The 55,330-nt window shown below is 70.0% G+C and carries 47 protein-coding genes and 1 riboswitch (1 of these 48 running past the window's edge); of the genes, 30 read left to right on the forward strand and 17 right to left on the reverse strand.

Annotation, left to right across the window (positions count from 1 at the left end):
• The 9 genes from ACSQ2G_RS14225 to ACSQ2G_RS14265 form a co-directional block, all read left to right on the forward strand.
• Window positions 1-634, forward strand: the 3' portion of a protein-coding gene (locus ACSQ2G_RS14225; protein WP_436031854.1) for a class II aldolase/adducin family protein. It extends 209 nt beyond the left edge of the window; 634 of the gene's 843 nt are visible here — the last part of the coding sequence; its start codon lies off the left edge, out of view; the stop codon is at window positions 632-634.
• Window positions 634-1,623, forward strand: a complete 990-nt coding sequence (locus ACSQ2G_RS14230; RefSeq protein WP_436031855.1) for an ABC transporter substrate-binding protein — start codon at window positions 634-636, stop codon at window positions 1,621-1,623. Before ACSQ2G_RS14225 ends, ACSQ2G_RS14230 begins: the two co-directional genes overlap by 1 nt.
• A 177-nt stretch (window positions 1,624-1,800) precedes the next feature.
• A complete protein-coding gene (locus ACSQ2G_RS14235; protein WP_436031981.1) occupies window positions 1,801-3,930 on the forward strand; it encodes a TonB-dependent receptor in 2,130 nt (709 codons plus the stop codon).
• A gap of 4 nt (window positions 3,931-3,934) precedes the next feature.
• On the forward strand, window positions 3,935-4,555 hold the full coding sequence (locus ACSQ2G_RS14240) for a cysteine dioxygenase (protein ID WP_436031857.1): 621 nt from the start codon (window positions 3,935-3,937) through the stop codon (window positions 4,553-4,555).
• Window positions 4,552-6,129, forward strand: coding sequence for a rhodanese-like domain-containing protein (locus ACSQ2G_RS14245; protein ID WP_436031859.1), 1,578 nt, complete (start codon window positions 4,552-4,554; stop codon window positions 6,127-6,129). The genes ACSQ2G_RS14240 and ACSQ2G_RS14245 overlap by 4 nt, the downstream gene beginning before the upstream one ends.
• A 10-nt stretch (window positions 6,130-6,139) precedes the next feature.
• The gene (locus ACSQ2G_RS14250; RefSeq protein WP_436031861.1) at window positions 6,140-6,784 is read left to right on the forward strand and encodes a glutathione S-transferase family protein; all 645 of its coding nucleotides are present in this window, start codon (window positions 6,140-6,142) and stop codon (window positions 6,782-6,784) included.
• Between the two features lie 94 nt (window positions 6,785-6,878).
• Entirely contained in the window at window positions 6,879-7,973 is a 1,095-nt protein-coding gene (locus tag ACSQ2G_RS14255) for an LLM class flavin-dependent oxidoreductase (protein ID WP_436031863.1), read from the forward strand.
• Window positions 7,974-7,978: 5 nt separating this feature from the next.
• Window positions 7,979-8,581 carry a flavin reductase family protein gene (locus ACSQ2G_RS14260; protein WP_436031865.1) on the forward strand — a complete coding sequence of 201 codons (603 nt, stop codon included), beginning with the start codon at window positions 7,979-7,981 and terminating at the stop codon, window positions 8,579-8,581.
• Between the two features lie 131 nt (window positions 8,582-8,712).
• Entirely contained in the window at window positions 8,713-9,804 is a 1,092-nt protein-coding gene (locus tag ACSQ2G_RS14265; protein WP_436031867.1) for a PAS domain-containing protein, read from the forward strand.
• A gap of 55 nt (window positions 9,805-9,859) precedes the next feature.
• On the opposite strand, the gene ACSQ2G_RS14270 is transcribed toward ACSQ2G_RS14265, so the two are convergent.
• The 6 genes from ACSQ2G_RS14270 to ACSQ2G_RS14295 form a co-directional block, all read right to left on the reverse strand.
• Window positions 9,860-10,279 carry a response regulator gene (locus ACSQ2G_RS14270; RefSeq protein ID WP_310080511.1) on the reverse strand — a complete coding sequence of 140 codons (420 nt, stop codon included), beginning with the start codon at window positions 10,277-10,279 and terminating at the stop codon, window positions 9,860-9,862.
• Window positions 10,280-10,435: 156 nt separating this feature from the next.
• Window positions 10,436-11,215: a polysaccharide deacetylase family protein gene (locus tag ACSQ2G_RS14275; RefSeq protein ID WP_436031868.1), complete on the reverse strand. Its 780-nt coding sequence runs from the start codon at window positions 11,213-11,215 to the stop codon at window positions 10,436-10,438.
• A gap of 8 nt (window positions 11,216-11,223) precedes the next feature.
• Window positions 11,224-12,063, reverse strand: coding sequence for a glycosyltransferase family 2 protein (locus ACSQ2G_RS14280; RefSeq protein ID WP_436031870.1), 840 nt, complete (start codon window positions 12,061-12,063; stop codon window positions 11,224-11,226).
• Between the two features lie 121 nt (window positions 12,064-12,184).
• Window positions 12,185-14,671 (reverse strand): TonB-dependent receptor, encoded by a 2,487-nt coding sequence (locus ACSQ2G_RS14285; protein ID WP_436031872.1) that lies wholly within the window; start codon window positions 14,669-14,671, stop codon window positions 12,185-12,187.
• A gap of 71 nt (window positions 14,672-14,742) precedes the next feature.
• Window positions 14,743-15,747, reverse strand: coding sequence for a FecR family protein (locus ACSQ2G_RS14290; protein ID WP_436031874.1), 1,005 nt, complete (start codon window positions 15,745-15,747; stop codon window positions 14,743-14,745).
• Window positions 15,748-15,844: 97 nt separating this feature from the next.
• The gene (locus ACSQ2G_RS14295; protein WP_436031875.1) at window positions 15,845-16,342 is read right to left on the reverse strand and encodes an RNA polymerase sigma factor; all 498 of its coding nucleotides are present in this window, start codon (window positions 16,340-16,342) and stop codon (window positions 15,845-15,847) included.
• 213 nt (window positions 16,343-16,555) lie between these two features.
• Between ACSQ2G_RS14295 and ACSQ2G_RS14300 the strand changes: the two genes are divergently transcribed.
• On the forward strand, window positions 16,556-17,035 hold the full coding sequence (locus ACSQ2G_RS14300) for a hypothetical protein (protein WP_436031877.1): 480 nt from the start codon (window positions 16,556-16,558) through the stop codon (window positions 17,033-17,035).
• Between the two features lie 159 nt (window positions 17,036-17,194).
• Here ACSQ2G_RS14300 and ACSQ2G_RS14305 read toward each other — a convergent pair whose 3' ends face one another.
• Window positions 17,195-17,995, reverse strand: a complete 801-nt coding sequence (locus ACSQ2G_RS14305; protein ID WP_436031879.1) for a TOBE domain-containing protein — start codon at window positions 17,993-17,995, stop codon at window positions 17,195-17,197.
• Window positions 17,996-18,137: 142 nt separating this feature from the next.
• Between ACSQ2G_RS14305 and modB the strand changes: the two genes are divergently transcribed.
• Window positions 18,138-18,809, forward strand: a complete 672-nt coding sequence (modB, locus tag ACSQ2G_RS14310) for a molybdate ABC transporter permease subunit (RefSeq protein WP_436031881.1) — start codon at window positions 18,138-18,140, stop codon at window positions 18,807-18,809.
• Between the two features lie 68 nt (window positions 18,810-18,877).
• Here modB and ACSQ2G_RS14315 read toward each other — a convergent pair whose 3' ends face one another.
• Together ACSQ2G_RS14315 and cobU are read right to left on the reverse strand one after the other, a co-directional pair.
• Window positions 18,878-19,765: a TauD/TfdA dioxygenase family protein gene (locus tag ACSQ2G_RS14315; RefSeq protein WP_436031883.1), complete on the reverse strand. Its 888-nt coding sequence runs from the start codon at window positions 19,763-19,765 to the stop codon at window positions 18,878-18,880.
• 214 nt (window positions 19,766-19,979) lie between these two features.
• Window positions 19,980-20,489 (reverse strand): bifunctional adenosylcobinamide kinase/adenosylcobinamide-phosphate guanylyltransferase, encoded by a 510-nt coding sequence (cobU, locus tag ACSQ2G_RS14320; protein WP_436031885.1) that lies wholly within the window; start codon window positions 20,487-20,489, stop codon window positions 19,980-19,982.
• A 49-nt stretch (window positions 20,490-20,538) separates the two neighbouring features.
• Window positions 20,539-20,739, forward strand: a riboswitch (cobalamin riboswitch).
• 109 nt (window positions 20,740-20,848) lie between these two features.
• Here cobU and ACSQ2G_RS14325 point away from each other — a divergent pair.
• Genes ACSQ2G_RS14325 through ACSQ2G_RS14370 form a run of 10 tightly spaced genes read left to right on the forward strand, consistent with a single transcriptional unit; the run spans window position 20,849 to window position 30,311 of the window.
• Entirely contained in the window at window positions 20,849-22,792 is a 1,944-nt protein-coding gene (locus tag ACSQ2G_RS14325) for a TonB-dependent receptor plug domain-containing protein (protein WP_436031887.1), read from the forward strand.
• Window positions 22,793-22,794: 2 nt separating this feature from the next.
• Window positions 22,795-23,781 (forward strand): threonine-phosphate decarboxylase, encoded by a 987-nt coding sequence (locus tag ACSQ2G_RS14330; RefSeq protein ID WP_436031889.1) that lies wholly within the window; start codon window positions 22,795-22,797, stop codon window positions 23,779-23,781.
• Window positions 23,778-24,383 (forward strand): cob(I)yrinic acid a,c-diamide adenosyltransferase, encoded by a 606-nt coding sequence (gene cobO / locus ACSQ2G_RS14335; protein ID WP_436031891.1) that lies wholly within the window; start codon window positions 23,778-23,780, stop codon window positions 24,381-24,383. Before ACSQ2G_RS14330 ends, cobO begins: the two co-directional genes overlap by 4 nt.
• Window positions 24,380-25,246 (forward strand): ABC transporter substrate-binding protein, encoded by an 867-nt coding sequence (locus ACSQ2G_RS14340; protein WP_436031893.1) that lies wholly within the window; start codon window positions 24,380-24,382, stop codon window positions 25,244-25,246. The genes cobO and ACSQ2G_RS14340 overlap by 4 nt, the downstream gene beginning before the upstream one ends.
• The gene (locus ACSQ2G_RS14345) at window positions 25,243-26,223 is read left to right on the forward strand and encodes a FecCD family ABC transporter permease (protein WP_436031895.1); all 981 of its coding nucleotides are present in this window, start codon (window positions 25,243-25,245) and stop codon (window positions 26,221-26,223) included. Before ACSQ2G_RS14340 ends, ACSQ2G_RS14345 begins: the two co-directional genes overlap by 4 nt.
• An 11-nt stretch (window positions 26,224-26,234) precedes the next feature.
• The gene (locus ACSQ2G_RS14350) at window positions 26,235-27,014 is read left to right on the forward strand and encodes an ABC transporter ATP-binding protein (protein ID WP_436031897.1); all 780 of its coding nucleotides are present in this window, start codon (window positions 26,235-26,237) and stop codon (window positions 27,012-27,014) included.
• A complete protein-coding gene (gene cbiB / locus ACSQ2G_RS14355; protein WP_436031899.1) occupies window positions 27,007-27,963 on the forward strand; it encodes an adenosylcobinamide-phosphate synthase CbiB in 957 nt (318 codons plus the stop codon). The genes ACSQ2G_RS14350 and cbiB overlap by 8 nt, the downstream gene beginning before the upstream one ends.
• Before the next feature lie 28 nt (window positions 27,964-27,991).
• The gene (cobT, locus tag ACSQ2G_RS14360; RefSeq protein WP_436031901.1) at window positions 27,992-29,050 is read left to right on the forward strand and encodes a nicotinate-nucleotide--dimethylbenzimidazole phosphoribosyltransferase; all 1,059 of its coding nucleotides are present in this window, start codon (window positions 27,992-27,994) and stop codon (window positions 29,048-29,050) included.
• Window positions 29,050-29,808, forward strand: a complete 759-nt coding sequence (gene cobS, locus ACSQ2G_RS14365; protein WP_436031903.1) for an adenosylcobinamide-GDP ribazoletransferase — start codon at window positions 29,050-29,052, stop codon at window positions 29,806-29,808. The genes cobT and cobS overlap by 1 nt, the downstream gene beginning before the upstream one ends.
• Window positions 29,805-30,311 (forward strand): tyrosine phosphatase family protein, encoded by a 507-nt coding sequence (locus ACSQ2G_RS14370; RefSeq protein ID WP_436031905.1) that lies wholly within the window; start codon window positions 29,805-29,807, stop codon window positions 30,309-30,311. The genes cobS and ACSQ2G_RS14370 overlap by 4 nt, the downstream gene beginning before the upstream one ends.
• Before the next feature lie 54 nt (window positions 30,312-30,365).
• Here ACSQ2G_RS14370 and ACSQ2G_RS14375 read toward each other — a convergent pair whose 3' ends face one another.
• Both ACSQ2G_RS14375 and ACSQ2G_RS14380 read right to left on the reverse strand, forming a co-directional pair.
• Window positions 30,366-32,705, reverse strand: a complete 2,340-nt coding sequence (locus ACSQ2G_RS14375) for a glucan 1,4-alpha-glucosidase (protein WP_436031907.1) — start codon at window positions 32,703-32,705, stop codon at window positions 30,366-30,368.
• 41 nt (window positions 32,706-32,746) lie between these two features.
• Window positions 32,747-34,309: an MFS transporter gene (locus ACSQ2G_RS14380; RefSeq protein ID WP_436031909.1), complete on the reverse strand. Its 1,563-nt coding sequence runs from the start codon at window positions 34,307-34,309 to the stop codon at window positions 32,747-32,749.
• Window positions 34,310-34,669: 360 nt separating this feature from the next.
• Between ACSQ2G_RS14380 and ACSQ2G_RS14385 the strand changes: the two genes are divergently transcribed.
• The gene (locus ACSQ2G_RS14385) at window positions 34,670-35,683 is read left to right on the forward strand and encodes a LacI family DNA-binding transcriptional regulator (protein WP_436031911.1); all 1,014 of its coding nucleotides are present in this window, start codon (window positions 34,670-34,672) and stop codon (window positions 35,681-35,683) included.
• A 77-nt stretch (window positions 35,684-35,760) separates the two neighbouring features.
• Here ACSQ2G_RS14385 and ACSQ2G_RS14390 read toward each other — a convergent pair whose 3' ends face one another.
• The 3 genes from ACSQ2G_RS14390 to ACSQ2G_RS14400 all read right to left on the reverse strand — a co-directional run bounded on the left by ACSQ2G_RS14390 (window position 35,761) and on the right by ACSQ2G_RS14400 (window position 40,331).
• The gene (locus ACSQ2G_RS14390; protein WP_436031912.1) at window positions 35,761-36,462 is read right to left on the reverse strand and encodes a class I SAM-dependent methyltransferase; all 702 of its coding nucleotides are present in this window, start codon (window positions 36,460-36,462) and stop codon (window positions 35,761-35,763) included.
• Between the two features lie 465 nt (window positions 36,463-36,927).
• Complete coding sequence (locus tag ACSQ2G_RS14395) at window positions 36,928-38,553, reverse strand: alpha-amylase family glycosyl hydrolase (protein ID WP_436031914.1); 1,626 nt, start codon at window positions 38,551-38,553, stop codon at window positions 36,928-36,930.
• Window positions 38,550-40,331, reverse strand: a complete 1,782-nt coding sequence (locus ACSQ2G_RS14400) for an alpha-amylase family glycosyl hydrolase (protein ID WP_436031916.1) — start codon at window positions 40,329-40,331, stop codon at window positions 38,550-38,552. Before ACSQ2G_RS14400 ends, ACSQ2G_RS14395 begins: the two co-directional genes overlap by 4 nt.
• 351 nt (window positions 40,332-40,682) lie before the next feature.
• Here ACSQ2G_RS14400 and ACSQ2G_RS14405 point away from each other — a divergent pair, with 351 nt between their 5' ends.
• The 3 genes from ACSQ2G_RS14405 (at window position 40,683) to ACSQ2G_RS14415 (ending at window position 46,801) form a co-directional block, all read left to right on the forward strand.
• Complete coding sequence (locus ACSQ2G_RS14405) at window positions 40,683-43,454, forward strand: TonB-dependent receptor (protein WP_436031918.1); 2,772 nt, start codon at window positions 40,683-40,685, stop codon at window positions 43,452-43,454.
• A gap of 138 nt (window positions 43,455-43,592) precedes the next feature.
• Entirely contained in the window at window positions 43,593-44,813 is a 1,221-nt protein-coding gene (locus ACSQ2G_RS14410; RefSeq protein ID WP_436031920.1) for a winged helix-turn-helix domain-containing protein, read from the forward strand.
• Window positions 44,814-44,920: 107 nt separating this feature from the next.
• Window positions 44,921-46,801 (forward strand): DEAD/DEAH box helicase, encoded by a 1,881-nt coding sequence (locus ACSQ2G_RS14415; RefSeq protein ID WP_436031922.1) that lies wholly within the window; start codon window positions 44,921-44,923, stop codon window positions 46,799-46,801.
• A 141-nt stretch (window positions 46,802-46,942) separates the two neighbouring features.
• Here ACSQ2G_RS14415 and ACSQ2G_RS14420 read toward each other — a convergent pair whose 3' ends face one another.
• Window positions 46,943-48,097, reverse strand: coding sequence for a glycosyltransferase family 61 protein (locus ACSQ2G_RS14420; RefSeq protein WP_436031924.1), 1,155 nt, complete (start codon window positions 48,095-48,097; stop codon window positions 46,943-46,945).
• A gap of 388 nt (window positions 48,098-48,485) precedes the next feature.
• On the opposite strand from ACSQ2G_RS14420, the gene ACSQ2G_RS14425 reads away from it, so the two are divergent.
• Window positions 48,486-49,547 (forward strand): diguanylate cyclase domain-containing protein, encoded by a 1,062-nt coding sequence (locus ACSQ2G_RS14425; RefSeq protein WP_436031926.1) that lies wholly within the window; start codon window positions 48,486-48,488, stop codon window positions 49,545-49,547.
• 101 nt (window positions 49,548-49,648) lie between these two features.
• On the forward strand, window positions 49,649-50,467 hold the full coding sequence (locus tag ACSQ2G_RS14430; protein WP_436031928.1) for an enoyl-CoA hydratase/isomerase: 819 nt from the start codon (window positions 49,649-49,651) through the stop codon (window positions 50,465-50,467).
• Here ACSQ2G_RS14430 and ACSQ2G_RS14435 read toward each other — a convergent pair.
• Both ACSQ2G_RS14435 and lipA read right to left on the reverse strand, forming a co-directional pair.
• The gene (locus ACSQ2G_RS14435; protein ID WP_436031930.1) at window positions 50,464-50,916 is read right to left on the reverse strand and encodes a type II toxin-antitoxin system RatA family toxin; all 453 of its coding nucleotides are present in this window, start codon (window positions 50,914-50,916) and stop codon (window positions 50,464-50,466) included. The two genes, ACSQ2G_RS14430 and ACSQ2G_RS14435, sit on opposite strands and share 4 nt — an antisense overlap.
• 3 nt (window positions 50,917-50,919) lie before the next feature.
• Entirely contained in the window at window positions 50,920-51,927 is a 1,008-nt protein-coding gene (gene lipA / locus ACSQ2G_RS14440; protein ID WP_436031932.1) for a lipoyl synthase, read from the reverse strand.
• An 83-nt stretch (window positions 51,928-52,010) separates the two neighbouring features.
• On the opposite strand from lipA, the gene ACSQ2G_RS14445 reads away from it, so the two are divergent.
• The 3 genes from ACSQ2G_RS14445 to ACSQ2G_RS14455 all read left to right on the forward strand — a co-directional run bounded on the left by ACSQ2G_RS14445 (window position 52,011) and on the right by ACSQ2G_RS14455 (window position 55,281).
• Window positions 52,011-53,054, forward strand: a complete 1,044-nt coding sequence (locus ACSQ2G_RS14445; RefSeq protein ID WP_436031934.1) for an alpha/beta fold hydrolase — start codon at window positions 52,011-52,013, stop codon at window positions 53,052-53,054.
• Window positions 53,055-53,197: 143 nt separating this feature from the next.
• Window positions 53,198-54,751 carry an AMP-binding protein gene (locus tag ACSQ2G_RS14450; protein ID WP_436031935.1) on the forward strand — a complete coding sequence of 518 codons (1,554 nt, stop codon included), beginning with the start codon at window positions 53,198-53,200 and terminating at the stop codon, window positions 54,749-54,751.
• A 134-nt stretch (window positions 54,752-54,885) separates the two neighbouring features.
• The gene (locus ACSQ2G_RS14455) at window positions 54,886-55,281 is read left to right on the forward strand and encodes a DoxX family protein (RefSeq protein WP_436031937.1); all 396 of its coding nucleotides are present in this window, start codon (window positions 54,886-54,888) and stop codon (window positions 55,279-55,281) included.
• Window positions 55,282-55,330: the final 49 nt, after the last annotated feature.

Consider the following 55,330-nt stretch of genomic DNA (forward strand, 5'->3'; position numbering starts at 1 on the left):
CGCCCGCGACCCCGAGTTGACCGACCACTTCTGGGTCAATCCGTTCGGCGTGCACTTCTCGCGGATCAAGGTCTCGGACCTGATGCTGGTCAGCCACGCCGGCGAGATCGTCCAGCCGCCGGCCAAGGTCCCGGCTCGGCTGAACCGCGCCGCCTTCGCCATCCATTCCCAACTGCACGAGGCCCGGCCCGACGTGGTCGCCGCCGCCCACTCCCACTCGCTGTACGGCAAGGCCTGGTCGGCCCTGGGCCGGCTGCTGGATCCCCTGACCCAGGACTCGGCGGCCTTCTACGACGACCACGCGCTGTTCGAGGAATTTTCCGGCGTGGTGCTCGACGCCAGCGAGGGCCAGAAGATCGCCAAGGCCCTGGGCCCGAAGAAGGCGGTGATCCTGCAGAACCACGGGATTCTCACCGTCGGCCAGTCGGTCGAGGCCGCTGTCTGGCGCTACCTGGCGCTGGAGAACGCCTGCCAGACCCAGCTTCTGGCCGAGGCCGCGGGCCCGACCAAGCCGATGCCGCCCGAAGTGGCCAAGCACACCGCCGGCCAGGTGGGCGGCGAGGCCGGCGGCTTCTGGGCCTTCCAGCCCTATTGGGACGTGGTCACCGAAGAAGAACCGGACCTGTTCGACTGATGATCCTTTCCCGTCGCTACCTACTCGCCGGCAGCTTGTCCGTCGCCGGCCTCTCGACGCTCGCCGCCTGCTCGCCCGGCAAGTCCGCCAAGCCCGCCTCCCTGGAGGATCTGACCCTGCGGGCCGCCACCTATCGCGGCAACCTGGAGACCTTCTTCCAGGCGGCCGGCGTCGCCGAGACGCCCTACAAGCTGGCCAAGTCGGAGTTCGTCGGCGGCAACCTGATCGCCGAGGCGATCAACGCCGGGGCGCTGGACGTCGGCGGCATGAGCGAGATCCCGCCGATCTTCGTGGCCGGCGCGCCGGGCAACCAGGTCCGCATCGTCGCCGTGCTGCAGGGCGACGTGAACAACCAGGTCGTGCTGGTCCCCAAGGACAGCAAGGTCCAGGCCTTCGCCGACCTGAAGGGCAAGCGCGTCGGCTATGTGAAGGCCACGACCTCGCACTACATCCTGCTGCGCCTGCTCGACGAGGCCGGTCTGGCCTGGGCTGACATCAAGCCCGTGGCCCTGTCGCCACAGGACGGATTGGCGGCCTTCTCCAGCGGCGCGGTCGACGCCTGGATCATCTACGGCGTCATCGTCCAGCAGGCCCGCCAGGCCGGCGCGCGGGTGCTGCGCACCGCCAAGGGCATCCTGTCGGGCAACTATCTGATCGCAGCCGCCAAGTCCGCGCTGGACGACGACCTCAAGCGCCAGGCCCTGGGCGACTATCTGGGCCGCTACGCCAAGGTGGCGGACTGGGTGAGCGCCGACGGCGCGCGCTGGGCCAAGGTCCGGGGCGAGGCCACGGGCGTTCCGGCCGAGCTCTATCTGCGGGAATTCCAGGAGCGCAGCGGCCCGACCCGGCTGATCCGGATCAGCGAGGCGGCGATCGCCTCGCAGCAGAAGGTCGCCGACGCCTTCGCCGCCGCCGGACTGATCCCGGCCAAGGTCGACGTGCGGCCGCTGTGGGACGACCGGCTGAACAGCGCCCTTGCCGATGGTTAGAAATACTCAATCAACATATTTGCGCTCGCGATATGAGATGATCTGCAAGTCTATAGATTTTATATGGATTGAGACGTCACAACTATTCGACCTTTATCCGCGATAACAAGAACGGGGATAATGATGTCGAGACGCTTTGCTTTTCTGTACTGGATTTCCGGAACATCCGCCTTGGTGATGGCGAGCGCGGCCCAGGCCGCCACGCCCGCGGTCGCCGAAGTGGACGCCAGCGCCGCCCCGGCCGTGGAACAGGTGGTGGTCACCGCCGAGCGCCGCGCCACCGACCTGCAGAAGACCGCCATCGCCATCTCGGCCTTCAACGAAAAGCTGCTGGCGGACCGCAAGATCGACAGCATCCGCGACCTGTCGGGCCAGATCCCCAATTTCAGCATCAGCCGCGTCACCATCAGCCACACCACCCAGACCTACGCCCTGCGCGGCGTGGGCGAGGCCGATCCGATCCAGGAGCCGGTGCTGGCCGTCTATGTCGACGACGTCTACATCCCGCGCCAGATCGGCTCGATGGTCGAGTTCAACGACCTGGAGCGGGTGGAGGTGCTGCGCGGCCCGCAGGGCACGCTGTACGGCCGCAATTCCAGCGCCGGCGCCCTGCGGATCATCACCCGCGACCCCGGCGACGCTTTCCGGGCCAAGGCCGAGGTGGGGCTCGGAAACTATGGAGCCGTCGACGTGCGCGGCCTGGTCGAGGGCCCGCTGGTCGAGGGCAAGCTGGCCGGCAGCCTGTCCTACATCCACCACGAGCGCGACGGCGTCACCTTCGACCCGACCCTGAAGCACGACGTCAACCGCATCGACCTGGACGCCTGGCGCGCCAAGCTGCGCTGGACGCCGACCGATCGGCTGGACGTGCTGCTGACGCTGAACGCACTGAGGGACCGCAGCGACACCCGCAGCTATGTGCCCGTCCGGCAGCCGAACGGCGAGCACCGCACCGACCGCTCCTATTCCGAGATCGAACCGGTGCAGGACCTGGACCAGATCAGCGGCGCCGTGCGCGTGCAGTACACCCTGAACGACCACCTCAAACTGAAGTCGGTCACCTCCTACGGCGGTTTCAACCTCAATCCCGTCGCCTACGACAACGACGGCGAGGCGGCGCTGATCCAGAGGAACCTGATCCACTACAACGACCAGTACGTCACTCAGGAAGTCCAGCTGAACGGCGACTACGGCAAGCTGACCTTCACCAGCGGCGCCTTCTACCTGCATGAGCGGTTCTTCGTGCAGCGCGACGGCTACAGCCGCCGCAACGCCCAGCCGACCGATCCCGTGGCCACGCCCGGCAACTACGGCTTCGCCCGCGCCCACAATATCACCAACACCGACGCCTACGCCGTATTCGGCGAGGCGACCTATGCGCTGAGCGACCGCCTCAGCGTCACCGGCGGCCTGCGCTGGACCAATGAGGAGAAGGAATTCACCTTCGACAACAAGGTCTTGAACCTGCAAGGTCAGGTGGTGGGCCAGTCGATCGCCGGCCAGGCCGACAAGATCTTCTCGGCCGTCACGCCCAAGCTGTCGGCCCAGCTCCAGTGGACGCCCGACATCCTGCAGTACGTGACCTGGTCCAAGGGCTTCAAGTCGGGGGGCTTCGACAACCGCGCCACGCGGCTGGACCTGGCCACCCGGCCGTTCGCGCCCGAGAACGTCGACACCTACGAGACCGGCCTGAAGACCGAGCTGTTCGACCACCGCGCCCGGGTGAACCTGGCGGCCTTCTACAACGACTACAAGGACCTGCAGGTCAGCTACAGCGACCCGGCCTATCCCGGCAATTCGGTGCGCGCCAACGCTGGCAAGGCCCACACCTACGGGGTGGAACTGGAGACCGACGTCCGCGCCACCGAACGGCTCAGCCTCCAGGCCTCTGCCGGTTACCTGTTCGCGGTCTACGACAAGTACAAGAACGCCGGCGGGATCGGCGTCGACGCCGACGGCCACCGGCTGCTGAACTCGCCGCGCTGGAGCCTGTCGGGCGGCGTCACCTACGACCTGCCGATCCACGTCCCGGGCGAGATCCGCGTCGGGCTGAACGCCCAATACCAGACCAAGACCTATTTCAACGCCCTGCAGCGGCCGCAGGACGTCGCGCCGGCCCAGACCTTCGTCAACGGCGTGGTCACCTGGCAGACCCCGGACCCGCGCTGGAGCGTGGTGCTGTCGGGCCGCAACCTGCTGGATTCCGACAAGCCGGTCAGCGCCACCTACACGCCCGCGACCGGCGTCTACCACCAGAACTTCCCCGACCCGCGGACCTGGCTGGTCACGCTGAAATACGCGCTGTGACCCGATGAGCGCGCTTCGCCCCGCCCCCAAACTTCACCGGCTGGCCGACTTCGTCGGCGCCCTTGGAACGTTGGTCGACCAGACCGGCGACGAGGAACTGATCCTCGCCGAGGGCGGACGCCTGCTGGCCGGGCTGATCGCCCGCGACGACTGGCTGCCCGACGCCTACGCCAAGCCCGACCCGACCCGCTACCAGCAGTATCTGCTGCATTGCGACAGCCGCGAGCGGTTCAGCGTGGTCAGCTTCGTCTGGGGTCCCGGCCAGGCGACGCCGGTCCACGACCACACCGTCTGGGGCCTGGTCGGCGTGCTGCGCGGGGCCGAGCTGTCGCAGCGGTTCGCAGTGCGCGGCGACGCCTTCGCCGCCGTCGGGCCGGTCCACCGGCTGGAGCGCGGCGAGGTCGAGGCGGTCTCGCCCACTATCGGCGACGTGCACCAGGTGACCAACGCCTTCGACGACCGCGTCTCGATCAGCATCCACGTCTACGGCGCCAACATCGGCGCGGTGCGGCGCTCGACTTACAACGCCGCGGGACGGCCGAAACCGTTCGTCTCCGGCTACGCCAACACCACCCTGCCCAACCTTTGGGACCGTTCGAAGGTCCTCACCGAGGTCGCTCCATGACCCTGCTCACCGTCACTCCGCGCGAGGTCCGCCAGGACTGGATCGCCCGCCGCGAGATCGCCCTGCTGGACCTGCGCGAGGAAGATCCCTTCGCCCGCGCCCACCCGCTGTTCGCCTCGCAGCTGCCGCTCAGCCGGCTGGAGCTGGAGATCCTGGACCGGGTCCCGCGCAAGGACGCCAAAATCGTGCTGTACGACAACGGCGAAGGCCTGGTCTCGCCGGCCGGCAAGCGCCTGGCGGCCCTCGGCTATACCCAGATCCGGGCCCTGGCGGGCGGGCTCCAGGCCTGGACGGACGCCGGCTACGAGCTGTTCCAGGACGTCAATTCCTACAGCAAGGCGTTCGGCGAGCTGGTCGAGGCCCGTCGCCACACCCCGTCCCTGCCCGCCCAGGAGGTCCAGGCGCGGATCGACCAGGGCGCCGACCAGGTGATCCTGGATTCCCGCCGGTTCGAGGAATATGCGGTGATGAACATCCCGGGCGGGATCAGCACGCCCGGCGCCGAGCTCGTGCTGCGGGCCCGCGAGATCGCGCCCGATCCGGCGACCACCATCATCGTCAACTGCGCCGGCCGCACCCGCAGCCTGATCGGCGCCCAGTCGCTGCTGAACGCCGGCGTGCCCAATCCCGTCTTCGCCCTGCGCAACGGCACCATCGGCTGGACCTTGGCCCAGCAGACCCTGGAGCATGGCCAGAGCCGCCGCTTCCCGCCGGTTTCCGATCAGACCCTGGAAGAGGCCCGGACCAAGGCCCGCGACGTCGCCTACCGGGCCGGCGTCCGGCGGATCGACGCCGAGGGCCTGGCCGACCTAGCCACCGACCGCAAGCGCACCCTCTACCGCTTCGATGTCCGCACGCCCGAGGAATACGCCGCCGGCCACCTGCCCGGCTTCCGCTCGGCCCCTGGCGGCCAGCTGGTGCAGGAGACCGACGTCTTCGCCCCGGTGCGCGGCGGCCGCATCGTCCTGGCCGACGATCTCGGCCCGCGCGCCGACATGAGCGCCTCGTGGCTGGCCCAGCTGGGCTGGGACGTCTACGTGCTGGACGGCGGCTTCGACGGCGAGCTTGAGACCGGCGCCTGGCGGCCCAGCCTGCCGCCGATCCCGACCGTCGAGACCATCAGTTCCGAAGACCTGGCCGTCGCCCTGGGCGAGGCCGCGGTGGTGGTGCTGGATCTCGCGCCCAGCCCCGTCCACCGCAAGGGCCAGGTCCCCGGCGCCTGGTTCGCGATCCGCGCCCGCCTGGCCGAGGCCTTCGAGCGCATCCCCGAGGGCTTGCCGATCGTCCTGACCTCGCCCGACGGCCGCCTGGCGCGCCTGGCGGCGGCGGAGGTGGAGGAGATCTCCGACCATCCAGTGCGGGTGCTGGACGGCGGCACGGAGGCCTGGGCCAGGACCGGCCGCCGGCTGGACACCGGCCTGGTCCGCGCCGCCTCGGACCCGGAGGACGTCTACAAGCGCCCCTACGAGGGGACCGATAACGCCGCCGAGGCCATGCAGGCCTATCTGGACTGGGAGTTCGGCCTGGTCGACCAGCTGGCCCGCGACGGCTCGCATGGCTTCTTCGTGATCTGAGGCCCGTCCGATGCCGTCCCTGAAACTCTATTTCGCTCCCGGATCCTCGGCCTTCGCGCCGCTGATCGCCCTGGAGGAGCTGGGCGTCGCCTATGACGTCCACCCCGTCGACCTGGCGGCCGGCGAGCAGCGCCAGCCCGCCTATCTGAAGGTCAATCCGCGCGGCCGGGTGCCGACCCTGGCCGTCGATGGCGAGCCGGTCACCGAGGTGCTGGCCATCCTGACCTATCTGGCCCACGCCTATCCGCACAGCGCCCTGCTGCCCCTGGCCGACCCGCTGAAGCTGGCCCACGCCTACGAGGTGATGAGCTGGTTCGCCAGCACGGTGCACGTGGCCTTTTCGCAGATCGCCCGGCCCGAGCGCTTCGCCGACGACGACGGGATCAAAGCCGCCCTGGCCACGCCCGGCGAGGCCCGCTTCCACCGCACCCTGACCGACATCGAGCGCCTGGCCCAGCAACCCGGCCCCTGGCTGCTGGGCGAGGACTTCAGCGCCGTCGACGCCTACGCCCTGGTGATCTGGCGCTGGGCCGAACGCCGGCAGATCGACACCTCGGCCTATCCCGCCTGGAGCGCCAAGGCCGCCCGGGCCCTGGCCCGCCCGTCCGTCCGCCGCGCCCTGCGCAAGGAAGCCGCCCCGAAGGTTCCCGCCTGATGAGGCCGCCTGATCAAGCCCTTGAGAAAGCCTCGCTTTTCTAACCCTCGCTCATCCTCGAAATTCCTCCCGACCACAAGACCGGAGCCATCCCATGCCCGTCGAATTCATCGGCTATATCGGCACCCAGCACCAGTCCGAGATCCACCCGGCCCAGGGCCCGGTGATCGACCGCGACTATGTCGACCGCGTCGCCCGCGCCCATGATGAAGGCGGCTTCGACCGCGCCCTGGTCGCCTTCGGCTCGACCTCGCCCGAAAGCCAGCTGGTCGTGGCCCACGCGGCGTCCGTGACCCAGCGCCTGGGCTTCATGATCGCCCACCGTCCGGGCTTCACCGCCCCCACGGTCGCGGCGCGCCAGTTGGCGACGCTGGACCAGTTCACCGGCGGCCGGGTGGCCGTGCACATCATCACCGGCGGCTCGGACGACGAGCTGGCCAAGGACGGCGACCACCTGACCAAGGACCAGCGCTACGCCCGCACCAGCGAGTACCTGGACATCGTCCGCCAGGAATGGACCAGCGAAAAGCCGTTCGACTACAAGGGCGACTACTACAATGTCGTCCAGGCGTTCGGCGGGGTGAAGCCGCTGCAGAAGCCGCACATCCCGGTCTATTTCGGCGGCTCGTCCGACGCCGCCATCCCGGTGGCGGGCAAGCACGCTGACATCTTCGCCCTGTGGGGCGAGACCCAGGCCCAGGTCGCCGAGACCATCGCCCGCGTGCGCCACGCCGCCGCCAAGCACGGTCGTCAGGTGAAGTTCTCGCTGTCGCTGCGGCCGGTGATCGCCGAGACCGAGGAGGCCGCCTGGGCCAAGGCCGACGACATCGTCGCCCAGGCCAAGGCCCTGCGCGACAAGGCCGGCCTGCCGACCAGCGGCCACACGCCGCCCAACGCCGGCTCGCAACGCCTGCTCGACGCCGCCAAGCAGGGCACGCGGCTGGACAAGCGCCTGTGGACCGGCGTCGCCGCCGTCACCGGGGCGGCGGGCAACTCCACCGGCCTGGTCGGCACGCCCCAGCAGGTCGCCGAGGCCCTGCTGGACTATTACGACCTGGGCGTCACCACCTTCCTGATCCGCGGCTTCGACCCGCTGGACGACGCCATCGCCTATGGCCGCGACCTGATCCCGCTGGTGCGGGCGCTGGTCGCCCGGCGCGACGCCCAGCCGGCGGCCGCGGCGGGCTGACGGCCATGGCTCCGCTCGACATCGATCCGCGCTGGCTGGGCGACGCCGCCTGGCCGGCCGTCGCGCCGTTCGGCGACGCCTCGTCCGGCGCGGAGCCGCCCTACGCCGTCCACGCCGCGCCGCCGGCTCCGCCTGTCGCCTCCGAGACCTTCAAGGAGGCTCTGGCGCGACTGGCCAGCGGCGTGGCGATCGTCTCGTGCTGGGACGGGTCCACCCCGCGCGGCCTGCTGGTCAGCTCGATCACCGGTCTGTCGGTCGACCCGCCGCGCTTCCTGTTCTGCGTCCGCAAGGAAGCGTCCAGCCACGAGGTGCTGGTCGACGCCGAGCATTGCGGGGTGGCGATCCTGGCCGAGCACGACGAGGACGAGGCCCTGCGCTTCTCGAGTTCGCGCCGCAGCCACGAGCGCTTCGATCCCCAGCGCTGGCGACTGACGACCGGCGCGCCGCCGACCTATCGCGGCGGCCTGTCGACCACCGCCTGCCGGATCGATCAGCGGATCGACACCGGGACCCACACGGTGTTCATCGTCACGGCCGCGTCGGTGGATCTGGCGCCCGGCCTTCCCCTGGTCGCGCACGCCCGGTCGTTTCAGCGGCTGGCGTCCTGACGCCTTCCCGACGGCGAGCGGTGGACAGGACGGCGCTAGGGAACCTTTTGCGCCGTACTTTGCTAAGACAGGGCCACGCTTGAGGGCGTCGGCGCAGTCCAGCGATCTTTCCGCGCCCGAGGGGATTTTTCTTGATAGACGGCCCGGATCGTCCCACGCCCGACGCGGCGCCCGCCGGACTGGCGCCGCCCTGGCTGGCCTCGGCGGCCTCGACCTCCGAAGCCCTCAGCCGCAGCCAAGCCCAGCTGCAGGTCCTGACCGACGCCATGCCGCAGATGGTTTGGTCCACCCGGCCCGACGGTTTCCACGACTATTACAACGCCCGCTGGTACGAATTCACCGGCGTCCCCGTCGGCTCGACCGACGGCGAGGCTTGGAACGGCATGTTCCACCCGGACGACCAGCCCCGGGCCTGGGCCCTGTGGCGACACAGCTTGGCGACGGGCGAGCCATACGAGATCGAGTACCGGCTGCGCCACCACAGCGGCGACTATCGCTGGACCCTGGGCCGCGCCCTGCCCGTCCGTGATCGCGACGGGACCATCGTCCGCTGGATCGGCACCTGCACCGATATCGACGCGGCCAAGCGCGCGGCCGAGGACAACGAACTGCTGAGCCGCGAGCTCAGCCATCGGATCAAGAACATCTTCGCGGTGATCTCGGGCCTGATCGGCCTGTCCAGCCGTCACGACCCCAGCGTCCGCCCGTTCGCCAAGGGGCTGCAGGAACGCATCGCGGCCCTGGGGCGGGCGCACGAGTTCGCGCGTCCGCACAGCGAAGGCTCGCGGCCGGCCCTGGGCGGTTCGACCCTGCACGGCCTGCTGGGCGAGCTGTTCACGCCCTATCCAGCCTTCGACGAGGGCCGGATCGCGATCGCCGGTGACGACGTGCCGATCGACGATCGCGGCGCCACGCCCATCGCCCTGGTGTTCCACGAACTGGCGACCAACGCGGCCAAGTACGGCGCGCTCTCCAGTCCCGAGGGCCGGATCGTGATCGACGTGACGCGGCAGGGCGTGGGGTTGGTCATCCGCTGGCGCGAGCTGGGCGGTCCGCCGGTGGCCGGGCCGCCGGTCCACACCGGTTTCGGCACGCGCCTGGCCGAGATGAGCATCGAGAACCAGCTGGGCGGTTCGGTCCGGCGCACCTGGTCGCCGGAAGGCCTTCAGGTCGAGATCGAGGTGCTGGCCGGCCGCCTGAACCGCGACGCTCCGAAGACCTGAACCGGTCTTTGTTGAAGGCCTTGCAGACACTGTCAGCGGCCTAAAACGCCGACCTCTACGCGGCGCGGCCCGTCAGCATCAGGCCCGCCGGCGGGGCCGGCAGCACCGCGCGATCCTCGACGCGCAGGGCATATTCCAAGGCCGCGGCGATCAGATAATGGGCGCACGGCTTGCTGATCACCCCGATCACGCCCGGCAGGTCGGTGTCGACCACCATGCGCGGGTTGGCGGTCACGAACAGCACCTTGATCGCGAACTCCTCGACCAGGCGGCGCGCGATCAGCGGCCCCGTCTGGCCGTCGCGCAGATGCACGTCGACCAGGGCGATGTCGGGCCCGGCCTGGGCCAGGTCCAAGGCGGTCTCCAGATCCTGAGCGATGCCCGCGGACGCGTACCCCAATTCCTGAAGCCCGGCCTCGAGGTCGGCCGCGACCAGATATTCGTCTTCGACAATCAGGACTCGAGATTTGGACATGCCGGCAATACGGCTGAGATTTGGAAGCGTTCCATCCTTTTGCGTCGGAATCCCGACATTGCGTCTTCCGCGCAACAGGGAGGCCCCGCGCCTGGATTGGAGACTTGAATTGAAACACGCCCAAATGTTGGTCGGCTCGGCCGCCGGACGTGGACCCTAGCCCGTCTTCAGGATGATCTTGTCACGCAGGCTGACGGTAGCCGGCCCGTCGAGACTCGTTCGGGCGACGGGCCGGGCGATGGGCAGGAACGCCTCGAGGAAGCGCCAGGCGGCCTCGTCATGGTCCAGATGGTGCGTCAGCAGCCCCAGCGGCTGGTCCCAGGCCCCCGTCGTCCGGCGTTCGGCCAGCAGGCGGCGGGCGCGCAGCAGGAACCGGGCCGCGCCCCGGAAGCGCGCGGCGGGCTTCCAGCGCATGACGTCCAGATGGGCGTCCAGGCGGTTGGGCTCGGCCGCGCTCCGCATCTGGCCGTAGCAGGACAGGCTCAGACCCTGCAGGTCCAGCGCCCGTTTCAGGGTGGGATGGGCGTTGTTCCAGGGCGGCACGAACAGCCGCGGCGTCACCCCGGCCCGGCGGAACACCTCCGTCGCCCCGCTCAGGTCCGACATCACGTCGGCCAGGCGATCCAGGTCGTAGACCTCGCCAAACGGCAGGCCCGGCGGGGCGCGGTTCTCGTGGCGGAAGCCATGGATCGCCAGTTCGGCGCCGGGGATCACGCGACAGGCCTTGGCTAGGGCCGCGATGTCGCCGTCCGGCACGGCGGCGACGGTGATCGGCGCCGCGAAGCGGACCGACAGGGACAGCAGGCGGTCCAGGGCCGGCGTCGGCCGGCGCGCGTCGTCGTCGCGCCACCAGAACGCCGGCACGTGGCCCGCGGCCTTCCAGCGGGCCAGTTCCGGCCCGATCACGACGGCGATCAGGAGACGATGCAGCGACATGACCACGGTCAGGCCGAATGGCCCAGCCTGGCGTCGTCAAGATCGAGGCCGATCACCGCGCTCGAACGCATCGCCTGGACGCTCTGGCCGTTCAGCGCCCGGATCTCGCGCGCCTTGAGGTTCGAGAGCAGCGGATAGAGGCCGGCCATGACGGCGATCAGGAACCCCATGTCGCCCTCCTTGTAGCCCTTGCGCGAGACGTAGCACTTGCAGAACCGGCGCACGCCGCGGAACAGGTCGTCCCACAGGCCCTTGATCTTGCCGCTGTCGGCCAGGTCCTGGCCGCGCAGGGTGGTGTAGCGATTGAGGCGCTGGACCATGTCGGCGATGTCGTCGTCGACCTTGTGCAGGATGGCGTTGTCCAGCCGGCCGCCATAGACGCCCGAGAAGGTGGTGCCCGGATGCACCCGTTCTTTCTTCCAACGCTTGACGCCCTTGCGGAACAGCCGGGCCACCGAGGAGGCTCCGAACGAACCGCCCCAGCCGTGGCGCACCAGTTGCGCGCCCACGAAGTTGTCCACGGGCACCTGGTACCAGTCGCCGGCGTCGGCGCGGGCGATCGTCTCGCGGATCTCCTGGGCCAGGGCCGGAGTCACGGCCTCGTCGGCGTCCAGTTCGACGATCCAGTCGCCGCGGCAGGCGGCCACGCCGGCCTCCTTGCGCAGGCCTTCCACGGGAAAGATGCCCGAGACGACCCGCGCGCCCATCTTGCGGGCGATGGCCTCGCTATGATCCGTGCAGCGATCGGCGACGACGACGATCTCGTCGCAGAACGCCAGCCGCGCCAGGCACTCGGCCAGCCGCGCCTCTTCGTTGTGGACGCAGACAAGCCCCGACAGGACAGACATGTGGTTTCCCCGACTTGGGGCGACCTTCCGAATACGCCCCGTCAGGAAGTAAACGTCGCCATGCCGATGGAACCTCAGCGCCTTTTTCACGTTCACGCGCGGAAAGCCGCTGCTGGTCCTCCTAGAAGGCCCGCGAAATCGCCAGACTCCAGGTGCGCGGACGCAGCGGCGTGACCTGGCGCACCTGGCCGAAGCTGAACGGGTTGCCGTAGGCGAAGGTGTCGCTCGAGGCGTTGGCCGGATTGGTGACCGCCAGGATCCAGCTCCAGTCCCGCGTCGCCAGCTCGGCCGACAGGCGACCGGTGACATAGCCGCCCATCGACGGGGAAAGGCGGCGGTCGAAGGTCAGGCGCGACTGGCCGACATATTCCAGCTCGCTGGTCAGCACCAGGCGCCGCGCGGCGGCCAGATTCCGTTCGTACCGGACCATGAGGCCGGCCGAGACGTCCGGCACGCCGGGCAGCTCGCTCTGGGCCGCCGAGGCGAAATTGGGATTCACCCGGCTCAGGCGCGGGCGATTGAACAACGCGTTGGCGTCCACCGTCAGGCCAGGGGCGGCAAGAACCGTAGCCTCGACCTCCAGGCCGGTGTTGCGGCCGTCGCCGACATTGGCCGTGTAGGACAGGCCCGAGCTCAGATACTGGTCGGTCTGGATATCGGTCCACACGTCGTGGAACAGGGCGGTGCGCAGGACCATGCGCCCTTCGCCGGGCCGGAAGCTGGCGCCGATCTCATAGTTGCGCAGGTGGTCGGGCTTGAACGCGCCGCGCAGCGCCGACGGCGCGATCAGTCCGCCCGAATTGAACCCGCCCGAGCGATAACCTTCCGAGGTCAGCAGATAGATCAGCCCGCCGCTCCAGGTGCGCTGAAGCGAGATCTTCGGCGAAACGCCGGTGAAGCGCGCCTCGCGGTCCAGCGTACGCGACTGCCCCGGGGCCGGCGCCTCGACCGCCGAGGTGGTGTGCACCGCGCTGCGGAAGGCGCGGCCGCCCAGGCTGGCGGTCCAGCCGCCGCCCAGATCGTAGGCGGTCTCGCCGTAGAGGGCCAGCTCGCGCCGCCGATCCCGACGCGCCTCCAGATAGATCAGGCGCGAAGGATCGAAATAGGTGCGCGCCCGCAGTTCGCCGTCGCTGTCCTCCAGGCTGGCCAGGCCGTAGAGGCCGAACAGCCAGCGGAAACGGTCGGTGTCCGGCGACGACAGCACCGCGTCCTCGACCAGCAACCGCACCTTGCTGGCCTCGTCGAACAGGCCGACGTCGACCGCGTCGGCGCCGGCCCCGTTCAGCGCCGCGGTGGCGTCGAACCGGCTGGCGAAGCGGTGACGGACATAGCCGGTCGACGACACGAACCGCCCCCAGTCCCCCGCTCCGGTGATCGTCACAGCCCCCTGCTGCAGGACGTTGTCGTGGGTCTCGCGCACCTGGTTGGCGCGCTTCTGGCCGCCCAGGCTCGGGGTCGTGTACTGGCTGTCGGTGGCGTGCAGGTCCTGGCGCGCGCCGGACACCAGGACCGACCATTCCGGCCCCATCGCCACGGTCAGGGCGGCCCTGCCGCCGGTGCGCGTGGTGCGGTCGACGTTGGAGAGGCGCAGGTTGACGTCGTCGACATAGCCGCCGTCCACGTCGCTGTAGGCCGCCAGGCGCAAAGCGGCGCGACCGGCGGCGAGCGGCAGGTTGACCACGCCCTCGAAGCGGCTGCTGGGCGAGCCGGATTCGGTGGCGGCCGCGCCGGCCAGGAGAGATCCCGACCATTCGTCCAGCACCGGCTTGGCGGAGACGATCCGATAGACCCCGCTGAGCGACCCGCCGCCATAGAGCGCGCCTTGCGGCCCCCGCAGGATCTCCACCCGGTCGACGTCGATCAGCCGCAGGTCCGGGTCGGGGGCGTTGTAAGTCAGCGGGATGTTGTCGAGATAGGTGCCGACCGTCTGCTGGGTGCGACCGGTGAAGGTGCCGTCCGACAGGCCGCGCAGCATGATCTTGTTACGCGCCGCGCCCAGATTGGTGGTGATGAAGCCGGCGGTCTGCTGGGAGACGCTGGTCGTGTCGATGGCCCCCGCGTCGCGCAGCCGCGCGGCGCTGATCACGCTGAGGCCGCCGGCCGCCGCGCCCAGGCGGGTCGGGCGCTTGGTGGCGGTGACGATGATTGTGTCGATGGCCGGGGCGGTGACCACCGGAGGCGGCGCGGCGGCCGGCGGCGGCCCGGCCCGCTCCGCGCTCCGGCTCGGCCGGGCCGGGCGGATGCTGACGGTCGCGTTGTCGAGGATCTCGAACTGGCATGGCGCGCCAGCGGTTACCGCCCCCAGCGCCTGGCGCAGGGTCAGGACACCGGCGATGGCCGCGCTTCGTCCCGGGCAGGACGACGCCCCGCCCAGGGTGACCCGGGCCTGGACGCCGACGTCGATCAGGGCCTCCGACCGCGGCTTGGCGGGGATGTCGAACCGGAACTTCGCCGGCGCCGCGCCGGCCTCACCGACCAGGGCCAGGGCGGACGTCAGGGCCAGGGCGAAGAGCGGAGCGGAGCGGCGCGGGCAAGCGGCGGCGGTCGCGCCGGGATGTCCCGGATCGTCAGGCCGACCGCGAAGCTGGGACTCCGTGTCCGAAATCATCGGGCTCCAGCTCTATCCCCCTAGAGCTCAAGCTTCGCGCTTCGAACGATTCCGGGCCCGTCAGCAAGACCCTAGCGCGCGCGGATCACGATGGCGTCGTCGGTCGTCGTCGTCCGTACCGGAAGCAGGTGCGACAGTCGGTCGACCATCGCATCCTGGTCATCGACGATCAACACGCCGGAAAGTCGCATGTTGGCGGCCTCGGCGTCGCCCAGCTTGACCGGACGCGGGAACAGCCGGTTCATGTCGCCGGCGATCTGCGAAAGCGGCTGGTCGCGATAGATCAGCCGGCCCTGGCGCCATCCGGCGACCTCCTCGACGGCCACGGCCTGGACCTGGGCGTCGGCCCTCTGGCCCTTGCGATGCGACAGCCCCTGCCCCGGCCGCAACCGGAACGACGCGGCGTCGCGGGCCAGGTTCGGACGCACCTCGACCAGGCCGCGCCGGACATTGACCGCCACCAGCCCGTCGCGATGACGGACGTCGAACTGGGTGCCGACCACCCGCACCTGGGTGTCGCCGGCCGAGACCAGGAACGGCCGCGAGGAATCCTTGGCCACGTCGAAGAAGGCCTGGGCGTCGCCCAGATGGACGCGGCGCGCATGGCGCTCGAACCGAACCGTCATCCGCGAGGCGGCGTTCATCTCGATCCGCGAGCCGTCCTCCAGGGCGACGGTCCGGCGCTCGCCGACGCTGGTCACATAGGTCGTCTCGTGCGCGCCCAGCAGTCCACTGGCCGGCAGGAGGACCGCGCCGGCGACGAAGGCGGCGGCGATCGCCGCGCCCGCCGACCAGATCCAGACCCGCCGCGTCGGTCGCAACGGAACGACCTCGCCCCGCGAGGCCGTCAAGGGCGCGGCGACGGGCTCGACCTGGGCGAAGCGCGCGTCCAGGTCCAGGCGACCGTCAAAGGCCAGCGCGGCGTCATAGGCCTGGGCGTGGGTCGGCGAAGCCGTCAGCCAGGCGTCGAAATCCAGCCAGTCGCGTTCGGTGACCGCCTCGCCCTGCAGGCGAACCAGCCAATCGATCGCGGCCTCGACGGTCTCGGCGTCGATGTCCGTTTGGGCGCGCGTCATTTCGCTCCGTCCCGACGCCAAGTCGCGTCCTCGCAAGGATAAGACGTCGCCAAGGCGCCGGCACCTCCAAGACCCATGCTCGAAACCATAACCGCCCTCATGCCAGCTTCGCCATCAGCGCCTTCAGGGCGGCGCTCACATGCTTTTCGACCGAGCTGCGGCTGACGCCCATGGCGGCCGCGGTGTCGGCGTGGCTCAGGCCTTCCAGCTTGTGAAGCCTGAACGCCCGGGCGACCTGGGGCGGCAAGTCCTCGACCGCCGTCATCATCGCGCTCAGACGCTGCCGGCCGGCGACCACCTCCTCGGCCGACGGGAGGTCCGCCACCTGTTGGTCGCCCAGCGACGCGCCCTGCAGGCTGCGCCATCCCTCGTCACGGGCGCTGGCGCGGGTCTGGCTGCGCAACCGGTCGAGCATCAGGTTGTTGGCCATGCGGAACAGCAAGGCCGAGCCGTCGCCCTCGACCTCCAGATCGCCCAGGGCCTGGACCTTCAGGTACAGGTCCTGGATCAGGTCTTCGGCCTCGCTGGCCGAGCGCAGCCGGGCGGCGAAGACGCGCACCAGGTTGGCCCGCTTCTCGCCGTACAGCCGAGCCATCGGCGTGATCGATCGAGGGGTGGCGGACAGCGCGGGCTCCAGGGACTCAAGGGCGGCGAACGGGTTGCGGCGAGGGCTGAACCTAGGCCGCTGGCGCGCTTGGGTCCAGCGCGCCGAAGGGTCAGTTGTTGCGATTGACTCGCAACAAGATCAGGCGCTAAATATTGCGAGTCAGTCGCAACAATGACCGCGACGCCCGTCCGAGAGGCCGCGATGACCCCCGATCCCATAGCGCTGCGCTGGACCTCCGGACCGACGGTCGGCGAAAGGCTGCTGCTGGGCGCCATGCGCCAGTGGGCGGCGCTGCGGGCGGCCGGCGAGCCTCCCAGCCGGCTGGTCGCCCAGGCCCTGGCCTTCCGGGCGTCCAACCGCACCGGCGGCCTGTTCGTGGCCTGGATGCAGTCGGTGGAGGCCTGCCTGCGCCGGCCGATCCAGGTGGAATGTCCGGCCTGCGGCGGCATCTCCACCGACGAGCAGCGGCTGATGGTCTCGTGCGGCCTGGCCGGAACCGCCACGGCGGCGGGCGAGGCGCTGCTCGAGCCCTTGCTGGTCGATTCCCAGCCGACCATGGTCCTGGCCCGGGCCCTGAACGCGGCGCTGCGGGTCGACGGCTATCCTCTGCCCGCCCGGCTGCGCGATGAGCGGACGGCCGAGCCGACCCCGCCGGCGCCCGAGCGGCCGACGGTCCATTAGGAGCTGTGGACAGTTGAGGGTTTGGGGCCGAATTCCTCGTCCTTCGACAGGCTCAGGATGAGGAATTCTACTGAACCACCCTACAACGAGCCCTCATCCTGAGCCTGTCGAAGGACGAGGGCGGCGTCTCGACGCTAAAGGCCTAACTGTCCACGGAACCTAGTCGATGGCGAGGATGACGTTGGACGGGGCGACGGTCGCCACGACGTGATCGCCGACGGCGGGCGGCCTGGCGGAATTCGGCACGGTGGCGACCAGGGTCTTGCCGGCCGACAGGCTCAGGGTCACTTCGCTGACCTCATGGCCGTCCTCGCGATCGACCACGGTCCCGGCCAGGCGGTTGACCCCGTCGTCGGGCGGACCGTCGCCGACTAGGACGACGAAGCTGGACTTGATCAGGGCGAGCGCCGGCTTGCCGACCGCCAGGCCCAGTTCCTCGCGGCTGCGGCGAGTGATGACCGAGACGATCTCGACGCCCTCGCCCAGGTCGAGGTCGACCCGGGCGGTCACTTCGCCGTCGTCGATGGCCGTGACCACCCCGCGCAAGGCGTTGCGAGCGCTGGTGCGCAGGCCCAGGCTCCAGAACAGGTCGCCCAGGCCCTGGCCGGTGTTCGGCTCCGCCGCCGCCAGGCCCGTCTCCAGCCGCGACAGGGCCGCGCCGATCTCGCGCTCGACGTCACGGAAGGCCCGGATCACCGCCAGGCCGCGCGGCGTGACGACGGCCGCGCCGCCGGCCTTGCCGCCGGCGTTGGCGACCACCAGGGGCGCGTCGAACAGGTTGTTCAGCGCCTGCACCCCGTCCCACGCGCCCTTGTAGCTGAGGCCCAACTGCCTGGCCGCGGCGCTGATCGAGCCGAGGCCGGCGATCGCCTCGACCAGGGCGATGCGCTCCAGGCCGACACGCGCCAGGCCGCCGCGCTTCAGGACCAGGGACGCGCTCAGATCGCCTTCGGTGGACATCGTAGCCTCATGCCGGATCTCAGGCCGAACGTGACCGGGACGAGAAATCCCGTTATGCAGTTCCACTACATAACCGAGCCTCCGCCGGAACCAAAGCCATGCCGCCCCCTCCGCCACCAATCAAGATCAAGGCTGCCTGACGATGCTGGAGGTCGCGTGGCTGACGACCAAGCTGGCCGGGATCACCACGATCCTGCTGCTGGTCCTGGCCACGCCCCTGGCCTGGTGGCTGGCGCGGGGCCGTTCGCGCTGGAAGGCGCCGGTCGGGGCCCTGGTGGCCCTGCCGATCGTCCTGCCGCCGACCGCCCTGGGCTTTTACCTGCTGATCGCCCTGGGCCCGCAAAGCCCGCTGATCGCCGTGCTGCATCCGTTCGGGGTACGCACCCTGGCCTTCACCTTCCAGGGCCTGGTGATCGGCTCGCTGGTCTATTCGCTGCCGTTCGCCGTCCAGCCGCTGCGCAACGCCTTCATCGCGGTGGGCGACGAGCCGCTGGAGGCCGCCGCCACCCTGGGCGCCTCGCCCTGGGCCCGGTTCGTCAGGGTGGCCCTGCCGCTGGCCCTGCCGGGCTACGCGGTCGCCGCCCTGCTGGTCTTCGCCCACACGGTCGGCGAGTTCGGGGTGGTGATGATGCTGGGCGGCGGCATTCCGGGCCAGACCGAGGTGCTGTCGATCGAGATCTACCGGCTGGTCGAGGCCCTGGAATGGGACAAGGCCCATCAGCTGGCCGGCGCCCTGCTGGTCTTCGCCTTCCTGGTCATGCTCAGCCTGCTGCTGATGGAACGCCGGGTGGACACGCGCGCCTCGCGGTCCTGAAAGTCTATCAGGTTTTCGCGACAAGACTTTGATTTAAATGGTCCTCCCGAGGCAAATTTGGAGTCGCTTCAGAACGGAACGTCGCCCTGGATCGTGACCCGCTCGACGACGCGCTCCTGAGGCCAGTAGTCGAGGATGGCGTAGTGCTGGGTGGCGCGGTTGTCCCAGAAGACGATGGCGTTCGGCGTCCAGCGGAAGCGGACCTGGTATTCGGGCGTCTTCACCCGGTCCAGCAGCTCGGCCAGCAGCCTGGCGGCCTCGTCCTCGGCCAGTCCCAGGATCCGCGTCGTGAACACCTTGTTGACGAACAGGTGCTTGTCGCCGGTCTCCGGATGGGTGCGGACAACCGGGTGGACCTGGGGCGGATAGGCGGCGCGCAGGTCCTGCCGCTTGGCCTCGTCGACCCGGTAGCCGTAGCTCTGCAGGATGTCGTGCTCGGCGGTCAGGGTCGCCAGCTGGTCCTTCAGCCTGTCGGGCAGGTCGCGATAGATGGCGGCGGTGTCGGCGAACAGGGTGTCGCCGCCCAGCGGCGGCAGGTGGCGGGCCCGCAGCACCCCGCCCATCGACGGGGCCGGGCGGAAGGTGACGTCGGTATGCCACTTGTTGGCGACGCGGACGATCGGCACGATCTCCTCGCGCAGCTTCATGCCGTCGGCGGCCTCGATGTGCAGGATCTCGGGAAAGCCGGGCACGTGGGCGGTGACAGGATGCCCTTCCAAGTTCCCGAAATACCGGCTGAAACGGACATGGTCCTCATGGCTGATGTCCTGGTCGCGGAAGAACACCACCTTGTGCCGCAACAGCGTCGCGCGGATCGCCACCACGATCTCCGGAGCCAGGGGCTGGCGCAGGTCCACCCCCGAGATCTCGGCCCCGAGCACGGGCCCGGCGGGCGTGACGGTCAGGCCGGCGTAGTCGGGCGTCTCGGCAGCGGCGATGGGGGCAAAGGCGTTCATGGCGTCCTCCCGGCGCGCCGCCCGTCCGTGCGAGCGGCGTCTGGTTCGTGCAGACCTCGATACCCGCCATAACGGCGGTCTTTGATTTCGAGTTCAAGCTCCTCCATGTCGCCTGCCCCCCTGAGAACGATCCGGAGCGCGGACGGGGACAGGCGCATGCGCCTGTCCCCAGCCCATGAGGCGGCGCAAAGTCCGCCACTCTCCACACCAAGGCCTATTTCAGGCGCAGGGTCAGCCCGGCCACCACCAGGGTCACCGCGTCGGCGGCCTGGGCCAGGGCCTGGTGCAGCCGCCCCGCCTCGTCGCGGAACCGCCGGGCCAGGGCGTTGTCCGGCACGATGCCGAAGCCGACCTCGTTGGACACCAGCCACAGAGCCCCTTCAAACCGTCCGACCGCCTCGACCAGTCCGGCGGCGGCCGTCGCCACATCCTGCTCGCCGAGCATCAGGTTCGACAGCCACAGCGTCAGGCAATCGACCACGACGACGTCGTCCGCGCCCAGCGTCGCCAACGCACCCGCGATATCGAGCGGCGCCTCCAGCGTCGTCCAGGCCGGACCACGATCCTTTTGATGGCGCGCGATGCGCTCGGCCATCTCCGAATCGAAGGCCTGGGCCGTGGCGATCATCACCAGCCGGCCGTCCGCGGCCAGGGCCTCCGCCGCCCCCTGGGCGAAAGCGCTCTTGCCGGATCGGGCTCCGCCCAGGACGAGGTTAAACGGCAAGACGCGCTCCCGATGGCCAGCCAGATTGACCGTGTGCGACGCAGCATATAGTGCAGCTCTCGCGACAGGTTCCTCGAAAGAGGATGAAAAGGGAACTCGGGTGCGAAACCCGGGCTGCCCCCGCAACTGTAAGCGGCGAGCCCGCGCGTCATTAAGCCACTGACCGTCCTCTTCGGAGGATGATTGGGAAGGCGACGCGCACCGGCCTTGACCCGCGAGCCAGGAGACCTGCCCGTCGCGGTCGTCCTTCGTCCGGCCGGGGTGCGCCGTACGATGGGGTTCTTTCCCCCGAGGCGACATCGTCAGGCCGGTCCGGATCCCCGGGCCAGCCTTCGTTGCCGCGCACGGAGGTCTTGAACATGCGCCCGATTTCCATCCTGGCCCTGGTGGCCGCCCTTCCCGCCCTCGCCCTGCCCGCTTTGGGCCTGCCCAGCCAGGTGCTGGCCGCCGAGCCCCTGGACGAGGCCAACGCCGTCGACCAGGTGGTCGTCACCGCTGGCCGCGCCGCCGACAAGCTGTCCGAAGTGCCGGTCAGCATGACCGTGATCACCGCGCAGACCCTGCGCCAGCGCCAGGTGGTGGTGGTCTCCGACCTGCTGTCGCGCACCCCGGGCGTCACCGTCACCCGCAACGGCGGCATCGGCGGCTCGACCCAGGTGCGCATCCGCGGCGCCGAAAGCGACCAGACCGCCGTGCTGATCGACGGCGTCAAGCTGAACGACCCGTCGGCGACCGGCGGCGGCTACAACTTCGCCACCCTGCTGGCCGGCGACGTCGACCGCATCGAGGTGCTGCGCGGCCCGCAGTCGACCCTGTGGGGCAGCCAGGCCATCGGCGGGGTGGTCAGCATGATCACCAAGACGCCGGACGGACCGCTGTCCGGCGACGCCACGGTCGAGGGCGGCTCGCGCGCCACGGCCTATGCCCGGCTCGGCGTCGGGGCCGGCGGCGCCTGGGGCGGCTGGCGCCTGGCGGCGGGGTCCTACACCACCGCCGGCGTCTCCAACTTCGACGAGGCCCTGGGCGGCAAGGAGAAGGACGGCTACCGCAACGCCGCCGTCAGCGGCCGCCTGGACCTGAACGTGACGGACGGGGCCAGCCTCGACGCCCGCCTGTCCTACGCCAGGGGCCGCAACGAATTCGACGGCTTCCCGGCCCCGGCGTTCGCCTTCGCCGACACCGCCGAATACGGCAGGACCCAGGAACTGGTCAGCTATCTGGGTGCGCGCCTGTCGAACTTCGACGGCGCCCTGAACAGCCGCATCGGCTATTCGTACACCCAGACCGACCGCGACAATTACGACCCCAGCCAGGCCGTCACGACCAAGACCTTCGACGCCAGGGGCACGGACAACAGCCTGGAATATCAGGGCACCTGGACGATCAGCCCGGTCTGGCGCGCGGTGTTCGGGGCCGAGACCGAGCGCACCTGGTTCCGCACCGCCGCGCCCTCCAGCTTCGACGCGAACCCCGCGCCCGGCCGCCACGCGACCGGCATGGACAGCGTCTACGGCCAGCTGCGGGCCAAGCCGGTCGAGGGCCTGACCCTGACCGGCGGCGTCCGCCACGACGACCACGACACCTTCGGCGGCGCCACCACCTATCAGGCCGGCGCGACCTGGAGCCCCAACAGCGGGACCACGGTCTTCCGCGCCAACTATGGCGAGGGCTTCAAGGCCCCGTCGCTGTATCAGCTGTACAGCGACTACGGGAACATCGCGCTGAAGCCTGAAGAGGCCAAGAGCTGGGACGTCGGTGTCGAGCACAGCCTGCTGGACGGCCGCCTGCGCGGCGCGATCACCTATTTCAACCGCGACACCAAGAACCAGATCGACTTCCTGTCCAACAACATCCCGCCCAACTTCGGCGGCTACGCCAACACGGCCAAGACCCAGGCTGACGGCGTCGAGGTGGAAGGCAGCCTCGAGGTCAGCCCGTTGCTGACCCTGTCGGCCAACTACACCAACATGGACGCGATCAATAAGTCGGCCGGCTCCAACTACGGCAAGGACCTGGTGCGCCGGGCCGGCGAGACCGCCTCGGCGGACGCCGAACTCAGCCTGCCGAACGGCCTGACCGGCGGCGTGATGATGCAGTATGTCGGCCACAGCTTCGACAACGCGTCCAACACTCGTCGCCTGAAAAGCTATGTCCTGACCGACGTGCGGATCGCCTATCCGATCAACGACACCTTCGAGCTGTACGGCCGGGTCGAGAACCTGTTCGACCAACACTACGAGACCCTCTACCGCTACGGGACCCTGGGCCGCGGCGCCTTCGCCGGCGTGCGGGCGAGGTTCTAGCCATGGCGACGCCGGCGGCCTTCCTCGGCCACGGCGGACGCCTCGGCGCGGCGCGGGCGGCCTGGCCGAACGCGCCGACGCCGTGGCTGGACCTGTCGACCGGGATCAATCCCCGACCCTATCCTGTCCCCGTGCTGGCGCCGGAAGCCTGGTCGCGCCTGCCCGATCCGGAGTCGCTGCGGGCGCTGGAACGGGTCGCGGCCAAGGCGTTCGGGGTCGCGGATCCGGCCCGGGTCGTGGCGGCTGCGGGCAGCGAGGCGCTGATCCGCCTGCTGCCGCGCCTGCTGACGACGGCGCGGGTCGCGATCTCGGCCCGGACCTACGGCGGTCACGCCGACGCCTGGAAGGTCGCGGGAGCGGAGGTCGTCGACGCCCGCAATTCGACGGCCGACCTGCGGGTGCTGGTCAATCCGGACAATCCCAGCGGCCAGGCCCTGCCGCCCGGTCAGGTCCTGGCCCTGACGGACGGGCCGCTGCTGGTGGACGAGGCCTTCGTCGAGGTCGATCCGGCGCTGTCCGTCGCCCCGCTGGCCGGCGCGCCAGGCCGCGAGCGCTTGGCCGTGCTGCGCTCGTTCGGCAAGTTCCATGGTCTGGCCGGGGCGCGCCTGGGCTTCCTGGTGGCCGAACCGGCCCTGGCCGCCCGCGTCCGCCAGGCGCTGGGCGACTGGCCGGTCTGCGGCCCGGCGATCACCGCCGGGCTCGCGGCCTATGCCGACGCCGCCTGGGCGGCCCGGACCCGCCTGCGCCTGGCGGACGACGCCGCGCGCCTGGACGTCCTGCTGCGCCAAGCCGGCTTCGAGATCGTCGGCGGGACGACGCTGTTCCGCCTGGTCCGGGCCGCCGACGCGCCGCGCCGTTTCGAGGCCCTGGCCCGCGCCGGGATCCTCACCCGCCCCTTCCCCTGGGACGAGACCCTGATCCGCTTCGGCCTGCCCGGCCCGCAGCCGGACTGGCTCCGCCTCGCCGACGCCCTGGAGAACCTCCGATGAGCGACGATCTCAATACCAAGCACGCCCAAGCCATGAAGGCCCTCAAGGCCGAGCGCGACGCGATGATGCAGACCAAAACGCTCAAGAAAGGTCTGCTGCTGGTCCATACCGGCGACGGCAAGGGCAAGTCCTCGGCCGGCTTCGGCATGGTGGCCCGCCACCTGGGCTGGGGCCTGAAGGTCGGGGTCGTTCAGTACATCAAGGGCAAGTGGAAGACCGGCGAGCGCCTGTTCTTCAGCAAGTTCCCCGACCAGGTACGCTACGAGGTCATGGGCGAGGGCTTCACCTGGGACACCCAGGACCGCCAGCGCGACATCGCCGCCGCCCAGGCCGCCTGGCTGGTGTCGCAGCAGATGATCGCCGATCCCAAGCTGGACTTCGTGCTGCTGGACGAGATCAACATCGCCCTGCGCTACGACTATCTCGACATCGACGAGGTGGTGACGGTGCTGAAGGCCCGCCCCGGCGACAAGCATGTCTGCCTGACGGGCCGCAACGCCAAGCCGCAGCTGCTGGAGATCGCCGATCTGGTCACCGAGATGACCCTGGTCAAGCATCCGTTCGAGCAGGGCTTCAAGGCCCAGCGCGGGGTCGAGTTTTGACCCGTCTCACCCGGCGGGCGGCGGTCGGCGCCGGGCTTGTGACGGGCCTGGCGACAGGCCTGGTCGGCGGCGTGGCGAACGCCCGCGCCCTGCCCCGCGTCATCTCGCTGAACCCCTGCCTGGACGCGGTGCTGGTCCAGGTCGCCGACCGCGCTCAGGTCGTGGCGCTGAGCCACTACGCCCGCGATCCGCAGCAATCGGGCATCGCCAGGATCGCCCTCACCTACCCGATGACCTACGAGAGCGCCGAGGAGGTGATCGCCCTGCGGCCCGACGTGGTGCTGACCGCCGCCCACTCCTCGCCCGCCACCCGCGCGGCGCTGACGCGGCTGGGCATCCGCGCCGAGCTGTTCAAGGTGCCCAACAGCTGGGTCGAGAACCAGGCCCAGATCCGCCGCATCGCCCAGGCCGTCGACCATCCCGACCGCGGCGAGGCGCTGATCGCCCGGGTCGAGGCGGCGATGGCCAGCAGCGCGCCGCGTCCAGGGACCCGGCCGATCACCGCCCTGGTCTTCCAGCCCAACGGCTTCGCCGCCGGCCACGGCACCCTGGTCGACGAGATGATGCGCCGCGCCGGCTTCGTGAACGTCGCCCAGCGCTACGGCTTGAAGAAGTGGGGCAACGTCTCGCTGGAGCGCCTGCTGGACGATCCGCCCGAGGTGCTGCTGGCCGGCCAGGCCGCGCCCAACGCTCCGACCTTTGCCGAGAAGGTCCTCAACCACCCGGCCCTGGCCAGCGTCTCGTCGCGCATGACCCGGGCGGTGTTTCCCGAGCGGCTGCTCTATTGCGGCGGCCCGGGCCTGGCGGACACCGCCGCCGCCCTGGCCGCCGCGCGCCGGCAGGTCCTGGGAGCGGCCGCATGAACCGGCGCCTCTTGCTGCTGGGCGGCCTCGTCCTGCTGGTCCTGCTGCTGGGCGGCCTGTCGCTGACGGCCGGCCGGGTCTGGGTTCCGTGGCGCGCCTGGTCGCAACCCGCGCATGACCCGCGCTGGGCGATCATCTTCGAGCTGCGGCTGCCCCGCACCATCCTGGCCATCGCCGTCGGCGCGGCCCTGGGCCTGTCGGGCGCGGTCATGCAGGGCTACACTCGCAACCCGCTGGCCGACCCCGGCGTGATGGGCGTGTCGTCCATGGCCGCCCTGGGCGCGGTGATGACCATGTATCTGAGCCTGGGCCTGTCCACGCCCTGGCTGCTGTTCGCCGCGGCGATGGTCGGCGCCAGCCTCGGCGTGGCCGTGATGCTGGTCCTGGCCGGCGGGACCGGCGGGACCATCACCTTCATCCTGGCCGGGGTGATCCTCAACACCGTGGCCAGCGCCGGCGTCGCCCTGGCCCTGAGCCTGGCCCCAAGCCCCTGGGCGGCGCAGGAGATCATCAACTGGCTGCTGGGCTCGCTGGCCGACCGCAGCGCCGACGACGTCTGGCGGGCCCTGCCCTTCATCGCCGTCGGCTCGGGCCTGATGCTGATGCTGGGCCGGGCGCTGGACGCCCTGACCCTGGGCGAGACCGGGGCCAAGGCGCTGGGAATCGACCTGAACCTGACGCGGGTGCTGCTGGCGGTCGGCGTCGGCCTGGCGTCCGGCGCCAGCGTGGCGGTGACCGGCATGATCGGCTTCGTCGGCCTGATCACCCCGCACCTGATGCGGCCCCTGGTCGGCCACCAGCCGGGCGCCCTGCTGGCCCCCAGCGCCTTGGCCGGCGCGGCCCTGGTGCTGGCCGCCGACATCCTGGTGCGGCTGACGCCCTCGGCCGCCGAGGTCCGCCTGGGCGTGGCCATGGCCGCCGTCGGCGGGCCTTTCTTCCTGGCCCTGCTGATCGCGATGCGTCGGAGGCTGGCATGAGGGAGGCTGGCATGAGCGACTTGGTCGCCGAGAACCTGACCGTCGCCCTGGGCGGCCGCACGGTGCTGGCGGGCGTCAGTGCGCGGTTCCGCGCCGGTCAGGTCACCGCCATCGTCGGCCCCAACGGCGCGGGCAAGTCAACCTTGCTGGCCTGCCTGGCCGGACTGCGCCGCCCCGACGCCGGACAGGTCCGCCTGGACGACGGTCCGATCCTGGCCCTGCCGCATCGCCAGCGCGCCCGCCGCATCGGCTTCCTGCCCCAGACGCCGGAGGTGGCCTGGGCGGTGGACGTCGAGACCCTGGTCGGCCTGGGCCGCACCCCGCACAGCGGGGCCCGCGGCCTCAGCGACGCCGACCACGCCGCCGTCCAGGCCGCCCTGGTCCGCACCCGCATGACCGGCCTGGCGCGACGCGACGTCACCACCCTGTCGGGCGGCGAGCGGGCCCGCGCCCTGCTGGCCCGGGTGCTGGCGGGCGAGCCGTCGTGGCTGCTGGCCGACGAGCCGCTGGCGGGGCTGGATCCCGGCCATCAGCTGGACGCCGTCGACCTGATGCGCGCCTTCGCGGCCGAACCCGGCCAGGGGGTGGTGATGACCCTGCACGACCTGGGCGTGGCCCTGCGCCTGGCCGACCGGGTGCTGGTGCTGCGCGACGGGGCCCTGATCGCCGACGCCGCGCCGCTGGAGGCCCTGACGCCGGCCGTGCTGGAGCGGGCCTATGGCGTGAGGACCGCCATCGTCTCCGGCGCCTGGGGACCGCTGATCGAGCTGATCGGACGCGTGGATGGCTGAGGCGGCGCCCTGGCCGTGGGTCGTCGCCCTGGCCCTGGGCCTGGAGGCGCTGCTGGGCTATCCGGCCGCGCTGAACCGGTTGGCGGGACATCCCGTGGCTTGGCCGGCGGCGCTGATCGGGGGGCTGGAGCGGCGCTGGAACCGGCCGGCGTCGTCCGACCAGCGGCGCCGGCTGCTGGGTGTGGTCCTGATCATGCTGCTGGTCGCCGCCTCCGTCCTGCTCGGCGGCGCGGCGCAGGGGCTGCTGAGGACCAGCCCGCCGGCGCTGGCGCTGGTCGCCCTGGTCGCGACGGTCGGCCTGGCCCAGCGCAGCCTGCACGACCACGTCGCGGCCGTCCTGACGCCGCTGCGAGCCGGCGACCTGCCGGCCGCCCGCGCGGCGGTGGCGATGATCGTCGGCCGCGACACCGGCGGGCTCGATCCCGAGGGCGTGGCCGCCGCCGCCCTGGAGAGTCTGGCCGAAAGCTTCAACGACGGCGTCGTCGCCCCGGCCTTCTGGCTGCTGGTCGGCGGCCTGCCGGGGCTCTTCGCCTACAAGAGCGTCAACACCGCCGACAGCCTGGTCGGCCACCGAGAGGAGCGCTGGCGGATGTTCGGCTGGGCGGCGGCGCGGACCGACGACCTGATGAACCTGGTCCCGGCGCGGGCGGCGGGCGGGCTGATCGCCCTGGCCGGCGGAACTGGTTGGCGGATCATGCTCCGCGACGCCCGCCGGCACGCCTCGCCCAACGCCGGCTGGCCCGAGGCCGCCATGGCCGGCGCGCTGGGCGTCCAGCTGGGCGGCGAGGCGGTCTATGACGGCGTCAGGACGACCCGGCCGACCTTCGGCGACGGACCGCGGCCGACCGCCGCCGACCTTGAACGTGGCCTGCGCCTCTATCGCCGGGCCTGCCTGCTGCTCTGGCTGATCCCGCTGGCGATCGGCCTGATCGCCGTGCTCGCCCGATGACCCCGCCTCGTCTATCCAGGACCTCGCCATGATGACCCTGCCCGCCCTCGCCGCCGCCATCGCGCCCGTCGACGCCACCCTCGAGCCGGTCCTGCGGGCCCTGCTGGACGGCAAGGCCAAGCCGCCGGGGTCGCTGGGACGGATCGAGGACCTGGCGGTGCGGATCGGCCTGGTCCAGAATCGGCCGGACCCGCGAGTCGCCCGCACCGACCTCTATGTGTTCGCCGGCGACCACGGCCTGACCGACGAGGGCGTCTCGGCCTATCCGTCCAGCGTCACCGCCGCCATGGTCGGGCTGTTCTTGTCGGGCCGCTCCAGCGTCAGCGCCTTCGCCAGGGCCTCGGGCGTCCAGGTGCGGGTGGTCGACGCCGGGGTCGACGCCGACCTGCCGGGCCATCCCGACCTGGTCGCCGCCAAGATCCGACGCGGGACCCGCAACGCCGCCCGCGAGCCGGCCCTGACCCCGGACGAGGTGCTGGCGGCGATCGCCCGGGGCGCCGACATCGCCCGCGCCGCGGCGGCCGACGGGGCCGACGTCGTCGCCCTGGGCGAGATGGGCATCGGCAACAGCTCCTCCGCCGCCCTGGTCATGCACCGCCTGGCCCCCGCGCCGCTGGACGCCTGCGTCGGCCTTGGCACGGGCCACGACGCCGAGGGCCTGGCCCGCAAACAGGCCGGCATCGCCCGCGCCGCCCAGCGCTCGGACGCCACCGAGCCGCTGGACGTGCTGGCCCAGTTCGGCGGCTGCGAGATCGCCATGATGGCCGGGGCGGTGCTGGGCGCGGCCTCGATGCGGCGGGTGGCCCTGATCGACGGCTTCATCAGCACGGCCGCCGCCCTGGCCGCCGTCCGCCTGGTCCCCGCCGCCCTCGACTATTGCGTCTTCGCCCACGGCTCGGCCGAGCGCGGCCATCCGGCCATGCTCCAGGCCCTGGGCGTCCGGCCGCTGCTGGACCTGGACCTGCGGCTGGGCGAAGGCACCGGCGCGGCCCTGGCCGCCCCGCTGCTGGTCGCGGCCGCCAACCTGCTGACCGACGTCGCCGCGCTCGCCGATGTCCTGGCCGGGATCGAGGCGGGTCCCGACTGATGCCGCGCCAGCTGAAGCTGTTCTTCTGCGCCCTGCAGTTCCTGACCCGCCTGCCGGCCCCGTCGTTCGCCGACTTCCAGCCGGACTGGATCACCCGCGCCGCGCGCTACTTCCCGCTGGTCGGGATCGGGGTGGGCGCGATCGCGGCCGGGGTGCTGCTGGCGGCCGGACAGCTGTGGAGCGGCCCGCTGCCGGCCCTGTTGGCCGTGGCGACGGGGGTGCTGGTCACTGGCGGCTTCCACGAGGACGGCCTGGCCGACACCGCCGACGGCCTGGGCGGCGGCCAGACCCCGGCCCGGCGCCTGGAGATCATGAAGGACAGCCGGGTCGGAACCTACGGCGTGCTGGCGCTGGGACTGGTCCTGGCTCTCAAGGTCGCCGCCCTGGCGACCCTGCCCCTGGCGACCGCCGCCCTGGCCCTGGTCGCGGCCCACGGCGCCGGCCGGGTCGCCGCCGTGGCGGTGATGGTGTCGGGCCGTCACGTCAGCGACCGCGACGACGCCAAGTACAAGCCCGCGCCCGACGGCGTGCGGCCGTTCGAGCTGCTGGTCGCCGCTGGCCTCGGCGTCTGGCCGCTGGCGCTGCTGGGCTGGGCCGGCCTGGCGGGCGCGGCGGCGGGCGCGGTCCTGGCGGCGGCCCTGGCTCTGACCGCCCGGCGGCTGATCGGCGGCCACACCGGCGACGTGCTGGGCGGGGTCGAGCAGGCCTGCGAACTGGGCGTGCTGCTGGGGGTTTCGGCCATACTGGCGGCGCGATGACCCTGCTGGTCTGCCCGCTCAGCCAGGTCGAGGCCGCGCGCGCCCTGCACCGACCCTCGCACCTGGTCAGCCTGCTGTCGCCGGCCTCGGCCGCCGAGGCCTGGCCGGTCGCCGATGGCGCTGGCCTGCGCCTGGCCTTCCACGACATCGCCGAACCCCGCGAAGGCTTCACGCCGCCGGACGGAGCCCAGGTCGCCCGACTGCTGGACTTCGCGGCCGGCTGGGACGCGGCCCGGCCGATGCTGGTCCACTGCTGGGCCGGGGTCAGCCGCTCGACGGCGGCCGCCTTCGTCGTGGCCTGCCAGCGCGCGCCGGGGCGATCCGAGCGCGAGATCGCCCAGGCCCTGCGCGCCGCCGCGCCCTACGCCACGCCGAACCCGCTGCTGGTCAGCCTGGCGGACGCGGCGCTGTGCCGGGGCGGTCGGATGTCGGCGGCGATCGCCGAGATCGGCCGCGGCGCCGACGCCTTCGAGGGCGCGCTGTTCGAACTGCCCTTAAGGTAAAGCTTTCAAAGTGAAGCTTCCGTCCGCGCCGATTTTCATCGACGCGGAAGCTACTTAGCCGCCCGACTTCGCGTAACGTGCCGCCACCGGGTCGTAGCGGTCCCACACCTGGCCGTCGCTGACGGAGCGCAGCAGCTTGACGTATTCGGCGTGCGACCAGGCCAGCGGCGTGGCCGAGTCCGTGCCCTCGCCGCGCGCATAGCCGTGCGGATTGGGTCCGATGCCGTCCCAAACCTGTTCGGGGATCAGCAGGCCCTCGTTGGCGAACAGCTCCATGGCCTTGACGTAGCGGTCGCGGATCTTCCGGATCGCCGCGGCGTCCGGCTTGCCGTTCAGGCTAGCGAGGGCCAGTTCGTAGTGGCCGCGCTCGCCGGTGAAGATCGGCCACACCCGGCCGCGCTGGCCCGGCGACATCTTTCCGCCGACGCCGTAGTTGGCGCCGGTCTGGGCGTCCTCGCCATAGCCGTCGATGTCGTAGCGCCGCCAGCCGGGGAACTCGCCTTTGACGCCCGGGAACTTGAAGTCGTAGCGCACGCGGTAGAGGTCGGCCCGGCTGGTGTCGTCCAGCTCCGGCAGGCTGCCGACGATGGCCGCGTCGTCGGCCCGGCGCACGCCGTAGCGGACCAGCTCCAGAAAGCCGCCGTCGACCACCTGGTCCTTGGGCGGGGCGATCTGGCCGTTGGCGGCGCCGATCGGGGTGTGGTCGTTGGGGTCCTCGTTCTGGTTCAGCCGCACATAATAGGTCCCGTCGCCGAACGGCCCCTTGGTGGTGACCATCCGCGCCTCGACCTTGGCCGAATAGGCGTCGGCGGCAGCGCGATAGCGGGCCGCGCCGGCCGCGTCGCCGGCAAGGTCAGCGATGTCGCCCGCCACGACCAGGCCGGCGATGGTGGCCGCCGTGGTCGAGGGCGAGTGGCCGCCCTGCTCTTCCCAGCGCTCCTGCTGGGTGAACGGCGGCGTGATGGTCTCGTGGTTCCAGCCGATCTCGACCTTGCCGCCGTCGACCAGAAAGTCGGCCGCCGGCTTGATCATCTTGCTGTAATAGGCCTTCAGGTCGGCCTCGGGCAGCCAGCCCAGCTTCCACAGTTTCCAACCCAGCATGATCGGCATGGCGGTCTGGTCCAGCTGGACCCCGACCCACTCCGTCGTGCCGTCCACCCAGGTCTTCTGCAGGAACCAGCCGCCGACGCCGCTGTTGCCCTTGGTGTCGGCCTTGACCTGGACCTGCGGCAGGTAATGGAAGGCGGCCAGCGGCGTTTCCCTGTCGCCCAGGGCCGCCAGGGCCATCGCGCACTGGTAGAAGTCGCGCGGCCAGACGGCCTTGTAGCCGGTGGAGGGCTTGGAGGCGTCGACGGTGTCGCCCCAGGGGTTGGACAGCGAGGCGATCAGGGCGCCGGCATAGGTGCGGTCCTCCTGCACCTTCAGCATCAGGGCGCTGGCCTGTACCAGCTTGCCGCCGTCCTCCGAAACCTTGCGCAGGCGCGGCAGCTCGGTCAGCGAGGCCAGGTAGTCCTCCCAGCCCACGCGGTCGCCCTCGCCGTTGTAGCGGGCCAGCACCTCGTCATAGCCGGTGCTCAGGGCAGCGGACGCGGCCTGGTCGGCGGCGACCGCGTCGCCGCCGAAACCGAGGGCGAAATCGTAGGTCGCCTCGCCCGAGACCTGCCGCGGCAGCTCGGCGGTCAGGACGATCGCGCCCTTGGCCGAGGCGCCGCCGGTCAGGGTCGCCGCCTTCACGGCCGACAGGGCGTCGCTTCCCAGCGGCGTGGCGACCGCCTTCACGAACGACCGGGCGCCTTTCAGGCTCAGGAACGCCTTGCCCTCGTAGGCCCTCAGCGCCGAGGCGCTGGCCGCGCCGGCATCCCCGCCGCCGGTGTTGGCCATATGCGGCTCCAGCACGAGGAACGGGGTCACCGGCCCCTTCAGGGCGCGGACCGTCACCCGCACGAACAGGGCGTTCTGGTCGGGATCGGTGAAGATCCGCTTCTCGATCTCGAACCGGCCCTGCCTGTCGGTGGTGGTCATCTTGTAGGCCGGCGACAGCGGCCGGCCGGCCGCGTCGACGTGCAGGTATTGGGTCGTGGACGTGGTGTCGGCGCCCTCGACGGCCAGGCCGGACGGGGTCTTCACCGCCACCCGGAGCTGCTTGATCTGGGCCTCGTGGATCAGGCCGTACATGGTCTCGGTCAGGGTTCCGTCGGCGATCGAGAACCACACCTTCGACACCGTCCCGGTCGGGCCGCCGTCCTTGTAGGCGCCGTCGACATAGGCCTCGTACGATGCGCCGACCCCGGTCTTGGCGGCGTAGGCCCAGGTGGTCGGGGTCTCGGCGTGGGCGACCGCGCCCAGGGCCGTCGCGGCCGCCGAGGCCAGGGCGAGCATCTTCAGGCAACGCATGGAACTACCTCATGAAAGGACGGCGTCGGTCAGGACGCGGATCAGGCTTTGGACAGCGCTGGGGGCGACGGGGCCTCGGCGCGCGAGGCCCGGGGTTCGCCCACGTCGCGGACAAGGAACACGCAGGCGGCGGCGACCAGCATCCCGGCCGCGCCCAGGCCCAGGGCCCAGATCGCCTCGCCGCCGAAGAAGGTCCGCAGCAGCAGGCCCAGCAGGGTCGCGGCCAGCAGCTGCGGGATGACGATGAAGAAGTTGAACAGGCCCATATAGACCCCCATCTTGCCGGCCGGCAGCGCCCCCGACAGGATCGAGTACGGGGCCGACAGGATCGACGACCAGGCGAAGCCGACGCCGATCATCGGGATCCACAACAGGCCCGGCTCGCGGATCAGCGGGATCGCCGCCAGTCCCAGCGCGCCCAGGCCCAGGCACAGGGCGTGGCAGGCCTTGCGTCCGACCGCGCGGGCCAGCGGCGGGATCACCAGGGCGGCCAGGGCGGCCACGCCGTTGTAGATGGCGAACAGCACCCCCACCCAGTCGGCGCCGTCGTTATAGGCCCGCGAGCTCGTGTCGGCGGCATGGTAGTGGAAGGCCGCCACGGCCGGGGTCGTGTAGATCCACATGGCGAACAGGCCAAACCACGAGAAGAACTGCACCACCGCCAGCTGCTTCATGGTGGCCGGCATGCGGAACAGGTCCTCGACGACTTCGGAAAAGCCGTTGGCGGTTTGGCCGGCCCGCCGCAGGACGCCGGCGACCAGCTGCGCGACGCCGAACAGGCCGGCCATGGCCGCCAGGACGTAGAGCTCCTTCTCCAGGCGCGTGGCGAAGATCACGGCGGCCAGCAGCAGTCCGGCCAGGGTCCAGGCCAAGCCGCCGGCCAGGTAGGCGCGGACGGGGCGGGTCGGCGGGTCGGCGGCGGCGACCGGGGCCTCGCCCCTGCGCGCCCGCTCGGTCGCCTCGAAGGCCGCCAGCTGCTCGGGGCTGTATTCGCGGGTGGTGAACACCGTCCACAGCACCGACAGCAGAAGGCCCGCCGCGCCGGCGTAGAAGGCGATGTGCACCGAGGGCGGCACGCCGCCGCCTTCCGCCACGTTGCTGACCGAGAACCCGTTGGTCAGGATCCACGGCAGGGCCGAGGCCAGGACCGCGCCCGTGCCGATGAAGAAGCTCTGCATGGCGTAGCCGGTGGCGCGCTGCTCGTCGGGCAGGTTGTCGCCGACGAAGGCCCGGAACGGCTCCATGGTGATGTTGATCGAGGCGTCCATCACCCACAGGGCGGCCGCGGCGATCCACAGGACGGGGGCGTTGGGCATGACCAGCAGGGCGGCGCTGGTCAGGATCGCGCCCCAGAAGAAGTACGGCCGACGCCGGCCCAGCCGCCCCCAGGTCTTGTCGCTGAGATAGCCGATGACCGGCTGCACCAGCAGGCCGGTGGCCGGGGCGGCGATCCACAGGATGGCCAGGTGGTCCACCTGGACGCCCAGGCCCTGGAAGATTCGCGAGGTGTTGGCGTTCTGCAGGCCGAAACCGATCTGGATCCCGAAGAACCCGAAGCACATGTTCCAGATCTGGAAGCCGTTCAGCCGGGCCTTGGTCGCCATTGCTCCCCTTTCCAGGCTCCGTTGGCCGGAACCTTGCGCAAACTTTTTCAGCGCTTTGTGGAGGCTATTTGCGCATGCGTCGATCCGGCTGGCAACGGAATTTTCCGAGCATTGACGGGATAATGTCGGCATTCGTTCAGGAAATGTCACGCCAACTCGGCAACAACGGGCGCAATCAGTCGCCGCCGATCCGGCACAAAGTTGCAGAAATTTTCAGAGCTGAGCGAGCGACGGCCTCGGGGCCTTGCCGACGGCGCTTGAAAACCACTGGCGCGGCGCCTTAACAAAGGTTCTGAAAAGATTTGCGGCAAAATTTGCAGCAACGGCGACATACAAGATTTTTGATGGCGGGGCGGGACAGTGACCAAGGGCGCGACGCGGCTGGAAGACCTGGCCAGGCTGGCCGGGGTGTCGATCTCCACGGCCTCGCGGGCGCTGAACGACAGTCCGGCGGTCAACACCCGCACCAAGCAGCTGATCTGGAAGCTGGCGCGGGAGATGGACTATCCGTTCCGCCGCTACATGCCCGCCGGCCCGATCGGCGCCGAGGGCACGATCGCCATCGTCGTGCCCCGCCCGCAGGGCCGCGAGGGCCGGCTGTCGGACCCGTTCTTCCTGGAACTGCTGGCCGGGGTCGGCGAGGCGGCGCGTGAGCGCGGCTGCGACCTGATGATCAGCCACGTGGCCCCGACCAGCTTCGAGGACCTGTCGGCGGCCATGACCACCAGCCGCGCCGACGGCGTGATCTTCCTGGGCCAGAGCTGGCTGCACACCGCCTTCAACCGTCTGGCCGAGACCGAAGGCCGCTTCGTGGTCTGGGGCGCGCAGCTGCCCGACCAGGCCTATTGCTCGGTGGGGTCCGACAATCCGCTGGGCGCCAAGCGCGCCACGCTGCACCTGGCCCGCCTGGGCCGCAAGCGCATCGTCTTCCTGGGCGACACCGAAGCCCCCGAGGCCATGCAGCGCCATCGCGGCTATCTGGACGCGGTCGAGCAGTTCGGCCTGGGCGTCGATCCCGAGCTGATCGTGCCGGCCCATTTCGAGGTGGAATCGGCCGAGGCCAGCGTCGACTCCCTGATCCAGCGGGGGGTGACGTTCGACGGGGTGGTCGCCGCTTCCGACCTGATCGCCCTGGGGGCCATCCGCGCCCTGCAGCAGGCAGGCAGGTCGATCCCCGGCGACGTGTCGGTGATCGGCTATGACGACGTGCCGTTCGCCCGCTATTCGCGCCCGGCGCTCAGCACCATCTCGCAGGACACCGCCAAGGCTGGCCGGCTGATGGTCTCCAAGCTGCTGGACGCCAGCGGCCAGGGCGCCAGCCGGTCCGAACGCGTGCCGACGGACCTGATCATCCGCGAGTCGTGCGGGGGGTAGAGGCGGTCGGCGGCTGGCTGGAGACCGCTTACGACCCAAAGGCGAAGTTCGGATGGGCCGCGGGCGCCTTGCGGCAATCAAGTCCTCACAGCGTGCCACCCTCGGATCATGAAGGCCTGGAAGAACGGGACTGGCTTCTGGAAGCCGACGGCCTCCCACAAAGCTTCCGTCTCCGCCGGGGACAGAACGCCCAACACATCACGCATCATGCCACCAAGCTTCGTCAGCGACTCCGGCGTTGCGCCCATTAGACCTTGGATTCGCTTCCAGTCTTCCAGCATCTCGGGGAACTCCGGAGCGTCCAGATCGCCGCTGATCTCGGCGCTGGCGAAGCAGCCTCCCGGCTTCAGGCGATCATGAATGGCCGAATAGAAGGCGCCTCGGCCTTCGCGTCTAATGAAGTGCGCGACCAGTAAGCTGACTGCGGCGTCAAATCCGTCGTGAGGAGCATCCTGGGCATACCCCTGAAGAAGCTCGCAACGATCCAGCACGCCCGCCTGTTGGAGTCGGTGTCGTCCCACAGCCAACATCTCATCGGACGGATCGACGCCGACGAACGACCAGCCCGGATATATCCTGGCCAAAGACAGGATTTCAGCGCCGGTCCCCACCCCGACGCACAACACGCGTGCATCGACGGGCAGGTCCGCCAGAACCAACCGCAGCAGGAAATGCAGACTGTCGGAGATGGGGGCGAGCGCGCTGTTCCGACGATCGTAGGCGTCGGCGATCTCCCGGTTGAAGAAGTTGGGTGAGGTCGCGGGTCTCCGCTTTTTCATTGTTATAGTATAACAGGAAGTTTCGGACGCGCCATCCGTCCTGTCTCTGTCAGCGTCGAGCGGGCGTGCTCGTCGGCGGCGGCTCCGCCAGGGGCCGCGACTTTCGTCCATCTGGTGCTGGCCGAGCCCGGAACACGGATACGGCGTTGGACGAGGGGCCGAAGAGGGCGACAGGCTTGCGGTGACGCAGGCGTTCCGGGAGCGGGCGACGCGAGCCCGGCCCGCCCGTCGTGGGCTTCGAGCGGCGAGGCGTCAACAGCGCCGACCGCCGCTTGCTCCCGGACAACGATCGCGCGGAGCGTGGGTCCTGGTCGAAACGGTATTTTCTACGGAGCTTCCGGGCCCCGCCCGGGCGCTCCGTGTCCCTCCCCGAACTTCAGCGGCCCGCCGCGTGAGGCGGTCAAGTCGCGTCCAGAGTTGGGGACAGGCGCATGCGCCTGTCCCCGTCCGTGTCCCCGTCCGCGACTAACCTCGCCGCGCCACCAGGCCGGCCATCGGCGGCAGCGCCCCCTGCTCCCCAAGGTTGACGCCTTCGACGACGCGCCAGCCGTCCGGCAAGGCCCAATCGGCGGCCTCGAAACCCAGGTTGAAGGCGCACAGCACCTGGTCCGCGCCCTGGCCGCGCATAAAGACCAGCAGGGGCTCGGGGGCGTCGACCAGGGTCATGTCGCCTGTCCGCAGCCCCGGCAGCCGGCGGCGCAGGGCCACGACCCGGCGGGTCAGGTTCAGGGTGGAGTCGGCGTCGCGCTCCTGGCGGTCGACGGCCAGGTCGATATGGGCCGGGTCGACCGGCAGCCAGGGCTCGACCTTGGAGAATCCGGCATGGGCGGCGACGGCGACCCACGGCATCGGCGTGCGGGCCCCGTCGCGGCCCAGGGTCTCGGGCCAGTTGGCGATCGCCTCGGGGTCGCGCAGGCGGTCGTAGGGCACCTGCGCCTGGGGCAGGCCCAGTTCCTCGCCCTGGTAGAGGAAGACGTTGCCGCGCAACGACACCAGCAGCAGCAGCGACATCTCGGCGAAGGCCTTGGGGTCTCGGCCCCGGGCCCAGCGCGACACCGCCCGCGGCGCGTCGTGGTTGGAGAAGGTCCAGGACGGCCAGCCCTGCCCCTCGCCGCCCGGCCACAGGGCCGCCCCCTGGCGGATCAGGGCCGGCGCCAGGGTCTCGGCATAGAGGTAGAGGAAGCCGTAGGCGCTGTGCAGGCGGTCGGGACCTTGCGTGTACAGCTTCATCTCGCTGTCGGCCCGCTCGCCCCCGACCTCGGCGACCATGAACCGCCCGCCGTACGACTCGCCCAGCTGGCGCAGCCGGGTCAGGAAGGCGGGGATGTCGTCGTGCGACTGGTTGTGGAAGTGGTGCTGGAAATCGAACGGCCGGGTGCGCTTGCCCTCGCCGCCCAGGATCGGCGGGTTGTCGGTCAGGGCCTGGTCGTGCATGGCGAAATTGATGGCGTCGAAGCGGAAGCCGTCGACCCCGCGCTCCAGCCAGAACCGCGAGGCGGCGACCAGGGCGTCCTGCACCTGCGGGCTGTGGACGTTGAGGTCGGGCTGGGCCGACAGGAAGTTGTGCAGGTAGTACTGGCGACGGCGCGCGTCCCAGGTCCAGGACGGGCCGCCGAACACCGACTGCCAGTTGCTGGGCGGCGAGCCGTCCGGCTTGGCGTCGGCCCAGACGTACCAGTCGGCCTTGGGGTTGGTGCGGTCCTGGCGGCTGGCCTTGAACCACGGGTGCTGGTCGGAGGTGTGCGAGAACACCTGGTCGATGATCACCTTCAGGCCCAGGGCGTGGGACTTCTCGACCAGGCGATCGAAGTCGGCCAGGGTCCCGAAGATCGGGTCGACATCCTCATAGTTTGAAACGTCGTAGCCGAAGTCCTTCATCGGCGAGGTGAAGAACGGCGACAGCCAGATGGCGTCCACGCCCAGCGAGGCCACGTGCTCCAGATGGGCGGTGACGCCCGGCAGGTCGCCCACCCCGTCGCCGTTGGAATCGGCGAAGCTGCGCGGATAGATCTGGTAGATCACCGCGCCGCGCCACCAGTCGCGGTCGTGGGCCGGGTCGATGGACGGTTTTGAAAGGGTCTCGACCGTCACTGGCCAGTCTCCGAAACGCAAATCGTGTAGTCGAGCGGGCCGATCTCGACCCGATAGCTGCCCGGCGCCGTGGCGATCGCCGCGCAGGATCCGTGGGCGGACCGCCAGGCCCGCGAGGTCGCGTCGACCTCGACCTGGGCCGTGATCGGCGCCAGGCCGGTGTTGAACGCCACCAGCACCTCTCTGTCCTGTGTCATCCGGGAGACCGCGAACAGGCCCGGCTTGTCGCCGGCGGCCCGCACGACCTGGCGGCCGCGCCGCAGGGCCGGCTCGGCGGCCCGCAGCCGGGCCATGGCCGAAATCGTTTGATAGAGCGTCCCGTCGGTCGCGAAGTGGTCGCCCGCCGCCGAGCCGCCGTCCACGAGCCGGTCGGCGGCGTAGGCGGCGACCCTCGTCGCGAACAGGTCCTGGCGGGCGTCCTTGTCGCCGCCCTCGCCGACCAGTCCCTGCTCGTCGCCGTAATAGAGGACCGGGACCCCGCGGGTGAACATCAGCAAGGCGTGGGCCAGGAGCACGCGCCGCGTCACCTCCTCGTCCGAAGCCTGCGGATGGGCCAGGCGCACGAAGTGGCCGATCCGGCCCATGTCGTGATTGCCCAGGAAGGTCGGCAGCTGCAGCGTGGCCGCCTCCCCGCCCTCGTAGAGCGCGTCCTGCGGGAACAGGTGCGCCAGGACGTCGGGCCCCGCCTTGCCGTTGACGACGTCGGCCACAGCGCCCTGGAAGGCGAAGTCGAGCACGGCCGGATAGCCGTCCACCCGGGTGAACCTGGCCAGCATGCCCGGCTCGGTTTCGGCGACCTCGCCGAAGATGTGGAAGTTCGGGATTCCCCGGGCCTTGGCGCGGGCCAGCATGGCCGGCACGAACGCGCGCCAGAACTCGGGATTGACGTGACGGGCGGTGTCGATCCGGTAGCCGTCGATCCCGAAGTCGTCGATCCACTGGCCATAGATGTCGATGAAGCCCTGCACCACGCGCGGGTTCTCGGTGGCCAGGTCGTCCAGGCCGGAGAAGTCGCCATAGGTCGAGCTTTCACCGGTGAACCGGCTGTTTCCGCGGTTGTGGTACCAGATCGGGTCGTTCAGCCAGGCCGGTTTCTTGACGCTCGCCTCGTCCTTGGGGACGTAAGGGCTATAGGCGAAGTCGGGCCGGGTCAGCAGCGCGAAGTTCTCCGCCGTCTGCCGCCCGGCCTGGTCGCCCAGGAAGCCGTCGTTGATCGCCGCGCCCGCAATCCCGCCCTGGCGGACGAACGGATAGTCGGCCTTGGACCGGTAGTCGCAACCGCCAGCCGGGCAGTCGCGGTACTGGATCACGTCGGCCGTGTGGTTGGCGACGATGTCCAGATAGACCTTGAGGCCGCGCGCATGGGCGGCGTCGACCAAGGCCTTCAGCTGGGCCCGCGTGCCGAAATGCGGGTCCACGTCGGTGAAGTCGGTGATCCAGTAGCCGTGATAGCCGGCGGACTCCTGGCCCGGCGGTCCCTGCACGACCTTGTTCCTGAAAATCGGTCCCAGCCAGATGGTCGTCGCGCCCAGGCCCTGGATGTAGTCGAGCCGGGCGGTCAGGCCGGCCAGGTCGCCGCCGTGATAGAAACCCTTGTCGGACGGATCGAAGCCGGTTTTCAGGCGATCGCCGGCCAGCCCTCCACGATCGTTGGCCGTGTCGCCGTTGGCGAACCGGTCGGGCAGGACGAAGTAGATCACCTCATCCTGGGGCGGGCGGTCGAGATAGGCGGCGCGAACGGCCGGCGCGGCTTCGGCCAGGCCGCCGCCCACCGCCATCGCGACGGCGAGCGCGGCGCTCGCCGACCGACTCGCCCATGCCCTTCGAATCCCCAAGCCCCCTGCCCCTCTGTCTTGTTCCAGAACCGGTCAACGCCAGCCGGCCCATTGATTTGCAATAATTTGCAGAAACACGGCAAGCGTGTCAATCACCCATCCGGCACGCCGAAAAGCCGTATTTCGCCCGGAAAATCCGCTGCAGATATCGCGCTTGCCCCAGGGAAACAATGGCACATGACATTTTGTCCATTTTTCCAGTTGCAATGGAAGGCGTTTATTTGCAGTAATTTTCACAACGAAACTTGGATCACCGCGGCGGAACCGCGGGAGCCGATTGGGAGGGAGCCTCTGATGACTAATTCCACGCCGCGCCGAACGCGACTGATGAGCGGAGCCGCCACGGGCCTGGCCCTGCTGCTGGCGACCGCCGGCGCGGCCCACGCCCAGGACGCCGCCGCGCCGAACCCCGACACTGTCGAGGAGATCACCGTCACCGGGATCCGGGCGGGCATCGAGAACGCCATCGCCCTGAAGAAGTCCTCCAGCTCGATCGTCGAGGCCGTATCGGCCGAGGACATCGGCAAGCTGCCCGACACCTCGATCGCCGAATCCCTGGCCCGCCTGCCGGGCCTGACCGCCCAGCGCCTGGACGGCCGCGCCCAGTCGATCTCGATCCGCGGCCTGGGCCCCGACTACAACACGGTGCTGCTGAACGGCCGTGAACAGGTCTCGACCGGCGACAACCGCGGCGTCGAGTTCGACCAGTATCCGTCGGAAATCCTCAGCGGCGTGCTGGTCTACAAGACTCCCGACGCCGCCCTGATCGGCCAGGGCCTGGCCGGCACCGCCGACCTGCGGACCATCCGTCCGCTGAAGTACGGCAAGAAAGTCCTGTCGGCCAACGCCCGCTACGAAATGAACAGCGAAGACAAGCTGAACCCGGACGCCAAGGACACCGGCCACCGCCTCAGCGCCACCTTCGTCGACCAGTTCCTGAACGACACCCTGGGCGTCGCCATCGCCGTCTCCGACATCTCGACCCCGACCCAGAGCCGCCGCTTCAACGCCTGGGGCTATCCGACCACCGCCTCGGGCGATCTCGTCATCGGCGGCGCCAAGCCCTACGTGCAGTCCAACAACCTCAAGCGCACCGGCGTGATCGGCGTGCTGGAATATAGCCCGACCGACAAGTTCCGCAGCTCGCTGGACCTCTACTATTCGAAGTTCCGCGAAAAGCAGATCCTGCGCGGCATCGAACTGCCGCTGTTCTGGAGCTCGGCCAGCCTGCAGCCGGGCTACACCGCCCAGGACGGCCTGATCACCAACGGCACCTACACCGGCGTGAAGGGGGTCATGCGCAACGACCTCAACACCCGCCACACCACCCTGAAGTCGGCGGGCTGGAACATCGCCTACGACACCGACAACGGCTGGACCCTGGCCGCCGACCTCAGCCATTCGGACGCAAAGCGTCGCGACGTGATCTTCGAATCCTATTCGGGGACAGGCCCGTCGGGCGTCGGCGCCACCGACACCTTGACCTTCAACACCACGCCGGGCGCGGGCACCACCTTCGGCTCAAGCCTGGACTACACCAACTCGACCCTGTTCGTGCTGACCGATCCCCAGGGCTGGGGCGCCGGCGCCAACGGCGGGGCCGCCACGGGCGGGGCGGTGACCCAGGCGGGCTTCTACAACACGCCGGCGATCAAGGACGAGCTGAACGCCGTCCGCCTGAGCGCCAAGCGCGACCTGGCCTGGGGCCCGATCCACAAGGTCGAGTTCGGCTACAACGCCAGCCGCCGCGAGAAGTCCAAGGAAGTGCACGAAAGCTTCCTGACCTTCGGCGGCACCATCGCCCAGGGCGCGCCGCTGAGCCGGCCGATCCCCAAGGAAGCGCTGGTCGGCACGGTCAGCCTCGACCTGATCGGCATCAAGGCCATGCTGGCCTATGACCCGACCTATCTGCTGGACAACGGCGTCTACACCCTGGTCGCCGACCAGAGCCCGGCGGTCCAGACCCGCAACTGGGCGGTCAAGGAAGACGTGCAGGTCGCCTACGCCAAGTTCGACATCGACAGCACGGTCGGATCCATTCCGGTCACGGGCAACACCGGCCTGCAGGTGGTCCACACCGACCAGTCCTCCACCGGCACGCGGGTCAACCCGGCCGACACCGCCCATCCGACCAGCAACGACGGCGGCGACAAGTACACCTATGTCCTGCCCAGCCTGAACCTGACGTTCGACCTGAGCAACGAGACCTTCCTGCGGTTCGGCGCGGCCCGCACCCTGGCCCGGGCCCGCATGGACGAACTGCGCGCCAGCCAGTCGTTCAACCAGAACCTGTCCAACCTGACCTCGACCGACCCCAACACGTCATACTTCAGCACCGAAGGCGGCAATCCCCAGTTGCGGCCCTACATCGCCGACGGCGTCGACGTGTCGCTGGAAAAGTACTTCGGCCGTTCGGCCTATGTCTCGGCCGCCGCCTATTACAAGAAGCTGTCGAACTTCGTGAACTCCAGCGCCTCGACGATCGAGGACTTCTCGCCGTTCCTGTCGCTGCTGACGCCGACCCAGCAATCGCAGCTGGGCACCACCAAGGGCCTGGCGAAGGCGCCGCAGAACGGCAAGGGCGGCTATATCCGCGGCATCGAACTGTCGGCCTCGATCCAGGGCGACATCTTCTTCGAGCCGCTGCGCAACTTCGGCCTGATCATCAGCGGCTCCTATACCGACAGCTCGGTCAAGCTCGACGACGACACCGCGCCCATCGACATGCCGGGCCTGTCGAAGACGGTGATCAACACCACCTTCTATTACGAGAACAACGGCTTCAACGCCCGGATCAGCAACCGCTACCGCAGCAAGTTCCTGGGCGAGGTCGCCGGCCTCAGCGCCGCGCGGATCTACCGGACCGTCGACACCGAGTCCGTGCTCGACGCCCAGATCGGCTACGAGTTCCGCCAGGGTCCGCTCGAGGGCCTGTCGGTCCTGCTGCAGGCCAACAACATCACCGACGAGCCGTTCAAGACCTACGAGAACGCCGATCCGCGCCGCACCATCGACTACCAAAAGTACGGCACCACCTACATGGCCGGGGTTTCGTACCGGTTCTAGAGACATCCCTCCCCTGCGACGCCCCGCCGGCCCGTCCGGCGGGGCTTTTCTTTTTCTGGGAGGGGCCGCCTTGCCGACCTTGGTGACGTCCTCCGTCAGCAGCGCACGGCCCGGCGGCTTGTCACCGCACGCGCGGCCATGCTCAGTCGGGCCATGGTCGAGACCCTGTCGCACAAGCAAGCCCGCCGCATCGCCCTGGCCGCCCAGGGCTTCGCCGACGCCCGCCCCGCCAAGCCGACGCGGCGTCATCTGATGGCGACCATAGAGCGCTTGGCCCTGCTGCAGATCGACAGCGTCAACGTCGTCTCGCGCTCGCACTACCTGCCGCTGTTCTCGCGCCTGGGCGCCTATCCGCGCGCCCTGCTGGAGGAGCTGGCCTGGGGCCGCAAGCCGGTTCTGTTCGAATATTGGGGCCACGAGGCCTCGCTGATGCCGCTGGACCTGCAGCCCCTGCTGCGCTGGCGGATGGAGGACGCGCGCCAGGGCGTCGGGGTCTGGAAGGGCGTCGCCCGCTTCCTGGCCGAACACCGGCCGTTCATCGACAAGGCCCTGGCGGCCATCCACGAGCGCGGCCCCCTGTCGGCCGGCGAACTGGAACTGGGCGAACGCGGCCAGGGCGGCTGGTGGGGCTGGAGCGAGGCCAAGCGGGCGACCGAATGTCTGTTCTGGGCCGGAGAGCTGACCACCGCCACCCGGCGCGGAACCTTCGAGCGGGTCTACGGCCTGCCGGAGGAGGTGCTGCCCAAGGCCATCTGGTCAAGCTCGACGCCCTCACGCGCCGAAGCCCATCGCATTCTGCTACGCCGTGCAGCCCGGGCCATGGGCGTGGCCACTGAGCGCGACCTGCGCGACTATTTCCGCATGGGCGTGGCCGACGCACGCCAGGGCGTCGCCGAACTGGTCCGGACCGGCGACCTGACGCCGGTGGCGGTCCAGGGCTGGGACCAGCCGGCCTATCTGGCGCCCTGCGCCCGGCGTCCGCGCAAGGTCGCCGCCAACGCCCTGCTCTCGCCGTTCGACAACCTGATCTGGTTTCGCGAGCGGGCGGAGCGATTGTTCGACGTCCGCGTCCGGCTGGAAATCTACACCCCCGCCGCCAAGCGCACGCACGGCTACTACGTCCTGCCGTTCCTGCAGGGCGAGGCGATCACCGCCCGGGTCGACCTCAAGGCCGACCGCAAGGCGGGCCTGCTCAGGGTGCTGTCGGCCCACCGCGAGCCCATGGCCAACGCCGAGACGCCCGCCGCCCTGGCCGTCGAACTGCGGCTCATGGCCGCGTGGCTGGGCCTTGCCGGCGTCACGGTCGCGGCCAGCGGCGACCTGAGCCCGGCCCTGTCCGGGCAAACCGCCGACGATTGACTTTGGCGGGCCAAGGCCTATTTATCCCCAGCTTCGGAGCAGGTCAGGCGAATCCGCGCCACCCGTTCGCCCAAATACGGGTGGCTCTGAATTTCAGCCAGAATGACATGACAGAATTTTCCGAACTCGGGCTTTCGCCCACGACCCTCCAAGCGGTCGCCGACACCGGCTATACGACCGCCACCCCCATCCAGGCCGCCGCCATCCCGGTGGCCCTGGCCGGACAGGACGTCCTGGGCATCGCCCAGACGGGCACCGGCAAGACCGCCGCCTTCACCCTGCCCCTGATCGACAAGCTGATGAACGGCCGCGCCAAGGCCCGCATGCCGCGCGCCCTGGTCATCGCCCCGACCCGCGAGCTGGCCGACCAGGTCGCCTCCAGCTTCGAGAAGTACGCCAAGGGCACCAAGCTCTCGTGGGCGCTGCTGATCGGCGGCGTGTCGTTCGGCGACCAGGAAAAGAAGCTCGACCGCGGCGTCGACGTGCTGATCGCCACCCCCGGCCGCCTGCTCGACCACTTCGAGCGCGGCAAGCTGCTGATGACCGGCGTGCAGTTCCTGGTGGTCGACGAAGCCGACCGCATGCTCGACATGGGCTTCATTCCGGACATCGAGCGCATCTTCAAGATGACGCCGCCCAAGAAGCAGACCCTGTTCTTCTCGGCGACCATGCCGCCGGAAATCACCCGCCTGACCAAGCAGTTCCTCAAGGATCCGGTTCGGATCGAGGCGGCGCGTCCGGCGACGACCAACGAGAACATCACCCAGCTGATGGTCAAGGTGCCCTCCTCCGATCCCAAGGCCAAGCGCCTGGCGCTGCGGGCACTGATCGAGAAGGCCCAGATCGAGACCGGCATCGTGTTCTGCAACCGCAAGACCGAGGTCGACATCGTCGCCAAGTCGCTGAAGAGCCACGGCTTCGACGCCGCCCCGATCCACGGCGACCTCGACCAGAGCCAGCGCATGAAGACCCTGGCGGACTTCCGTTCGGGCGCCCTGAAGATCCTGGTGGCCTCGGACGTCGCCGCGCGCGGCCTGGACATCCCGGCCGTCAGCCATGTGTTCAACTACGACGTCCCGCACCACGCCGACGACTATGTCCACCGCATCGGCCGCACCGGCCGGGCCGGGCGTTCGGGCATCACCTACATGCTGGTGACCCCCGCCGACGACAAGGGCTTCGACAAGGTGGTCAAGCTGATCGGCTCGACCCCGCAGGAAGAAAAGCTCGACCTGGACTACTCCAACGCCGTGACCGTGCGCCGCGAAGGCGACAGCAAGCGCGGCGGCGGCCGTGATCGCGACCGCTCGCGTGGCGGCGAACGGGGTCGTGACCGCGACCGCAACCGCGCCCCGACCGAGCCCTCGGACGTCGCCGCCGCCAATCTCGGCGCCGCCATCGCCGGCGAGCCGATCCCCTCGGCGCCCGGCGAAGCCCTGGCCAAGCGTCCGGCGCGCTCGCGCAAGCCGCGTGGCGAAGCCGCTCCGGTCGTCGTCGCCTCCGCCGAGGCGCCGGAAGCCGAAGCGCCGGCCGGCGAGAAGCCCCGCCGCGACCGTGGCGGCTCCTCGCGCGACCGCGGCCGCCAGCCGCGCGTCGAACAGGACGCCGTCGCCGAGCAGCCGATCGTCGAAGCCGCTCCCGCCGCCGAACGGGCCCCGCGCCAGGAACGGGCCGAGGGCGATCGCCCGGCCCGCCGCGAACGCGGCCGTGACCGTGACCGTGATCGCCGTCCCGAGCGGACCGAACAGCCCCGCGTCGAAGCTGAACGCGCGCCTCGTCCCGACCGCGCTCAGGAACGCGCCCCTGAACGTATCGAGGCCGAGCGCCCCGCGCGCGCCAACGCCCCGCTGCCGGTGCGCGGCGTCCAGCCGGTTCGCGGTCGCGAAGACGACGACGATCGTCGCGTGGTGGGTTTCGGCAACGACACCCCCGCCTTCCTGATGCGCGCCCCGCCGCGCCTGGCGCCGGTCAGCGACAGCGAAGACTAGAGTATCGCGCGGAAAAGTGGATGCCGGTTTTCCGCAAAAGCGATGCGAAAACAAAAATCTAGCGCGAACCACGCGATTCCTACATCGCGCGGTTCGCTCTAGGATCCAGGGACACGCGAGCCTCGCGTGTCCCTTTTTCGTTCAGAGCGCCGCGTCGACGAAGGCCAGGAAGTCGTCCAGCGCGAGCGCGTAGCCGAAGCGAAAGCCGCGGCGAAGGCGATGTCGCCAAGCCACCGTCCGCGGATCGACCGGCGAGGCGCAGACATAGCCGCGCCATTGCGCCCCCGCGCATCGGCTGGCCGCCCAGACCCACTGGCTGGTGAAGTTCTGGGGCTGGATCTCCACGATCCTGGCGCCCGCCGGCGCGAACAGGGCGTTGGCCATCGCCGCGCCCGTCGGCCCGACCAGGACCTCCACCTCCTGCATCAACTGGATCTGGTCCGCCACGCTCAGGCGCTCGGGCCTGACGATCTCGAAACCGCGCGCGCGCAACGCCGCCTCCAGCGCGGTCTCGTTGACCATCACCCGCATCGAATGGCCTCGGCGCGAAAAATAGACCCGTCGTCCGCGCGTTCGAGGCGTCGACGCCCTGGCCAGGATTCGCGCCCGCGTCCGCCCCAGCAGGTCTCCCGGACCATGTAGATAGTGGTCCATGCTGGTGGCGTGGACGGCCGCGCCGATGCGGACCAGATCGGCCTTCACCTCCCGGACCGGCTTGCCCACCGCCATGGCGATCAGGTCCCGCTGCCACGCCTTCAGCGGCGGCGCGATCGGCGGATAGCGCTCCAGCAGCCCCTGTTCGTCCAGCGCCACCAGCGAAGGCAGGCAGTCGAGCACGAAGTGCCCGTAGTTGAAAACGCCGCCCCAGGCCAGGAACACGGCCGCTCGATCGAGGGTCGGCAGGGTGTCCGGGATCGCCAGGTGGGTGACGCCCTCCTCCACCCGGGCGCCGGGCAGGCCCGACAGGTCGGGCCATCGCTCCAGGGCCTCGCGGGCGGACGCCTTCAGCACGGTCCCGTCCGGCGACAGGATCGCGCCAAAGCCCGGCAGGTGCAGGACATCGCGGGTCAGGCACAGGGAAACGGTTCGAGCGGACGGCGGGCGATGTTCGAACGGCCAAACCGACTGAGCGGGCCCACCCAGCCCAAAGGCTCCTGTCGCCGCCCCTTCCCGCTCCGGCAGCTCCAGCCGCATGGGGCCTTGCGGCGCGCTCGTCGCCTGCTCGAAGACCGCGGCGCCTGTCGCGGGCAGGACGCTGGTCTCCTCGACGATCCGCAGCGGCGTGGTCTGGCCCATTCCAGCTTTCGATCATGGGAATCGCGGCCGGTAAAGCCGCCGGCGGCGCGTTCATTTCGTCGAAGCGGGCTCACGACCACGTGTCTCCACCTGACGGCGCGGCGTTCCGCCGTCGGGACGCTTTGCCGCAGGCTCGCGGCCTTCCGAGCGTCGAGGATCCGCAAGAGCGACGATCTGGGCGATCCCCGGTTGAAATTGGCGGGCGCCTTCACGATCAGGGTCCTCCGGGCGACCCGCAGGCTCGTCTTGTCGATGATAACAATGCCGACGTTGGCGGGGACACGTAAGAGAACACTGTTCGTTCTTAACGCGGCGTTTGAACTCTTCGGCCTAGATTGGGCGTCCAAGCGCGCATCCGGGCGATGCGGCGCTGTTGGGGGAATTTAAGATGTCGGACGTCGAGACCACGCTGCGCGGCCCTGAGGCCTACAAGATCGCGGGCCGCGCCCTGAGCCTGATGGAACGTCATCAGGTGTGGCCGACCGCGTTGAACTTCGAGCTGTGGACCCACTTCGTCGCCGATCCCGACGGCGCCCTGGCCCGCGAACTGACCCGACTGATCTCGCTGGGCGAACCGCTGACCGAGCTGGTCAGCGAGGAACTGGCCGCCACCTACCTGCCCAAGGCCAAGCTGAACGAACAGATCCGCGACGCCGGCGACCTGCTGAGCAAGGAACTGGAGTCGGTCTCCAAGGCCATTCAGGACGCCCAGAAGAGCAACGCCACCTATGGCAAGACGCTGAACGGCGCGGCCAAGGAGCTGGACGCGTCGCAGGACGTCGACACGATCAAGACCGTCGTCAGCGGCCTGGCCGAGGCCACCCGCCGCGTCCAAAAGGAAAACAAGTCGCTGGAGACCCGCCTGGCGGAGTCCACCGCCGAGGTCGACCGCCTGCGCGAGCACCTGGAACAGGTCCGCCGCGACGCCACCACCGACGGCCTGACCAACCTGGCCAACCGCAAGGCCTTTGACGAGGAGCTGGACCGCGCCTGCTCGGAAGCCGACGAGGCCGGCGCCAGCCTCTGTCTGGCCGTGCTCGACATCGACCACTTCAAGGGTTTCAACGACACCTGGGGCCATCAGACCGGCGACCAGGTCATCCGCTATGTCGCCAGCGTTATCGGCCGCGTCGCCGCCCCGCCCCGCTTCGCGGCCCGCTACGGCGGCGAGGAGTTCGCGATGATCTTCCCGCGCGAGGCGGCAGCCCTGGTCGCCGGCACCCTGGAGGAGATCCGCGTCGAGGTGTCCTCGCGCATGCTCAAGCGTCGGTCGACCAACGAGGACCTGGGCGCGATCACCATCTCGTCGGGCTTCGCCGAGCGGCGTCCGGGCGAGAGCGGCCACTCGGTCATGGAACGGGCCGACGCGGCGCTCTACACCTCCAAGCGCGGCGGCCGCAATCGCGTCACCGCCGCCGAAAGCACACCGGACTCGGCCAACGCGGCCTGACGTCCGGCGGGCGGCCTGCCCTCCGATAATTTTTCTGGCGTTCCCCAAGGTTAGCCGCGCCTAGACTCAAAGGCGCGGCGACAAGGCCTTGGGAGGACGCGATGACCTACGAGAAGATCCGGCTCGAGGCCGCCGACGGCCTAGCTGTCATCACCCTGGCCGATCCCGCCACCCTCAACGCCGCCGGCCTGGACATGGCCCGGGAGCTAGCCCACGCCTTCGGCTCGATCGCGGCCAATGGAATCGAGGGGGGCAAGGTCGAGGCGCGCGCCGTGATCCTGACCGGCGAAGGCCGCGGCTTCTGTTCGGGCGCCAACCTGTCGGGCGGCGGCGCCGCCGGCCGCGAGCCCGAGGTCGACGGCAAGCCGGACGCCGGCTCGGCCCTGGAAAGCACCTACAACCCGCTGGTCGGCCTGCTGCGCGATTTCCCGCTTCCGATCGTCACGGCGATCAATGGCCCCGCCGCTGGGATCGGCTGCTCACTCGCCCTGCTCGGCGACATCGTCGTGGCCGCCGAGAGCGCCTATTTCCTGCAGGCGTTCCGCCGCATCGGTCTCGTACCCGACGGCGGCTCGACCTATCTGCTGCCGCGCCTGGTCGGCAAGGCCAGGGCGATGGAGATGATGCTGCTGGGCGACAAGATCTCCGCCGCCACGGCCCTGTCGTGGGGCCTGATCAATCGCTGCGTGCCCGACGGCGAGCTGATGATCGCCGCCACCGCCATCGCCCGGGAACTGGCCAACGGTCCGGCCGCCCTCTCGATCATCCGCAAGCTGGTCTGGGACAGCCTGGACGCCGACTGGGCGGGGCAGCTGCACGCCGAGCGCCACGCCCAGAAGGCGGCCGGCAAGACCGACGACTTCGTCGAGGGTGTCAGCGCCTTCCTGCAGAAGCGTCCGGCGGCCTTCAAGGGCCGCTAGGGTCTGGCCCCGTAGATCGCCCGGGCCCGATCCTCGAAACAGCCGATCAGCGTATTGGCCGCGCGATCGAGGTTTGCGGCCAGCATGGCGTCGAGGATCTTCGACTTGAAGGCGAAGTCGATGACGAATTCCACGCTCGTTCCAGCCTCGTGCGGCAGGAAGCGCCACTGGTTGGAGAGGCGCTTGAACGGGCCGTAGAGCAGGCTGACGTCCACGCTCAGGGCCGCCGCGTCGCGCCGCACCCGGGTGGCGAACTTCTCGCGCAGAAACGAGAACCCGACCTGGGCCTCGGCGTCCACGGTCGAGACCTGGGCGTCGGCCCGGCCGTTCCAGGTGCGCATGGCCGTGATCCACGGCACGAACTGCGGATAGGCCTCGACGTCGCCGACCAGCGTGAACAGCTGCTCGGGCGCATAGGGCAGCACCCGGGTGACGACGTGACGGTGCAAGACCTAAGCGCTCTTGGCGCCCGAGGACTGGGCGTCCAGCGCCCGCCGCGCGGCCTGCAGCTTGGCGAAGTCCTCGCCGGCGTGGTGCGACGAGCGCGTCAGGGGGCTGGCCGAGACCATCAGGAAGCCCTTGGCCCGGGCGATGGCTTCATAGGCCTTGAACTCGTCGGGCGTGACGAAGCGGTCGATGGCGGCGTGCTTGCGGGTCGGCTGCAGGTACTGGCCGATGGTGATGAAGTCGACGCCGGCGCTGCGCATGTCGTCCATCACCTGCATGACCTCCTCCTTGGTCTCGCCCAGACCGACCATCAGGCCGGACTTGGTGAACTGGGAGGGATCGCGCTCCTTGACCCGCTCCAGCAGGCGCAGGGAGTGATAGTAGCGGGCGCCGGGGCGGATCTTCAGATAGAGCCGCGGCACGGTCTCGAGATTGTGGTTGAAGACGTCCGGGCGAGCGTCGATCACCACGTTCTCGGCCCGGTCCTTGCGCAGGAAGTCGGGGGTCAGGATCTCGATGGTCGTGCCGGGCGCGGCGGCGCGGATGGCCAACACCACTTCGGCGAAGTGGCGGGCGCCGCCGTCGGCCAGGTCGTCGCGATCGACCGAGGTGATGACGACGTGCTTGAGGCCCATCTTGGCGACGGCCTCGGCCACCCGGCGCGGCTCGTCGGCGTCCAGGGCGTTGGGCAGGCCGGTCGAGACGTTGCAGAAGGCGCAGGCCCGGGTGCAGATCTCGCCCATGATCATCATGGTCGCGTGCTTCTGGCTCCAGCACTCGCCGATGTTCGGACAGGCGGCTTCCTCGCAGACCGTGGTCAGCTTGTGGTCGCGGACGATGCTGCGGGTCTCGTTGTAGCCGGGCGACCCCGGCGCGCGGACGCGCAGCCACTCGGGCTTGCGCAGGACCGGCGTGTCGGGGCGGTTCTGCTTTTCGGGGTGGCGGACAGCGCGGTCTTCGGAAGAGCGGGGCTCGGAAGCGCGGGCGTTCAGCGTGTCGATCAGGGTGACCATAACGGCCTAGATCGGCCTTCTTGGCCTCCGGATCAAGCATGCGTTCTTGCATGTGACGCAAAGGCGCGAAATGAGTGCCTGGAATGCGTCGCCGCCTCCCCGTTTTCGCCTGGGTTCCGCTCGTAGCCTGGTTGCTCGCCGCCTGTGGCGACCAGGGCGCCCGCGCGCCTTTCGCCGAAAGCCGCACGCCTCCCTCCCTCGATGTGCGGTTCCAGCCGCCGGCGGGCTGGGCCTGGGGCTATGTGAAGGTCGGCGACGACCTCGTGCAACGCTACGGCGTCTCCGCGCCCCACGGCGCGCCGAGGGGACAGGTCCTGATCCTGCCGGGCTATGGCGAGTCGGCCGAGACCTGGTTCGAGACGGCCCGCGACCTCAACGATCGGGACTATGTCGTCTGGATCCTGGACCGGCAGGGCCAGGGCGGGTCCGAGCGGGCCACGCCCTGGCGCGACCTGGGCCACGCGACCAGCTTCGCGCCCGACGTGACGGCGACCAAGGCGATGGTCAAGGCGGTGATCCGTCCCAAGGGCCGGGACCCGTTCGCGATCCTGGGAGCCGGCGACGGCGGCGTGATCGCCTTGCGGGCCCTGGAGGAAGGGCTGCAGGCAGACTCCCTGATCCTCTCCTCGCCCAATTTCGACGTCGCCGACCTGCCGCGCCCCAAGGGCGAGCTGATCCGCATCGCCCGCTGGGCGCGGACCCTGAAGCTGGGATTCCTGCGTTATCCGGGCCAGGCCGGCTGGAAACGCGAGGGGCCCGACGGTTTCGCCGCTCGGCTGACCCATGACCGCCAGCGCGGCGCCGTGCAGCAGGCTTGGCGACTGGCCAATCCCGACCTGCGCATGGGCGCGCCGAGCCTGGCCTGGTACGCCGCCTTCTACGACGCCGTAGACGCCACGGGCCGCGACCTGGAGCGCGTGCGCACTCCCGTTGTCATGCTCGACGCCGGCCAGGACGCCAAAACCCTGCCCCAGCCCCAGAGCGCGGTCTGCGCCGCCCTGCCGCGCTGCGTCGAGACCCGCTACCCCACGGCGCGCCACGCCCTGCACCTAGAGACGGATGCGGTGCGGGTCCCCTGGCTGCGGGCGATCGAGACGGCCCTGCAGGCTCGGTCCCCGGTCCCTTGAACGACAAGGGTTCGAGCGCATTTTAGAAGGACCGGTGCGCTTCCGCGCGCGTAACGGGTGTTTGCAAAGCCACACGCCGTCGCTAGGGTCCCGCTTCAATCAGACGAGGGCGCGACAGCGCGCTTCCGGGAGGTTTCGCCGGCATGCCGGTAGTTTTCAATGCGCAGGATGGCCAGAAGGCCCTCTTCGACGCCCTGCTCGACGCCCGCGACAAGTATGGCGCCAAGAAGCAGATCCTGGAGGACCAGGATCGCAATCCGCTCAGCTATACCGACCTGGTGCGCGCCAGCTTCGCGCTGGGCCGCAAGATCGCGGCCATGACCCAGCCGGGCGAACATGTTGGCATCCTGCTGCCGTCCGGCTCAGGGGCGGTAGTGACTTTCTTCGCGCTGCACGCCTTCGGGCGGGTCCCGACCATGCTCAACTTCACGGCCGGCCTGCGCAACCTGCGCGCCGCCTGCGAGCTGGCGGGGGTCAAGCGCGTGCTGACGGCCCACAAGTTCATCGAGCTGGGCAAGCTGCACGACATCGTCGACGCCCTGGAGGCGAAGGCGACGATCACCTATCTGGAGGACGTGCGAAGCACGATCGGCATCGGCGACAAGCTGTTCGCGGCGGTCGCCGGGGCCTTCCCGCGCCGGCTGCGCGCCCACGCCAAGCCCTCGGATCCCGGCGTGGTGCTGTTCACGTCCGGCAGCTTCGGCGCGCCGCGCGGCGTGGTGCTGAGCCAGGCCAATCTGGTCTCGAACGCGATGCAGATCGCCGCCCACATCGACCTGGATCCGGCCTGGGTGTTCTTCAACCCGCTGCCGGTGTTCCACTGCTTTGGCCTGACAGGCGGGGTCATCCTGCCGCTGCTGACCGGGATGAAGGCGTTCCAGTACCCCTCGCCGCTGCACACCAAGCAGATCCCGTCGTTGCTGAAGGACACCGGCGCCTCGGTGCTGCTGGCCACCGACACCTTCGTCAACCAATATGCCCGCGCCTCCGAAGGCGACGAGCTGGCCGGCCTGAAGTTCATCGTCTGCGGCGCCGAAAAGGTCCGGGAAGAGACCCACAACCTGATCAACGAGAAGTTCGGCGACGTGCCGGTGCTGGAAGGCTACGGCGCGACCGAGGCCTCGCCGGTGATCGCGGTCAACAAGCCCGACGACAATCGCCGGGGCACCGTGGGCGGGCTGCTGCCTGGGCAGGAGTGGAGGGTCGAACCGGTCGAGGGCATTCCCGGGGGTGGCCGCCTGCTGGTGCGCGGCCCCAACATCATGTCGGGCTATCTGCGCGGGGACGGCGGCGTCGACGCGCCAGAGGGCGGCTGGCACGACACCGGCGACGTGGTCACGGTCACCGACGACCTGTGGATCACCATCAAGGGCCGGGTGAAGCGCTTCGCCAAGATCGGCGGCGAGATGGTCTCCCTGACCGCCGCCGAGGATCTGGCCAGCGCCGTCTGGCCCGACGGCCGCCACGCGGTGATCTCGATGCCCGACAAGAAGAAAGGCGAGAAGCTGGTCCTGGTCACCGATCGCCAGGACGCCGCCGTCACCTCGCTGGTCGCCCATGCCCAGAGTATCGGGGCGCCCGAGCTGGCGGTGCCGCGCAAGATCCTCAAGGTCCCCCAGGTGCCCGTGCTGGGCAGCGGCAAGACTGACTATGTCGCCATCCAGCGGATGGCCGACCAGGACGCCAGGGCCGCGTGATGCGCGCCCTCGGCGTCGTCTCCTTCGAAACCTCGGCGGGCCAGGGCTCGTCGAGGCTTTTTCGTTTCGGACCAGGCGACTAGCGTGCGGGCGGCGGCTTTCTTCGTCGCGGATCTTTCAACGGAGGAAACGACTTGGAACGACTGACCTTGTGGGCGCCTCGCGTCCTGAGCCTGTTGCGTATCATCGCCGCCCTGCTGTTCATGGAGCACGGCCTGATGAAGCTGTTCCACTTCCCCGGGCCGCAGCCCGGCGCGCCGGATCCGCTGCCGCCGATGCTGGTGGCGGCCGCCTGGCTGGAGATCGTCGGCGGGGCGCTGCTGGTGCTGGGCCTGTTCACCCGCCCGGTGGCGTTCGTCCTGTCGGGCCAAATGGCCGTGGCCTATTTCCTGGCCCACTTCTCGCAAGGTTTCTGGCCGGCCCTGAACGGCGGCGAAGCGGCGATCCTGTTCTGCTTCGTCTTCCTCTATCTCGTCTTCGCCGGACCGGGCGAATGGAGCGTGGACGCCCAGCTGCGCAAGCGGCTGTAGCGGTTTTCCTTCTCCCCTTGCGGGAGAAGGTGTCAGCGAAGCTGACGGA

This window comes from Caulobacter sp. LjRoot300 (assembly GCF_964253875.1).
In the GTDB taxonomy this organism is placed as follows: Bacteria; Pseudomonadota; Alphaproteobacteria; order Caulobacterales; family Caulobacteraceae; genus Caulobacter.

Coding starts and splice junctions, on each gene's coding strand:
- ACSQ2G_RS14275 (WP_436031868.1), bottom strand. CDS start 11,215: ATGTCGCTGCATCGTCTCCTGATCGCCGTCGTGATCGGGCCGGAACTG.
- ACSQ2G_RS14415 (WP_436031922.1), top strand. CDS start 44,921: ATGACAGAATTTTCCGAACTCGGGCTTTCGCCCACGACCCTCCAAGCG.
- ACSQ2G_RS14245 (WP_436031859.1), top strand. CDS start 4,552: ATGACCCTGCTCACCGTCACTCCGCGCGAGGTCCGCCAGGACTGGATC.
- ACSQ2G_RS14410 (WP_436031920.1), top strand. CDS start 43,593: ATGCTCAGTCGGGCCATGGTCGAGACCCTGTCGCACAAGCAAGCCCGC.
- ACSQ2G_RS14445 (WP_436031934.1), top strand. CDS start 52,011: ATGCGTCGCCGCCTCCCCGTTTTCGCCTGGGTTCCGCTCGTAGCCTGG.
- ACSQ2G_RS14330 (WP_436031889.1), top strand. CDS start 22,795: ATGGCGACGCCGGCGGCCTTCCTCGGCCACGGCGGACGCCTCGGCGCG.
- ACSQ2G_RS14390 (WP_436031912.1), bottom strand. CDS start 36,462: ATGAAAAAGCGGAGACCCGCGACCTCACCCAACTTCTTCAACCGGGAG.
- lipA (WP_436031932.1), bottom strand. CDS start 51,927: ATGGTCACCCTGATCGACACGCTGAACGCCCGCGCTTCCGAGCCCCGC.
- ACSQ2G_RS14270 (WP_310080511.1), bottom strand. CDS start 10,279: ATGTCCAAATCTCGAGTCCTGATTGTCGAAGACGAATATCTGGTCGCG.
- ACSQ2G_RS14325 (WP_436031887.1), top strand. CDS start 20,849: ATGCGCCCGATTTCCATCCTGGCCCTGGTGGCCGCCCTTCCCGCCCTC.
- cbiB (WP_436031899.1), top strand. CDS start 27,007: ATGGCTGAGGCGGCGCCCTGGCCGTGGGTCGTCGCCCTGGCCCTGGGC.
- ACSQ2G_RS14235 (WP_436031981.1), top strand. CDS start 1,801: ATGGCGAGCGCGGCCCAGGCCGCCACGCCCGCGGTCGCCGAAGTGGAC.
- ACSQ2G_RS14260 (WP_436031865.1), top strand. CDS start 7,979: ATGGCTCCGCTCGACATCGATCCGCGCTGGCTGGGCGACGCCGCCTGG.
- ACSQ2G_RS14450 (WP_436031935.1), top strand. CDS start 53,198: ATGCCGGTAGTTTTCAATGCGCAGGATGGCCAGAAGGCCCTCTTCGAC.
- ACSQ2G_RS14405 (WP_436031918.1), top strand. CDS start 40,683: ATGACTAATTCCACGCCGCGCCGAACGCGACTGATGAGCGGAGCCGCC.
- ACSQ2G_RS14375 (WP_436031907.1), bottom strand. CDS start 32,705: ATGCGTTGCCTGAAGATGCTCGCCCTGGCCTCGGCGGCCGCGACGGCC.
- ACSQ2G_RS14425 (WP_436031926.1), top strand. CDS start 48,486: ATGTCGGACGTCGAGACCACGCTGCGCGGCCCTGAGGCCTACAAGATC.
- ACSQ2G_RS14345 (WP_436031895.1), top strand. CDS start 25,243: ATGAACCGGCGCCTCTTGCTGCTGGGCGGCCTCGTCCTGCTGGTCCTG.
- ACSQ2G_RS14295 (WP_436031875.1), bottom strand. CDS start 16,342: ATGGCTCGGCTGTACGGCGAGAAGCGGGCCAACCTGGTGCGCGTCTTC.
- ACSQ2G_RS14380 (WP_436031909.1), bottom strand. CDS start 34,309: ATGGCGACCAAGGCCCGGCTGAACGGCTTCCAGATCTGGAACATGTGC.
- ACSQ2G_RS14315 (WP_436031883.1), bottom strand. CDS start 19,765: ATGAACGCCTTTGCCCCCATCGCCGCTGCCGAGACGCCCGACTACGCC.
- ACSQ2G_RS14285 (WP_436031872.1), bottom strand. CDS start 14,671: ATGATTTCGGACACGGAGTCCCAGCTTCGCGGTCGGCCTGACGATCCG.
- ACSQ2G_RS14290 (WP_436031874.1), bottom strand. CDS start 15,747: ATGACGCGCGCCCAAACGGACATCGACGCCGAGACCGTCGAGGCCGCG.
- cobT (WP_436031901.1), top strand. CDS start 27,992: ATGATGACCCTGCCCGCCCTCGCCGCCGCCATCGCGCCCGTCGACGCC.
- ACSQ2G_RS14420 (WP_436031924.1), bottom strand. CDS start 48,097: ATGGGCCAGACCACGCCGCTGCGGATCGTCGAGGAGACCAGCGTCCTG.
- ACSQ2G_RS14230 (WP_436031855.1), top strand. CDS start 634: ATGATCCTTTCCCGTCGCTACCTACTCGCCGGCAGCTTGTCCGTCGCC.
- ACSQ2G_RS14430 (WP_436031928.1), top strand. CDS start 49,649: ATGACCTACGAGAAGATCCGGCTCGAGGCCGCCGACGGCCTAGCTGTC.
- cobS (WP_436031903.1), top strand. CDS start 29,050: ATGCCGCGCCAGCTGAAGCTGTTCTTCTGCGCCCTGCAGTTCCTGACC.
- ACSQ2G_RS14240 (WP_436031857.1), top strand. CDS start 3,935: ATGAGCGCGCTTCGCCCCGCCCCCAAACTTCACCGGCTGGCCGACTTC.
- ACSQ2G_RS14400 (WP_436031916.1), bottom strand. CDS start 40,331: ATGGCGGTGGGCGGCGGCCTGGCCGAAGCCGCGCCGGCCGTTCGCGCC.
- ACSQ2G_RS14350 (WP_436031897.1), top strand. CDS start 26,235: ATGAGCGACTTGGTCGCCGAGAACCTGACCGTCGCCCTGGGCGGCCGC.
- ACSQ2G_RS14255 (WP_436031863.1), top strand. CDS start 6,879: ATGCCCGTCGAATTCATCGGCTATATCGGCACCCAGCACCAGTCCGAG.
- ACSQ2G_RS14300 (WP_436031877.1), top strand. CDS start 16,556: ATGACCCCCGATCCCATAGCGCTGCGCTGGACCTCCGGACCGACGGTC.
- ACSQ2G_RS14370 (WP_436031905.1), top strand. CDS start 29,805: ATGACCCTGCTGGTCTGCCCGCTCAGCCAGGTCGAGGCCGCGCGCGCC.
- ACSQ2G_RS14280 (WP_436031870.1), bottom strand. CDS start 12,063: ATGTCTGTCCTGTCGGGGCTTGTCTGCGTCCACAACGAAGAGGCGCGG.
- ACSQ2G_RS14305 (WP_436031879.1), bottom strand. CDS start 17,995: ATGTCCACCGAAGGCGATCTGAGCGCGTCCCTGGTCCTGAAGCGCGGC.
- modB (WP_436031881.1), top strand. CDS start 18,138: ATGCTGGAGGTCGCGTGGCTGACGACCAAGCTGGCCGGGATCACCACG.
- ACSQ2G_RS14250 (WP_436031861.1), top strand. CDS start 6,140: ATGCCGTCCCTGAAACTCTATTTCGCTCCCGGATCCTCGGCCTTCGCG.
- cobO (WP_436031891.1), top strand. CDS start 23,778: ATGAGCGACGATCTCAATACCAAGCACGCCCAAGCCATGAAGGCCCTC.